This window comes from Halomonas sp. H33-56, from assembly GCF_040147035.1.
Taxonomy (GTDB): domain Bacteria; phylum Pseudomonadota; class Gammaproteobacteria; order Pseudomonadales; family Halomonadaceae; genus Halomonas; species Halomonas litopenaei.
Map to the genome: position 1 here is coordinate 1,140,038 of NZ_JAMSHP010000001.1, position 57,671 is coordinate 1,197,708.

Below are 57,671 nucleotides of genomic sequence, written 5' to 3' on the forward strand. Positions count from 1 at the left end.
CGCGAGGGCGAGCCCTCGCGGCGTTGTCGTTTGTGGTGAATGTCGTTCGCGGCCAGAGCGCCGTCGACGGTCGTTGGCTTGCGTCGGCTTGCGTCGGCTTGCGTTGGCTCAGTCCCGCCGGCGCCACAGTGCGCCCGCCAGCAGCATCAGCCCGGCGACGAGCCAGGTGGGCCAGCTACCGGTGCGGGTGAAGGGCGTCAGCCCCTGCATCGGCTGTACCTGACCGTCCAGGCGCGCCGTCTCGAACTGGGGCAGCTGGTCGAGCAGGCGGCCCTGATCGTCGATGATGGCGGTGATGCCATTGCTGGTGGCTCGCATCACGTAGCGGCCGTTTTCCAGGGCGCGCAGCCGGGCCATTTCCAGGTGCTGGTGGGGGCCGATCGAATCGCCAAACCAGCTGTCGTTGGAGACGGTGAGCAGCAGTTCCGAATCACGGGCACGCTCGGCCACCAGGTCGGCGTAGATGATCTCGTAGCAGATGGCGTTGCCGAGGGTGTGACCGGCGGCGGTCATCGGCGGCTGCGTATCCGGTCCCGGCGTCATGGCCGGCATCGGCAGGTCGAAGAAGGCGATGGCGCCCCTGAGCAGGCTTTCCAGTGGCAGGTACTCGCCGAAGGGCACCAGGTGGGCCTTGCGATAGGCGCCACTGGCGTTGCCGTAGGCGCTCACGGCGTTGAAGAAACGCCCGTCGGCGTCGCGCTGAAGGATGCCGGTCAGCAGCGCCGTCTCGGGGGCCAGCGCCGCCTGGGCGCGGGCCATGATCGGCTGGGCCTGGTCCTCGAACATCGGCAGGGCGGCCTCGGGCCAGATAACGATGTCCGGCTCCACCGGGACGGTCGCCTCCAGGTCACCGGTCATGCCCAGATAGGTATTGACCGCCTGGCGCTGGCCTTCTGGCAGCCACTTGATCTCCTGGGGCAGGTTGCCCTGCAACAGGGCCACGTTCAGCGGATCACCGGTGGGCGAGGTCCACTGGTTCGGCAGCAGCCAGGGCAGGCCCCACAGCGCCACCAGCGGCAGGGCGGCCAGCGGTCGTGGCCGCGCGAGCTCCGTCAGCAGCACACCGCTGGCCGCCACCACCAGCGACAGCAGGTAGACGCCGCCCAGGGGCGCCAGCGCCGACAGCGGTGAGTCGACCTGGGTGCTGCCGAGCAGCAGCCAGGGAAAGCCGGTGAACAGCCAGGTCCTGATCCACTCCATCAGTACCCAGAAGCCGACGAAGCCGAGCCCGCCCGCCAGCGCGGTGGGGCGGGCCGGCATCAGGCGACGGAACAGCCCCATCGGCAAGGCGACGAATAGCGCCATGCTGGCCACGAACAGGGCGGTCAGGAAGAACGCCAGCGGTGCGCTGGTGTAGCCATAGTCGTGGATCGATACGTAGACCCAGGAGGCGCCGCTTCCGAACAGTCCGAGGCCGTAACACCAGCCGCGCAGCAGCGCCTGGCGTGCGCCCCGCCGATAGAGACCGGCGTAGACCAGGGCGGCGGCCAGCGGGGCCAGCCACCACCAGGAAAAGGGGGCGGCGGCGAGGGTCGTCAGCCCTCCGGCGATCAGGGCGGCAAGGTAGCCGGCCCTGCCGCCGAGCACTCGCTCGAGCATGGGGTCCATCCTTGGTGTGGGCGAGAAAGGCAAGGCGTCCCCGGGCGGGGACGCACGGGTTCAGTCGTCGGTACGGCTTTCGGGTTCGACCTCGAGCAGCCGGATACGCCGATTGTCGGCGTTGAGCACGGTGAAGCGCCAGCCCCCGATCAGAGTATGTTCGCCGCGCGCCGGCAGGTGGCCGAAACGCTGCATCACCAGTCCTCCCAGGGTATCGAACTCGTCGTCGGAGAAGCGCGTGCCGAAGCGCTCGTTGAAGTCCTCGATGGGGGTCAGGGCACGCACCGCGTAGCGGTCATCGCCCAGCTGGCGGATGTCCTCTTCCTCGTCGGTATCGTGCTCGTCTTCGATGTCGCCGACGATCTCCTCGAGGATGTCCTCGATGGTGACGATCCCGGCGGTGCCGCCGTACTCGTCCACCACCACCGCCATATGGCTGTGGGTGTCGCGGAACTCCTTCAACAGGCTGTTGAGGCGCTTCGACTCGGGTACGAACATGGCAGGGCGCAGGACTTCTTCAAGCTGGAAGGGGCGGTCGTCGCTGGACCCCTGCAGCAACGGCAGCAGGTCCTTTACCAGCAGGATGCCCTTAACCTCGTCGAGGTTCTCGCCGATCACCGGGTAGCGTGAGTGACCGGTCTCGAGAATGATCGGCAGGTAGTCCTCCAGCGGCTGATCGAGCTCCAGGGCGGTGACCTGGGAGCGCGGGATAAGCACCTCCCTGACCTGCTGGTCGCTGATGTTCAGGGCGCCTTCGATGATGGTCATGGCATCCTGCTCAAGCTTCAGGCGGCTGCCCGCCTGGCGCAGGAATTCGCGCAACTCTTCTCGCGAACTGGGTTCGTCACTGTCGCTGGACAGGGCACTGAAGAGTTTGTCGAACCAGGATTTGTTGGGGGCCTGGCTACTCGATCGGTCTTCGCTCATGCGTCGGCTCTCTCGTCCTCGCTACCGGGATCCGGAGATGGGGCCGGCGGGGCGTAAGGGTCGTCAATGCCCAGGCCGGCAAGGATACTGCGCTCGAGGCCTTCCATGAGGTCGGCCTCCTCATCCTCGATATGGTCATGGCCCAGCAAATGCAAGGTGCCGTGCACGACCATATGAGCGTAGTGATCGATCAGCGACTTGTCCTGCTCGCGTGCTTCGCGCACGACCACCGGATGGCAGATCACCAGATCGCCAAGCAGCGGAAGCTCGAGGCCTGGCGGGGCCTCGAAGGGGAATGACAGGACATTGGTCGGGGCATCCTTGCCACGGTAGTCACGGTTGAGGGTCTGGCTCTCGTCGGCGTCGACCAGGCGAATCGTGAGTTCCGACTCCGCCCGTTCGGGGAAGTGGGCCAGCACGGCGTCGACCCAGCGCTCGAGGTCATCGACCTCTGGCAGGTCGCTGGCCTCGCTGGCCACCTGACGGTCCACGCAGGCGCTCATCGGTGGGCGTCTCCGTCACCGTTCATGGACTGTAGACGCTCGGCACGCTCCAGCCGACGCTCTTCGGCACGCGCCTCGCGGCGAGCGCGCTCCTCGGCTTCCTGGTTGGCCTCGAACAGGTCGTAGGCCTCGATGATACGCTGCACCAGCGGGTGGCGAACCACGTCCTTGGCGGCGAAGTGGGTCACCCCGATACCGGCGGTGTCCTTGAGCACATCGAGCACCTGGATCAGGCCGGAGCTCTGGCCCTTGGGCAGGTCGACCTGGGTCACGTCGCCGGTGATCACCGCGGTGGAGCCGAAGCCGATGCGGGTCAGGAACATCTTCATCTGCTCGCGAGTGGTGTTCTGGCTCTCGTCGAGAATGATGAAGGCATTGTTCAGGGTGCGCCCGCGCATGTAGGCCAGCGGCGCGATCTCGATCACCTGGCGCTCGATCAGCTTGGCGACTTGCTCGAAGCCGATCATCTCGTACAGGGCGTCATACAGTGGGCGCAGGTAGGGATCGATCTTCTGGGCAAGGTCACCGGGCAGAAAACCGAGCTTCTCGCCGGCTTCCACCGCCGGGCGCACCAGCAGGATGCGTCGCACCTGCTGCTGGTTGAGCGCTTCCACCGCAGCCGCCACCGCCAGGTAGGTCTTGCCGGTGCCGGCGGGGCCGATGCCGAAGTTGATGTCGTGGTTGCGGATGCTGGTGACGTAGCCCTGCTGATTGAGGCCGCGCGGCTTGATCAGGGTGCGCGGAGTACGAATCAGCACCTCGCCCTCGCCGGCGTCTTCTTCGGCGTCCTCGTCGAGGGCCTCGATGCCGGCTTCCTGCAGGAACAGGTGCACGGTGTCCGGGGTCAGCTCGGTGGCCTCGGCCTCACGATAGAGGTGTTCCACCAGGTTCGCGGCCGCCTTGACGCGAGCGCCGGGGCCGGCCAGCTGGAACATGTTGCCGCGGTTGCGCAGGGTGACGCCGAGCCGGCTTTCGATCAGTTTCAGATGCTCGTCGCGCTGGCCACACAGGTTGGCAAGACGGCGGGGCTCGTTGGGTTCGAGGTTGAGCGTGATGATGCGGTTGGCCTGGGTCGATGGCTGGCTCAAGGCGTGAAGAATCCGTGTTTGGGTGGCTTTGAAGGTTCAGCTTACTGCCCCGGCGTGGGCCAGGGCAATGCTCCGGGTCCTGTGCGTTGGCGATCGTCATGGTGAAACGGCCAAGCCGCCCGTCCCGGAGCAGGGCGAGCCTCAGTAGCGCTCGCCGGAAGCCAGTTCGCCACGCAGCGAGTTGGGCAGGGCCTCGGTGATCTCGACGTCGACGAAGTAGCCGATCAGCTCGGTGGGGTTGGCCGCGCGGAAGTTGACCACCCGGTTGTTCTCGGTGCGTCCGGACAGCTGGCCCGGGTCGCGGGGCGAGAAGCCGCTGACCAGCACACGCTGGGTAGTGCCCACCATGCGCCGACTGATCTGCATCGCCTGCTGGTTGATGCGCTCCTGCAGGATCGCCAGGCGCTGCTTCTTGATCTCCTCCGGGGTCTCGTCGTCAAGCGCCGCCGCCGGCGTGCCCGGGCGAGCGGAGTAGACGAAACTGAAGGACACGTCGAAGCCGATGCGATGGATCAGGTCCATGGTCGCCTCGAAGTCCTCCTCGGTCTCGCCCGGGAAGCCGATGATGAAGTCCGAGGAGAAGCTGATGTCCGGGCGCAGGGCGCGGATGCGCTCCATCTTGTCGACGTACTCTTCGACCGTGTGACCGCGCTTCATCGCCGCCAGGATGCGGTCGGAACCGGCCTGCACCGGCAGGTGAAGGTGGCTGACCAGCTCCGGAATCTCGGCGTAGGCCTCGATCAGGCTGTCACTGAATTCCACCGGGTGCGAGGTGGTGAAGCGGATACGGTCGATGCCGTCGACCGCCGCCACGCAGGCGATCAGTTCGGCCAGATCGATTTCGTCGCCGTCGTCGTTGAGCCCGCGGTAGGCGTTGACGTTCTGGCCCAGCAGGTTGATCTCGCGAACGCCCTGGTCGGCCAGGTGGAAAACCTCGTCCATGACCGCCTCGAACGGCCGCGAGACCTCCTCGCCACGGGTGTAGGGCACCACGCAGAAGGTGCAGTACTTGGAGCAGCCTTCCATCACCGAGACGAAGGCGCTGGCGCCGTCGGAGCTGGGCTTGGGCAGGTGATCGAACTTCTCGATCTCGGGGAAGGTGACGTCCACCACCGAGATCTGGTTGTCACGGCTGGCGTCGAGCATGCTCGGCACCCGGTGCAGGGTCTGGGGACCGAACACCATGTCGACGTGGGGGGCGCGCTTGCGAATGGCCTCGCCTTCCTGACTGGCCACGCAGCCACCGACGCCGATCACCAGATCGGGGTTGGACTGCTTGAGCTTCTTCCAGCGACCGAGCTGGTGGAAAACCTTCTCCTGGGCCTTTTCCCGAATCGAACAGGTGTTGAGCAGGATCACGTCCGCGTCCTGTTCGTTGTCGGTCAGTTCCATCTGATGGGAGTCGCCGAGCAGATCCGCCATGCGGGCAGAGTCGTACTCGTTCATCTGGCAGCCGTGGGTCTTGATGAAGAGTTTCTTCGTCATAGCAATATGTCGGGCTCCCGGCCCGATGGGCACCAGGGGTGCCTGGTCACGTGAGTGGTGGTGAATGGGCGCGAGACTGGCGGTCGAACGACCGTGGCGCATGGTGGCGCATTATACGCACCCGGCCCGGGTGGGGCCAGTTTGCCGAAGTACCGGCCAGGGACCAGGGCAGGGCGCGCGGAGATCCCGGTGGATCTTGGTCCACCGGCCGGGGTATCCCGGTGAGCCAATGTGATAGTCTTGCGGGCGGATGGGAACGCGGGCTGGCTATTTTATGACCATTTTGTGCCAACCCCAGGTGTCTCGCCCGCAGGACAGCGATGTCCAGCGGTTTTCCCGACACTTGTCCACAGGAGCTGTGGAACGTTTGTCACCCTCCTTGGTCTCATCGCACGTTGCGGCTTGGCAGGAAGCCGGCGCAGCGTCACTCGAGTCGCAACCGAGCCCAGATTAGCCAGGAAAGACGGCATGAAAACGCAATTTCTCAAGACAGTGACCCTGGGCCTCGCCCTGACCGGCGCCGCCCTGCCGGCGATGGCTCAGGACGACGGCACCTCACGGTGGGTGTCGGACGAACTCACCACCTATGTGCGTAGTGGTCCCACCGACGGCTACCGCATCGTCGGCACCTTGACCGCCGGCCAGCCGGTGACCCTGCTGGACACCTCCGGCGACTATTCCCAGGTCCGAAGCGACAGCGGAGACGTGGTCTGGGTCCCCAGCAGCGAACTGCAACAGACCCCCAGCGCCAGCGACCAGCTGCCCAAGCTCGAGGCAAGGGTGGAAGAACTCACCGAGGAGCTCGACGGCATCAACGAAAGCTGGGAAGAGCGCACTCGGACCATGACCGAGACCCTCGAGGTGCGCGAGAGCCGCATCGCCGAACTGGAAGCACGCAATCATGAGCTGGAGAGCGCCTTCAGCGATATCAGCGAGACCAACAAGGACCTCGAGGCTCGCCTGGAGACCCGCAAGGAAGACCTGCTGATGCGCTACTTCATGTACGGCGGGGGCGTCGCCGGGGCGGGCCTGATCGTCGGCCTGATCGTGCCGCACCTGCCGCGGCGTCGGCGCAAGCGCGACCGCTGGTTCTAGCACCCGGGACAGAGAATTCGATGCACGAACACTGGTTGAAACGCTGGGAAGAGGGGCGCATCGGCTTTCATCGCGATAGCGTTCATCCTGCACTGATCCGCCACTGGCCGATGCTCGGGGCGGTTCCCGGGACCAAGGTACTGGTGCCGCTGTGCGGCAAGAGTCTGGACATGCGCTGGCTGGCCGAGCATCAACATCCGGTGCTCGGCATCGAGCTGTCGGAGCGCGCGCTCGAACAGTTTGTGGAAGATGGCCGAGGGGAGGTGTCGCGCTACCAGCAGGACGGTTTCGCGATTCTGCGTCAGGGCAGTATCGAGCTATGGTGCGGTGACTTCTTTCACTTCCATATCGCCCAGGCCTCGGAGATCGGCGCCTTCTATGATCGCGCCGCCCTGATCGCCTTGCCCGAGGCCACCCGCCAGCGCTACGCCTTTCACCTGGCCCAGCTGATACCGCCTGGCGCGCGGGGGCTGCTGGTCAGTCTGAGTCGGAGCGGCGACGAAGGTCCGCCGTTCCATGTGGACGGCGCCGAGGTGAGGCGGTTGTTCGACCCCAACTTCATCGTCACCCACCTGGAAGACGGCGAGCCCGAAGCCAATGGCTTTCGTGAGTCGGTCTGGGCGCTGGTACGGCGTGGTCCCACCACCGACGAGTGATTGAGTGCATCCAACCAAAGTGCGCCACCCACAAGGGGCGGCGCGCTGTCGTGTGCCTGCCTGGCCCGCCCCGCGGGGCGGGCGAGCGTCAGCGGGCCAGCAATTGGCCCAGCTCCGGGTCGGCGAAGGCCCGGTTCAGACCGTCGGTGAGCAGGTCGGTGACCATGCGCTGATTGGTTGCCTTGTCCGGCTTCACCGCATAACTCTGCACGCGGCGCGAGGTGTAGGTGCCGGTGTAGGTCTGGCCGTCATTGCTGGCTTCGGCCTCGATGACGCTTTCCAGTCTGGCCTCGTCCACCAGCGGCTGACTCTGGCCGCGTTCATAGCTCAGCTTCTTCAGCGTCAGCGTCAGGCTGGGGCGGCCCGGAGCCGGTTCGGCGGTGGGGCTGAAGCCCATCTCGCGCACTGCCCGCTCCACCTCGGCCTGAAGCCTCGGCACGATCTCGTGGGGGCTGACGCTGATGGTGGCGGTGGAGCTTGCGCTGCCGCTGCGGGTACCGAGCACGTCCGAGGGGCGGTCATCGGCGGCGATGACGGTGACCGCCTGGCCAGAGCCGGAGGCCGGCACGGCCACGCTGCGCTTGGGGTCGGGCTGCAGATGGTGGGGGCTCGAGCAGGCGCTGAGCGCGAGCAGCGCGGTCACTCCAGCGGCGCCCAACAGAAGGCGACGAAGCATAGGGGAACTCCTTGTCGTGTTATCGGTAGAAATCGCACCGTAGTGCGCACTCGTCGGACGAGGCTTTGCCTGGACGGGCGATAGTACGTCTATCAGAGGGGGGCGTGCAGCAAAAGTTCCTGGGCTGATCGAAGCGGACAAGGCCCGCCAGGCGGGCGTCTGCGCCGGATTAGCGGCGCTTGGACAGTGGCGCCACCCTTGGCGGCGCTTAGACGGTGGCGCCGGATTCTCGGCGCTTAGACAGTTGCGCCGGATTCTCGGCGCTTGGCACCACTCTTGGCGGATCTATCACCCGACACGTCCGGTTGCTGGCTATCGGGCCGACTGTCTGGATAGTGGTGCCAGCGGCGGGGCAGGGCGTAGACCCGGGAGCCACGGCCAAGTGCCAGGCGTTCGGCGTCGCCATGGCTCAGGGTCGCCATCCAGGGCTCGTCCATCCAGTCGGCGTTCAGCTCGATGCGCACTTCGGCGCCCACCGGGACCACCGCGGTGACCACCGCGGGCAGGTGAGCGTCGGCACTGGGGGCGGCGGCCACCTGTACCTCGTGGGGGCGCAGCAGGATTTCCTGAGGGCCGTCGTCCAGGTCCAGTGTCAGGCGCGCCTCACCGCAGGTCAGCACGCCGTCGCGAACCTCGCCTTCCAGATGATTGACGTCGCCGAGGAATTCGAACACGAAGCGATTGCGCGGTTGACGGTACAGCGTCTCCGGGGTGTCGATCTGCTCGATACGGCCGTTGCTCATCACCACCACACGGTCAGACAGCTCCAGCGCTTCCTCCTGGTCGTGGGTCACGAACACGCTGGTGAAGCCCAGCTCGTCGTGCAGGTGCCTGAGCCAGCGACGCAGCTCCTGGCGGACCTTGGCATCGAGCGCCCCGAAGGGTTCATCGAGCAGCAGCACCTCTGGCTTGAGGGCCAGGGCGCGTGCCAGCGAGACACGCTGCTGCTGCCCGCCGGAGAGCTGCGCCGGGAAGCGTTCGGCCAGGTGAGACAGCTGCACCATCTCCAGTAGCTGCATGACCCGGGAGCGGATCTCACCGCTGGACGGACGCTCGCGGCGGGGCAGCACAGTCAGGCCGAAGGCGACATTGTCGAACACGCTCATATGGCGGAACAGCGCGTAGTGCTGGAACACGAAGCCGATACGCCGGTCACGTACGTGGACATGGGTCACGTCGCGTTCGCCGAACAGAATGCGGCAGTCGGGGTGGTCGTCCGGTGTCTCGAGCCCGGCGATGATCCGCAACAGGGTGGTCTTGCCGGAACCGGACGGGCCCAGCAGGCCGATCAGCTCGCCGCTGTTGATGTCCAGGTCGATGGGAGACAGCGCCTGGGAGCGTCCGAAGTGCTTCTGGATATGGTCGAGACGAATGCTCATGTCAGGGCCTCCCGGCGCGTCGCGCGCCATTCGAGCGTGGCCTTGGCGGCCAGGGTAAGCAGGGCGATCAGCGCCAGCAGGGCGGCGCTGGCGAAGGCGCCGACGGTGTTGTAGTCCTGATACAGAAGCTCCACGTGCAGCGGCAGGGTGTTGGTCTCGCCGCGGATGGCCCCGGAGACCACCGAGACCGCGCCGAATTCACCCACCGCCCGGGCGTTGGTCAGGATCACGCCGTAGAGCAGGGCCCAGCGGATATTGGGCAGGGTCACCCGGCGAAACAGCGTAAAGCCGCGTGCGCCGAGGGTTACCGCCGCTTCTTCCTCGCGGGAGCCCTGGGCCTGCATCAGCGGGATCAGCTCCCTGGCGACGAAGGGGCAGGTGACGAAGATGGTCACCATCAAGATGCCGGGCCAGGCGAACATCAGCTGGATGTCGTGGGCATCCAGCCAGCCGCCGATCCAGCCGTTGCGGCCGTAGAGCAGCAGGTAAACCAGGCCCGCCACCACCGGCGAGATGGCGAAGGGGATGTCGATCAGTGTCTGCAGCAGGCGCCGTCCGGGGAAGGCGAAGCGGGTCACCAGCCAGGCCAGCATGACTCCGAAGACCAGGTTGACCGGGATCGTCAGCAGGGTGATGAACAGGGTCAGGCCGATCGCCGCCAGGGTGAAGTGATCCGTGACATTGGCGATGAAGGGCCCGACACCCTCGGCCAGGGCCTGGGCGAAGATGGCCAGCAGCGGCAGCAGCAGAAACAGTGCCGAGAGCGTTACCGCCAGCGCGATCAGGCTGCGCCTGAGCCAGGGGGCGTCACCGATTCGTTGCATCAGCCGCGTCCTCCGTGCAGTCGGCGAATAAAGCGTCCCTGCCACAGGTTGATCGCCAGCAGCAGCGCCAGCGAGGTCGCCAGCACCACCGAGGCGATGGCCGAGGCCCCCACGTAGTCGTACTCCTGCAGCTTGACGAAGATCATCAGCGAGGTGATCTCGGTCTCGTAGGGCATGTTGCCGGCGATGAAGATCACCGCACCGAATTCGCCCAGGGAGCGCACGAAGGCGAGCCCGGTGCCGGTGACCAGGGCCGGCCACAGGTGGGGCAGGATGACCCGACGAAAGGCCACGCCGTCGCGGGCGCCCAGACTCATGGCGGCTTCGTCGATTTCCGCGGGCAGGTCCTCGAGCACCGGCTGCACCGTGCGCACGACGAAGGGGATGCTGGTGAAGGCCATGGCCAGGGCGATGCCGACCCAGGTGTAGGACACCTGCCAGCCCAACGGCTCCAGCAGCTGTCCCATCCAGCCCTTGGACGAGTAGAGCGTTGCCAGGGTGATGCCGGCGACCGCCGTGGGCAGCGCGAAGGGCAGGTCCATCAGGGCATCGAGCAGGCGCTTGCCGAGGAAGTCGTAGCGCACCAGCACCCAGGCCATCAACAGCCCGAACACGGCGTTGACCAGCGCCGCCACCAGGGCGCCACCGATGGTGGTGACGTAGCTTGCCACCACGCGGGGTTCACTGATGATGAACCAGTACTCGGACAGCGACAGCCCCTTGAGCTGGCCGACCAGGCCGGTCAGCGGCAGCAGCAGTACCAGCGAGACGAAGGTGAGGCTGATGCCCAGAGACAGGCCGAAGCCCGGCAGCACGCGGCGCCGGGCGGATCGGGCAAAGGGCAGGGAGATGGCCTTGTGCATGGGATAGGTCGCTTGCCTTGACGATCAGCGACGCTGCAGCTGGTCCAGCTCGCCGCCGCTCTTGAAGTGGGTGTCCATGGCGCTGTCCCAGCCACCGAACACGTCCTGAACCTCGAACAGCTCGGTCTCGGGGAAGCTATCGGCGAACTCTTCCTTCACCGCTTCGTTGTGGACGCGGTAGTTGAAGCCTGCCAGCTGGCGCTGGGCCTCCTCGGTGTAGAGGTAGTCGAGGTAGGCACGGGCGAGCTCGAGGTTGCCGTTGCGCTCGGCGTTCTCCTCGACCACCGCCACCGGGAACTCGGCGAGGATGCTGACCGGCGGCACGATGACGTCGTATTCGTCGCTGCCGTACTCGTCACGGATATTGTTGACCTCGGACTCGAAGCTGATCAGCACGTCGCCGATGCCACGTTCGATGAAGCTGGTGGTGGCGCCGCGGCCGCCGGTGTCAAACACCTTCACATTGCCGAGGAAGTCGCTCATGAACTCGCGCACCTGGTCCTCGTCGCCGTCGAAGTTGCGCTCGGCGGCACCCCAGGCGGCCAGGTAGGTATAGCGGCCGTTACCGGACGTCTTGGGGTTGGGGAACACCAGTTCGACGCCCTCGGCGGCCAGGTCTTCCCAGCTCTCGATGCCCTGGGGGTTGCCCTTGCGCACCAGGAAGGCGGTGGTGGAGTAGTAGGGCGAGGCATTGTTGGGCAACTGGCTCTGCCAGTCTTCCGCGACCAGGCCGGCATCGGCCAGTACCTGGACGTCTGTGACCTGGTTGTAGGTCACCACGTCGGCCTTCAGGCCCTGCAGGATGGCGCGGGCCTGGGCGGAAGAGCCGCCGTGGGACTGCTTGATGGTCAGCTCACCGTCATTCTCTGCCTGCCAGTGCTGCTGAAACGCCGGGTTGATGGCGGCGAACAGCTCGCGGGCGATGTCATAGGACGAGTTGAGCAGCTCCTTGTCCTCGGCCATTACCGGCGAGGCCATGGCACCGCCGAGGCCGGCGGCCAGGGACAGGGACAGGGCGGTACGGCGCAGGATCGGGGGCAGCTTCATGTCGGGGTTCCTTGACGTCGGGGGTGGGCCGGGGAAATCGGCGGATCGCAACGAAGGCTAAGGCTAATTTTAAGGAATTACAATCCTGTTTGTTAAAACTGTTTGGAATATAAGATGTCGCAAGGCGCATACTATAGACGACTGCAACCGGACGAATCGGCAGAAGACGTGGAGGAAGATCGCTGATGCGGGCGGGACCAACTGCTAGAATGCCGCTTTTCGTCGAGCCCTTGTGGCCTCCACCATGACTCTCTCCTCGGATGACTCCATGAACGACTTCCTGATCGCGCCTTCGATCCTGTCCGCTGACTTCGCCCGCCTGGGAGAAGAGGTCGACAACGTGCTGGCATCGGGTGCCGATATCGTCCACTTCGACGTGATGGACAATCACTACGTGCCTAACCTGACCATCGGGCCGATGGTCTGTGAGGCGCTGCGCAAGCATGGCGTCACCGCGCCCATCGATGCCCACCTGATGGTCAAGCCCGTGGATCGACTGATCGGTGACTTCATCGATGCCGGTGCCAGCTACATCACCTTCCACCCCGAGGCCTCCGAACATATCGATCGCTCGCTGCAGCTGATTCGTGACGGCGGCTGCAAGGCGGGACTGGTGTTCAACCCGGCGACGCCACTGTCCTACCTGGACTACGTGATGGACAAGGTCGACATGGTGCTGCTGATGAGCGTCAATCCGGGCTTCGGCGGTCAGTCGTTCATCCCGGCGACGCTCGACAAGCTGCGCCAGGCGCGTGCGCGCATCGACGCCAGCGGACGGGACATTCGTCTGCAGGTGGATGGTGGCGTGAAGGTAGACAATATCGCCGAGATCGCGCGCGCCGGGGCGGACACCTTCGTCGCGGGCTCCGCGGTGTTCGGCGCGCGTCGCGACGAGGACCCCCACGGCTACGACAGCATCATCGCCGACTTTCGCTCGCGCCTGGCCTCTACGCGGTGATTGGCGATTCGGACTATGCTGGCTCAGGCAAGCCGGGCTTAGGCGAGCCGGGCTTGGATGAGCCGGGCTTAGTCGAGCCTGTCTCAGATGAGCCTGTCTCAGGCGAGCCAGTACCCGAGCTGCCGGCGGCGGCAACGACGACGTGGTACCTGTATATCGTCGAGACGGCGGCCGGGGCGCTTTATACCGGCATTACCACCGATGTCGCCAGGCGTGTCGAGCAACACCGCAGCGGCAAGGGTGCCAAGGCGCTGCGTGGCAAGGGCCCGCTGACGCTTCGCCATCAGGAGCCGGTCGGCACGCGAGGTGACGCCAGCCGGCTGGAAATCGCCGTCAAGCGCATGTCGGTGCGTCGCAAGCGCCAGTGGCTGGCGGCGCGCATCAGCACTGACGAAGCGAGGGCGGTGGTTGAGCAGGATCGTACTTCGATAACGAAAACGACATACAAGGAGAGGTAGATGGAGTTCCTGCAAAAGCTGGACGTGGAGGCCCTGATCGAGTTTGCCTCGACCACCGGGCTGCAGTTTCTGATCAATCTGGTCGCCGCGGCGGCGATCTTCATCATCGGGCGCTGGGTGGCCAAGGCGGTACACCGGGTGGTGGTCAAGGGCATGCAGCGTGCCGACGTCGAACCCCTGCTGGTCAAGTTCCTCGGCAACATCCTGTATGCCTTGCTGCTGACCTTCGTGATCCTGGCCGCCATCAGCCGGATCGGTATCCAGACCGCCTCGTTGATCGCGGTGATCGGTGCCGCCGGTCTGGCGGTGGGTCTGGCCCTGCAGGGGTCGCTTGCCAACTTCGCCGCCGGGGTCATGGTCATCATCTTCCGCCCCTACCGGATCGGCGACTACGTGGAGGCCGGTGGGGTCAGCGGCACCGTCGAGGATGTGCAGATCATCAGCACCGAGCTGAGCACTCCGGACAATCGCAAGATCATCGTGCCCAACGGCCAGATGATGAGCGGTGCCGTGGTCAACTATTCTGCCCACGCCACTCGTCGGGTCGATCTGACGGTGGGGGTCGGCTATGACGACGACATCGATACCGTGCGTCGGGTGCTGGAGAGCGTGGTCGCCGACGACCCTCGCGTGCTCAGCGAACCGGCGCCGAATATCCGCATGAATGCCATGGGCGACTCCTCCATCACCTGGATCGTGCGGCCCTGGGTGCAGGCATCCGACTACTGGGACGTCTACTGGGAGATGACCGAGGAGATCAAGCGTCGCTTCGATCGCGAAGGCATCAGCATTCCCTTTCCCCAGCGCGACGTGCATCTCTATCACCACGCCAAGGACGAGCCCCAGGCCAACGCCTGAGCAGGATGTGGTGCTGTCGATGACGACAAGCAAGAGAGGCTGCCTTGGGGCAGCCTCTCTTGCTGTAAACGCACAGTGCGAAGTCTTTCAGGGGTGTGTTTTCAGACGAGCCCTAGTGCAGCTTTAGCCTGGGCTTGAGGAAGCGGTTAAGCCCATCGACCACCACCATCATCGCGGTCTTGACCGTGCCGTGGATGGCGCGCTGGTGCATGCGGTAGAGCGAGGCGTAGAAGAAGCGCGCCAGGTTACCCTCGATGAACAGGCTACGGGCCGAGGCGGCGCGCATCAGGCTGCCGATGGCGTCGAAGTGGGCCAGCGAAATCAGCGAGCCTCGGTCGCGGAAGACAAATTCCTTGAGCGGCTTGCCGTCGACCACGGCACACAGGTTGCGGTAGAGCACGCCGGCCTGCTGGTGGGCGGCCTGGGCCCTGGGTGGCACCACCGTGCCGTCTTCCTGGGGGCAGCTAGCGCAGTCGCCGAAGGCGAAGATGCGCGGGTCATCGATGCTCTGCATGGTGGCGGCCACCTTGACCCTGTTGTTGCGCTCCACCTCCAGCCCCAGTTCTGCCAGGAAGGCCGGAGCCTTGATGCCGGCGGCCCACACCCCCAGGTCGATCTCGATGGCGTCGTCGTCGGTGGTGTGGATGGCGCGCTCGTCGACCATGGTCACCCGAGTGTCCACATGGACCTTGACCCCCAGGTTCTCGAGTTCCTTGTGCACCGCGCCGCTGATGCGGTCCGGCAGCGCCGGCAGCACCTTGGGTGCGGCCTCGATCAGGTGGACCCGCAGGTGCTCGCGGCCCAGCGCGGTAAAGCCGTAGCTCTTGAGCATGCGCGAGGCGTCGTGCAACTCGGCGGCCAGTTCGACGCCGGTGGCCCCGGCGCCGATGATGCCCACGGTAATGCAGGGATCCTGATCCTCGAGCCGGGTGCTGTAGCGCATGAAGGTATTGAGCAGTGCCTGGCGAAAGCCTTCGGCCTGGGCAGGGCTGTCGAGGAAGTGGCAGTGGTCCGCCACGCCTTTCGTGCCGAAGTCGTTGCTGACGCTGCCGACCGCCAGTACCAGGTGATCGTAGTCGAGACGCCGCGCCGGCAGGATCTCGTTGCCCTCGTCATCGACGATGGGGGCCAGGGTCAGTTGGCGGGACTCGCGATCCAGATCGCACAGGGTGCCGCGCTGGAAGCGGTAGCCGTTGGCCGCCGAGTGGGCCTGATAGGAAATCTCGTCGAGGCCCGAGTCGAGGACGCCGGTGGCCACCTCATGCAACAGCGGTTTCCAGATGTGGGTCGAATTGCGATCGACCAGTACGATGTCGGCCTTGTCCTTCTTGCCGAGCCGTCGTCCCAGGCGCGTGACCAGCTCAAGGCCGCCGGCGCCGCCGCCGACAACCACGATGGTGGGTTTGCTCATGATGAGCTCCAGAAAAAAGGTGGAGCGCCATCATAGACAGATAAGTGCTTGGCTGACCACGGCGCTTGCGCCAGAATGTGCGCCGCGCATAGATATTCCAATTTCGGCATAGTCGAGGAGACGGCCTATGGGTGACGCCCTGGAGGGGGTGCTGTTGGTGGCCTTCGATCTGGATGGCACCCTGATCGATTCGGTCCCGGACCTGGCAGCGGCGGTGGATGCCGCCTTGATCGACGTCGAACTGGCGCCGGCAGGCGAAGCCAGGGTGCGCGACTGGGTCGGCAATGGTGCCTGGGTGCTGCTGGAACGTGCCCTGACCGATGCACTGGGCGAGGCCCCCAGCGAGGTGCTGTTGAAGACCGCCCACGAGCGCTTCCTCGAGCACTACCATCGCCGTCCCTGCGACAGGACGAGGCTCTATCCGGGGGTGACGGAGACCTTGAAGCGGCTGTTCGGGCGGGGTCTGATCCTGTGTCTGGTCACCAACAAGCCCGAGGCCTTCATCCACCCGATCCTCGAGCACCTGGGTATCGATGGCTTCTTTTCCGCCTGCCTCGGTGGCGACACCCTGCCTCGTCGCAAGCCTGACCCCATGCCGCTGCGACACCTGTCCCAGCAGTTCGACGTCTGTCCGTCGTACTGTCTTATGGTGGGCGACTCCCGTCACGATGTCGCGGCGGGCAAGGCCGCAGGTTTCCGTACCGTGGCGGTGCCTTACGGCTACAATCACGGCGAGCCGATCAGTCTGAGCGAGCCGGATCTGGTGGTTGAATCGCTGGAACAACTCGTTTAGGGTTTTTTGGCATGACACTATCGTTAGCGTCATGCCGATAAATCCTCGCTATTGCAGGCCTTGCCAGGCGCCCGTCACAGGGAATCCCGTCGTGTGGAATCCGCGAGCGCGGCGCACGGGTCTCGCGGTAGCGGTCTGTCACTCGTTGGCTTCATTCATTCGTTTCGCTGGTGGACTGCCCATGGCCCAGCCTTGCTTCTCCTCGATGTCCTGTCCGCATCTGTCTGCGTCGCTGCCTACGACGTCCTGCGGTTGGCGATGGTGACCGTTACTCCGTTCTTGTCGTTGTCACTTTCGTCTCTTGAATTGAGGATCTGGGCATGATGACCCCCGAGCGTTTCGACGAGCTGGCCCAGGCCGGCTACAACCGTATTCCCATCACCCGCGAGATGATGGCCGACCTGGACACGCCGCTGTCCACCTATCTGAAACTGGCCGATCAGCCCTGGACCTTTCTGCTCGAGTCGGTGACCGGCGGCGAGAAGTGGGGGCGTTACTCGATCATCGGTCTGCCCTGTCGCGAACGCATCGAGGTGCGGGGCTATCAGGTTCAGCATATTGTCGATGGTGACGTGACCGGCGCCACCGAAGTGGAAGATCCGCTGGCCTGGATCGAGGAGTTTCAGCGTCGCTTCAAGGTGCCGGTGCTCGACAACCAGCCGATCTTCGACGGCGGACTGGTGGGCTACTTCGGCTACGACACCATCCGCTATATCGAGCCGCGCCTGGCCGGTGTGGAGAAGGACGACCCCATCGGGGTGCCGGACATCCTGTTGATGGTGTGCGATGAGCTGGTGGTGTTCGACAACCTTTATGGGCGTCTGACCCTGTGGACCCACGCCGATCCTTCCACGCCCTCGGCCTTCAGCGCCGCCCAGGCCCGGCTGAGCGCCCTGGAAGACGCCCTGCGCAGCCCGCTGTCGGTGGCCTCGCGGGTGCCCGGTGACGCGCGCCCGGCGGTGGAGGAGGGGCACTTCACCTCCGGCTTCACCGAAGAGGGCTTCAAATCGGCGGTGGAAAGGATCAAGGAGTACGTGCTGGCCGGCGACGTGATGCAGTGCGTGCCGTCCCAGCGCATGTCGATCGAGTTCCAGGCCGAGCCGCTGGACCTGTATCGGGCTCTTCGCAGCCTCAATCCGTCGCCCTACATGTTCTTCTTCAACCTTGACGACCACCATGTGGTGGGCGCCTCGCCGGAGATCCTGACCCGCCTGGAGGATGGCATGGTGACGGTGCGTCCGATCGCCGGCACCCGGGTGCGCGGCAAGACCGAGGCCGAGGACAGGGCGCTGGAGGAGGACCTGCTGGCCGACCCCAAGGAAGTCGCCGAGCACCTGATGCTGATCGACCTGGGCCGCAACGACGTCGGCCGCATCTCCGAAACAGGCAGCGTCGAGGTGACCGATCAGATGGCCATCGAGCGCTACTCCCACGTCATGCACATCGTCTCCAACGTCACCGGCAAGCTGAAGCCGGGCTACAGCGCCATGGACGTGCTGCGCGCCACCTTCCCGGCGGGCACCCTGTCCGGAGCGCCCAAGATCCGCGCGATGGAGATCATCGACGAGGTCGAACCGGTCAAGCGCGGCGTCTACTCCGGGGCCGTCGGCTACCTGTCCTGGCATGGCAACATGGACACCGCCATCGCCATCCGCACCGCGGTGATCAAGGACGGTCAGCTGCACGTCCAGTGTGGCGCCGGCGTGGTGGCGGACTCGGTGCCCCAGTCCGAGTGGGACGAGACCCTGAACAAGGGGCGTGCGCTGTTTCGTGCCGTGGCCATGGCCGAGCAGGGACTGCGCTGAGTTCGGCCTGACATCCGCTTGACAGCCATGACCACGACACACACTATAAGCCCATGATGAATATGACCTCCGCACCGTCCCGTGATCGCCAGCAGTGGTGGCGCCCCTTCGACTGAAGCGGGCGGAGGAACCCTGAGCGCCGGGGTGTCGCGGACCACGGTCTGGACAACGACGGTCAGGACAGCGAAAGTGCCGCCCGCGAGGCGGCATTTTTGTGTGTGGGTCGTCTCGCTGGGTGAAGCCCAATATTGAATCCTGGAGCCACCATGATCTTGATGCTCGATAACTACGACAGCTTCACCTACAACATCGTCCAGTACCTAGGCGAACTGGGCGCCGAGGTGGTGACCCGACGCAACGACACCATCAGCCTCGGCGAGATCGAGGCCATGGCGCCCAGCCACATCGTGGTGTCGCCGGGGCCCTGCACGCCCAACGAGGCCGGCATCTCGCTGGAGCTGATTCGCCACTTCGCCGGCAAGCTGCCGCTGCTCGGTGTGTGCCTCGGCCATCAGGCCATCGGCCAGGTGTTCGGCGGCAAGGTGGTCCGCGCGCCCCAGGTCATGCACGGCAAGACCTCCGACATTCGCCATGCCGGACAGGGTGTGTTCAAGGGCCTCGATGATCCGCTCTCGGTGACCCGCTACCATTCGCTGGTGGTGGAGCGCGAGAGTCTGCCGGAGTGCCTCGAGATCACCGCCTGGACCGATGACGACGACGTCACCCCCGGCCTGATCATGGGCCTGCGCCACAAGGAGCTGCCCATCGAAGGGGTGCAGTTCCACCCGGAATCGATCCTGTCGCGACAGGGACACGAGATGCTGGCCAACTTCCTCGAGCGCCACTGACTACCATCAGGAGACTTGCATGCAGATGACCAATGCCATCGCGGCGGTGATGCGCCGGGAGAACCTGGGCCGAGAGCAGGCCTATGCGGTGATGCGCACCATCATGACCGGCGAGGCCAGTGACGCCCAGGTCGCCGCCTTTCTGATGGGGATGGCGATGAAGGGCGAGACCGCCGAGGAAATCAGTGGCTGCGCCCAGGTGATGCGCGACCTGATGACGCCAGTAATGCTGTCCTGCGACAACGTCGTGGATATCGTCGGCACCGGTGGGGACGGCGCCAACCTGTTTAACGTATCCACCGCCTCGAGCTTTGTCGCCGCCGCCGCCGGCGCCCATGTGGCCAAGCACGGCAACCGAGGGGTGTCGTCGTCCTCGGGCAGCGCCGATCTGTTCCAGGTGGCCGGCATCGGCCTGGATCTGGACGCCGAACAGGTGGGCCGCTGCATCGAGGAGGTCGGCGTCGGCTTCATGTTCGCGCCCAACCACCACCCGGCCATGCGTCACGCCATCGGTCCGCGCCGCGAGATGGGCGTGCGCACCCTGTTCAATATTCTGGGGCCGTTGACCAACCCTGCCAGTGCGCCCAATCAGCTGCTCGGCGTCTACCACGCCGACCTGCTGGAGTTGATGGTGGAAGTGCTGCGTCAGCTCGGCAGTCGGCATGTGCTGGTGGCCCACGCCGAAGACGGCCTGGACGAAATCTCGCTGGCGGCGCCGACCCGCATCGCCGAACTCAAGGATGGCGAGATCCACCGCTATACCCTGACCCCCGAGGATGTCGGTATCGAGCGTCAGTCGCTCGCTCCGCTCAAGGTCAAGACCGCCGAAGACAGCCTGCGCCTGGTCGAGAAGGCGCTTTCCGGCGAGGGGCCTGCGGCGGATATCGTCGCCCTCAACGCCGGGGCCGCCCTCTACGCCGCCGACGTGGCCGATTCCCTCAAGGAAGGCGTGCTGATGGCCCAGGACGCCCAGGGAACCAGGCTGGCGCTGGAAAAGATGAAGGAACTGGCCCACTTTACCCGGGTGTTCGCTCAGTAGGACCTTTCTGAAAAGAGCCCGACGGGCCGCAAGGAGAATCACAACATGGCCAATGCCACCCCGACGATCCTCGAGCGAATCCTCGAGCGCAAGGACGAGGAGGTCGCCAGCCGACGCCGCCAGGTCAGCGAGCAGGCGCTGCTCGCGCGTGCCCGAGAGCAGGATGCACCGCGCGGTTTCGTCATCTCGCTGGCCGAGCGGATCCGTGACGGCGACGCCGCGGTGATCGCTGAGGTCAAGAAGGCGTCACCCTCGAAGGGGCTGATCCGTGAGGACTTTCGCCCGGCCGAGATCGCCGCTCAGTACGCCCGGGGTGGGGCGGCCTGCCTCTCGGTGCTGACCGACGCCGACTTCTTCCAGGGCCATGAGGACTACCTGATTGCCGCCCGCGAGGCGTGCAGCCTGCCGGTGATCCGCAAGGACTTCATCGGCCACGGCTACCAGGTCAGCGAGGCGCGGGCCATCGGCGCCGACTGCATCCTGCTGATCGTCGCCGCCCTGGAGGACGCCCAGATGCGCGACCTGCACCAGCAGGCTGGCGAGCTTGGCATGGACGTGCTGGTCGAGGTCCACGACGCCCAGGAGCTGGAGCGGGCGCTGGCGCTCGATCTGGATCTGGTCGGGATCAACAACCGCGACCTGCATACCTTCAATACCCGACTCGAGACCACCCTGGAACTGCTGCCGCGGATTCCGCCCGAGGTCACGGTGATCACCGAGTCCGGCATCCACAGCCGCGATGATGTGCTGCGCATGCGCGAGAACGACGTCCACGGCTTCCTGGTGGGCGAGGCCTTCATGCGCGAAGAAGATCCGGGCGAGGCCCTGCGGCGACTGTTCTTCTAAGTCCTGTGCTCGCCTGAAGACACCTCGGGCCGGTCATTGACCGGCCCGAGGTGTTTTTATTTCCGACTACTTTGCCGGTCTGGCATGACCAGGCGGATCACATGATCGCCCTTGCGTGGTGTCAGCGGCGCGTCGGCTGTGGCGATGCGCGGCCGCCCTGAAGTGCCGACACAGATCAGCGGCGCCGAGTCGGTGTCGCCGGGGAAAGCCCCCTGACGTCTCGCGCTGGCGACGTCCTTGGCCTGGAGAGGCGCTTGCCGGGTGTCTGTGCTATGGACGTGACCTGGGCGTCTTTCTCCCCTTTCTCCACTTGCACGCTTGTCGCCGCTCGCGCGCAGCAGCGCCCGTGAGCGGGGTGCTTCGTCGAGCCTTTCGACCTCGAAGCGAGCCCCACGCTCCACCAGGCTCGAGAGCTGGGCAAAGGTCATCTCGCGGCCGAACAGGTAGGGAACATGCTCGATGGCGGTGGCGTGCTGGCGCCGCGCCTGGCGCCCCAGGTTGACCGCCAGGCGGAATACCTGGCCCTGGCCCAGCAGATGCTCGAAGTGCAGCGCGGCCAGATCATTGAGCTCTCGGTAGGGCGACAGTGGCATCAGGTAGCCGATACCGCTCAGTTCCATGTGCTGGGCGGCGTGTTCGGACAGCGGGTCACCGTAGTAGGCCGAGAGCCCCTCGGCGCGGGCGGCCTGCACCGCGTCCCAGCTCGAGTCGGTCAGCAGCACGCCGAGTCGGGCCTGGCGCAGACAGTGGGCCATCTGCCGGGCCACCGGGTTGGCGCCGATGATCAGCACGCCGTGGGCCGAGGGACGGCGCACCTTCAGCCAGTCGCCCAGCGGACGAGCCAGCAGACTCTGGGATACGACTGTGGCGATGATCACCAGAAAGGTCACCGGCACCAGGCGGTCGGCGCCGGGCACACCGATCTCTTCCAGCCGCAGCGCGAACAGCGAGGCCACCGCGGCGGCGACGATGCCGCGGGGCGAGATGAACGCCAGCAGACTCTTCTCGCGCCAGTCCAGGCCGCTGCCCAGGGTGCACAGCCACACCGCCAGCGGACGCACCAGCAGCAACAGCACCGCCAGAAAGGCCCAGGCCGGCCAGCCCAGCAGTGCCAGTTGCTCGACCGTCAGACGTGCCGCCAGCAGGATGAACAGACCCGAGATCAGAAGGATCGACAGGGTCTCCTTGAACTCGATGATCGGTCGGGTGGGCACGCCACGCATATTGGCGAGCCAGGCGCCCATTACCGTCACCGTCAACAGGCCGGACTCGTGAAACAGGGTGTTGGACAGGGTGAACAGACCGAGCATGGTCATCAGGGTGCCGAAGCTGTGCAGCCGTTGCGGCAGCAGGTGCTGGCGCAGTACCTGGCCCCATAGATAGCCGCCGGCGACGCCAAAGCCGAAGCCGATCAACGCGGTCTGGGCGAACAGCATCAGGGTATGCGGCAGTGCCTGGGTGCCGGAGCCCAGGGCGACGAATTCATAGACCAGTACCGCGCCGATGGCGCCCACCGGGTCGATCAGGATGCCCTCCCAGCGCAGGATCTGGGTCAGGTGCTCGCGGGCCCGCAGGGTCTGCAACAGCGGCAGGATCACCGTCGGGCCGGTGACCACCAGCAGCGCCCCCAGCAGGCTCGCCATCTCCCAGCTAAGGCCCAGCAGCCAGCGGGCGGCCAGCGCTCCGCACAGGGCGGTGATCAGGGCTCCCCAGGTGACCAGGCGACGCACCGTGCGGCCATGCCCTCCCAGCTCGCGAAAGTTCAGGGTGAGGCTACCCTCGAACAGGATCACCGCCACCGCCAGCGACACCAGCGGGAACAGCAGCTCGCCGAACAGGGCGTCGGGGTCGAGCAGGCCAGTCACCGGGCCTGCGGCAATGCCGGCGATCAACAGCGTCAGGATGGCGGGGACCTTGAGGCGCCAGGCTAGCCACTGTGAGCCCAGCGCCAGCAGGCCAACGGCCGCCAGGGTGAGTCCGGCATGCTCCATGGTCGGTCGACTCCGAAACGGGAAAAGCCGCGCAGCGTACTGACGCGGCGTCGATCATGCAAACCATCGCCATCATAGGCGTCAACGATGGTCTGACTCAGCTCGCCCGACGAAGTGCGCCGAGCAGCGCCTGCAGCGGATGCGGCAGCTGGCTGTCGGAGAAGCGTCGGGCCTGGCTGCGACAGGAGTAGCCGGTGGCCAGCAGGCGACCGCTGCCGCCATGCTCCTGCACCACCGGCTCCCACGACTGGGCGTAGATGGTACGCGAGGTCGTAAGGTTGCGTGCCTCGTGGCCGTAGGTGCCGGACATGCCGCAGCAGCCCGAGGGCAGGGGCGCCAGGCGCAGCCCGAAACGTTCGAACAATTGCTGCCAGGCCTTGGGACTGCCCGGCGCCTGGGTCTTCTCGGTGCAGTGGGACAGCAGCTGGAAGGGGGCTTCCTCTCTCAGGTCGAGTCCCGAGGGCACCAGCGAGGCGCCCAGACTCAAAAGCCACTCCTGCAGCATCAGCACCTCAGGCACCGCCTGCTCACCCAGTGCCTTCACGTACTCCTGGCGATAGGTCAGGGTCATCGCCGGGTCGATGCCCACCAGCGGCACGCCGCTGGCGGCCAGGGTGGAGAGCTCTCGGGCACGCTTGCGAGCGGTGCGCTCGAAGGCGCCGAGGAAGCCCTGGACGTTGAGCGGCTTGCCGTTGGGCTTGTAGGGCGCGACGAAGACGCGGATATCGAGGCGCGACAGCAGTTCCACCACGTCGGCGACCAGTCTGGCTTCGAAGTGGCTGGTGAAGGCGTCCTGCACCAGGATCACGCTGCGCGCCTTCTGGCGCTCGCTGAGGCGCCCCAGCGTCAGCGGAGTGGCCTCGGCCACGCCCCAGGCCTTGAGCTGCTTCTTGAGCCGGGCGCGTGACAGCCGGGGGCTGTCGACCATGCCCAGGCCGCGGGCCATCAGCCGGTCCACCAGGCGGTTGTCGAGTGCCGCGTTGTAGGCCGGGGCCAGTGGCGCCAGCGCCGGCAGCAGGAATTCGAGCCCGCCGATCAGGTAGTCGCGCAGCGGGCGCAGGTAGCGTCCGTGGTAGACCTCGAGGAACTGGGAGCGGAAGGCCGGGACATTGACCTTGATCGGGCACTGGCCAGCGCAGGACTTGCACGCCAGGCAGCCGGCCATGGCGTCGTAGACCTCGTGGGAAAAGTCGTCCTTGCCGCGCAGGCTGTTGAGCGCGCGGCGGGGCAGGTGGGCGAGCCAGCCGAGCGCGGTCTCATCCTTCTTGCGCTGTGACTCCTCGACCACGTCGATGCCGGCCTTCCCCTGCAGGCGCAGCCATTCGCGCATCAGGCTGGCGCGGCCCTTGGGCGAGTGCACACGATCCCGGGTGGCCTTCCACGACGGGCACATGGCGTCGTCGGGATCATAGTTGTAGCAGGCGCCGTTGCCGTTGCAGTAGACGGCGTCGGCGTGGGCCTGCCATACCCGCTCGTCGATCTGACGATCGAAGTCGCCGCGCATGGGCACCGCGTCGATGGCCAGCAGGCCTGGGTCGCTGAGGCTGGCGCCGGGCTCGGGCTGGCTGTCGGCCGCTTCGTCGGTCTCCACCAGCGGCGTGGCGATCTTGCCGGGATTGAGCTGGTTGTGCGGGTCGAAGGCACCCTTGAGGCGTCGCAGGCTGGGGTAGAGCTCACCGAAGAAGGCCGGCGCGTACTCCGAGCGCACGCCCTTGCCGTGCTCCCCCCACAACAGGCCGTGGTAGCGCTGGGTCAGCGCCGCCACCTCATCGGAGATTTCGCGGATCATCGCCTGCTGGCGCGGGTCCTTCATGTCCAGCGCCGGGCGCACATGCAGCACCCCGGCGTCGACGTGGCCGAACATGCCGTACTCGAGCCCGCGGGCATCGAGCAGGGCGCGGAACTCGGCGATGTAGTCGGCCAGGTGCTCGGGGGGTACCGCGGTATCCTCGACGAAGGGCAGCGGGCGCTTCTCGCCCTTGACGTTGCCGAGCAGGCCCACCGAGCGCTTGCGCATGGCGTAGACGCGACCGATGGCGTCACGGCCGATGGCCTGGGTGAAGCCCAGGCGGGAGACGCTGGTGTCGCTTTCGAGTCCCCAGCAGAAGGCGTCGACCCGGGCCTCGAGGCGCTCGGGGTCGTCGTCGTTGAACTCCACCAGGTTGATGCCTTCGATGGCCGGGCCGTCATCCACCGGGAAGAACTCGGCCACCGAGTCCCACACGAAGTCCTCCATGGCGAGCTTCAACACCTTGTCGTCCACGGTCTCGATGGAGGTGGGGCGAAGCGCCTGCGGCTTTTCAGGTGACGAGCCGCCGGCCATCAGCGCCTTGGCGTCGGCGAGGGCCGCCATGAAGCTCGGGTAGCGCACATTGACCAGGATCGAGTGGCGCGGGATCGGCAGCACGTTGAGCACCGCCTCGTTGGTCAGCGCCAGCGAGCCCTCGGCGCCGCACAGCACGCTGTTGAGGTTGAAGCGGCCGTCGTCGTCGCGAAGGTGGGCCAGATCGTAGCCGGTCAGGCAGCGGTTGAGCGGCGGGAAGATTTCCTCGATGCGCTCGCGCTCCTGCTCGATGATCTTGCGGGCGGCGCGATAGGCGCGGCCCCGGGCCGAGTCCTCGGCGCACAGGGTCTCGAGTTCGTCCTCGTCGACCGCGGCGCTGATCAGGCGCTCGCCGCCGATCAGTACGCTGTCGAGCTCGAGCACATGGTGGCGGGTCTTGCCGTATTCGCAGCTGCCCTGGCCGCTGGCGTCGGTGGCGATCATGCCGCCGATGGTCGCCCGGTTGGAGGTGGACAGTTCCGGTGCGAAGAACAGCCCATGGGGCCTCAAGGCGGCGTTGAGCTGGTCCTTGACCACCCCGGCCTGGACCCGTACCCGGCGGTTGTCGACGTCGATCTCGAGGATCTGGTTCATGTGCCGGGAGACGTCCACCACCAGGCCGTCGCTCAGCGACTGGCCGTTGGTGCCGGTGCCGCCACCACGTGGTGTCAGGGCCACCTTGCGGAAGGTTTCCCGCCCGGCGAGCCGGCCGAGCAGCTCGAGGTCAGCTGCGTGACGCGGAAACACCGCCGCCTGGGGCAGGCGCTGGTAGAGCGAGTTGTCGGTGGCCAGTACCGTGCGGCTGGCGTAGTCCGGGGCGATTTCGCCCTCGAAACCTTCCGCCTTCAGGGCCTTGAGAAAGTCGACATAGTGCTGGTCCAGTGGGGTCGCGGCATCAGCTAGGGGCAGTGGTGCGATCATGGTCTCGGTCGATACAGGCCCCGCGGCGGCGCGGCTGGCGCTATCGACAGGGCAGGAGAATGGGAGGGCGTCCACTTTACCGCGTCTCGGGGGGTGGGTGCATCCCGATCGCGAGAGAAGCGGGCGCTCGCCCCCGGTCGATGGCGCCGCCTCTCGCTTTTGCCTACAATGTGTCGCCTGCGCGGAGGGTGGTCCCAGGGCACACCAGCGGGGCGCTTTTCGGCAGTCCTCACGGTGGGGCCCGAGAGCAGCGTCCGACGCTGGCGATGGTGACGCACGGCCCCAGGTGACGCCTTCCGCATCCGACATGTTCTTTTCACTCAGGCGACGGACCAGACTCCATGCTCGATCCGAAACTGCTGCGCGGCGACCTCGATACGCTCGCCCAACGACTGGCCACCCGCGGTTACTCTCTCGACAGCGAGGCGCTTGGCTCGCTGGAATCCCGCCGTCGCGAGCTGCAGACCGAGACCGAGCGTTTGCAGAACGAGCGCAACACTCGCTCCAAGGCGATCGGCAAGGCCAAGGCCGCCGGCGAGGACATCCAGCCGCTGCTCGACGAGGTCAGTGACCTGGGCGAGCGCCTGGACGCTGCCAAGGTGGCGCTGGCCGAGGTGCAGGGCCAGTGGGAAGACATCGCTGCGGGGATCCCCAATCTGCCTCACGCCAGCGTGCCCGAAGGCGCAAGCGAAGACGACAACGTCGAGGTGTCGCGCTGGGGCAACCCCGGCGAGTACGCCTTCGAGGTCAAGGATCACGTCGACCTGGGAGCCAAGAAGGGCGATCTGGACTTCGAAGTTGCCGCCAAGCTGACCGGCGCTCGCTTCGCCGTGATGCGCGGGCCGATCGCTCGCCTGCACCGCGCCCTGACCCAGTTCATGCTCGACAAGCAGACCCTGGAGCACGGCTACGAAGAGTGCTACGTGCCCTACATGGTCAACCGGGACTCGCTCTACGGCACCGGCCAGTTGCCCAAGTTCGGCGAGGACCTGTTCAAGCTCGACGACGAGCGCGAGTTCCACCTGATCCCGACTGCCGAGGTGCCGCTGACCAACCTGCTGCGCGGCGAGATCGTCGACGTTGGCGCCTTGCCGTTGAAGCTGACCGCCCATACTCCCTGCTTTCGCAGCGAGGCGGGCTCCCACGGTCGCGATACCCGCGGGATGATCCGCCAGCACCAGTTCGACAAGGTCGAGATGGTGCAGCTGGTCGATCCGGCCAAGAGCTACGAGGCGCTGGAGGAAATGCGCGGCCACGCCGAGGCGATCCTTCAGGCGCTCGAGCTGCCTTACCGGGTGGTGACCCTGTGCACCGGTGACATGGGCTTCTCCGCCGCCAAGACCTACGATCTCGAGGTCTGGCTGCCGAGCCAGGACACCTACCGCGAGATCTCCTCGGTGTCCAACTGCGAGGACTTCCAGGCACGCCGCCTGCAGGCGCGCTTCCGCGCCAAGGGTGAAAAGAAGCCGCAGCTTCTGCACACCCTCAACGGCTCCGGCCTGGCGGTGGGCCGCTGCCTGATCGCGGTGATGGAAAACCACCAGAACGAGGATGGCTCCATCACCGTTCCCGAGGTGCTGCGTCCCTATATGGGCGGGGTCGAGTGCATCAACGTCTGATCCGTCCTTGAGAGGGGCGGGCGCGCTTGCCCTTGCTTAAGCACAAGCAAAAGCAAAAGCCCCGGTGGTCGCGACCCCCGGGGCTTTTGCGTCACGGGCTTTTTACGTCACGGGCTTAGGCGATATGGCACCGGACCCCGGCCGCTTTCCGTTGGGCGGGTGCGACTCGTTGGCCACCGATGCCATGGCCGTCGGGCTGACGTCGCCGCTATCGTCATTGCGGCGCAGCCGGGACCTGCTGGCGATCCTGATCGATATCCGCGGTTGCCTCGGCCAGCCCCCAGCGGACCTGGACACCGGCGTCGATGGTGATGCTGCCGGGGCTGTAGTCGGCGTTGCCGCCGCTTTCGGCCATGTCGGCGCGCATCGCCATCATGCGTGGCTGAAACACCGGGGCGTTGGTCTCGCTGACATGGATCACCTCACCGAGCTCCACTCCCAGGGCGTCCGCCATCAGTTCGGCCTTGGCCCTGGCGCGCTCGAGCGCCTGGGTCAGTGCGCGGTCGCTGGCCGCGTCGCGGTCGGCAAGATCGTAGCTGACGCCGTCCAGTGCATTGACGCCGGCTTCGGTCAGGGCGTCGAGCAGGGTCGGAAGGCTATCGAGATCGCTGATCGCCAGGGTCACCGGACGCTCCAGGCGAGTACGTACCATGGGGATGGGGTTGTCGTTGCCCTGGCGTGTTTGATGCAGCATCTCCTGCTGTACCCGCAGCGATCCGGCGTTGATCGCCTCGCGGGAAAGACCCGCGTCTTCCAGCGCCGAGATCAGCTCGGCGGCACGATCCTCCAGGCGTTGGCGGGCCTCAGCCAGGGCCTGGCCGTGGTCACCACTGTCCTTTTCCTGGGCGATGGCCGGTGTCAGCTCCCACAGTCGGGCGTTCAAGGTCGCCTCGTCCGGAGCGACCTTGAGCTCGGACTGGGCCTGGATATCCAGATAGCGTGGCGTGGGTGACTCGGCGGCCAGGGAGGGCGTGGCGGCCAGAGAAGCCAGCGCCAGGCCGAGCCCCACTGTCGCCAGCCGGTTGAGGTGGCGCAGGCGAAGGCTCGGCATCGCCCGTGACCGGGCGGAGGGAGTGGCGAGTGACATCGGATTCTCCTTGTAACGTGGGGGATGAACGACAGGGCGAACAACAGGGGGCGCGTCGCAGACAAGTCTGACAGGGTCCAGCACCGGCCAGGGCCTACTGACTGGGACGGTGTCCCTGGCGAGACGTTCCCGGATCTCAAGCGTCTCCACGATCCTTGCATGGTTGAGCCTGGGCCGGCCAATGTCGCCGGAGTGATACACGGAACATTGGCAATGTTGCGCCATGTGCCATGATTCTTTGTGCTGAAACGATTGGCGGGGCATGATGGCGCCGATAACGCCGTCGAGCCGACGGCTGGTTAACGAGAGGAGCTACCGTCCATGGAAGATGAAGTCGAGGCGCAGGAGCGCAGGCTCCCCTTGAACCTGACGCTGGCCCTGGCTGCACTGGTGGTCATCGTCGCCGGCATGCGCGCGGGGGCAGACCTGCTGGTGCCGGTGCTGCTGTCGCTGTTCATCGCGGTGGTGTGTACCGCCCCGGTGCAGTGGCTGCACGAGCGGGGGCTGGGCTTGAAACTATCGGTATGGGTCACGCTGGTGGTGATCGGCGGCATGCTGATCCTGCTGGCGCTGTTGCTGGCCAATAGTGTCGGTACCTTTGCCGAGGCCTTGCCCGGGATCGAGGAAAAGCTATACGAATACTACCTGCGCCTGCTCGATGGACTGGCCAGCATGGGGCTTGCCATCGACACCCAGCGGCTGGCCGGGTTTCTCGACACCCAGAAGCTTGGCGAATGGCTTCCGGCACTGCTCAGCCAGCTCGGCAATCTGATGATGCAGAGTGTCGTGGTGGCGCTGCTGGTGATGTTCATGTTGTTCGAGACCCTGAACTTCCGCGACAAGATATCCCGGGCGCTGGCCAACCCCGCCCCGAGCCTCGAGCGCTTCAACGAGTTCAGCCACACCCTCAAGCGTTACCTGGCGGTCAAGACCGTGATCAGCCTGGTCACCGGGGCCCTGGTGTGGGTGGCCTGTCTGCTGGTGGGGGTCGACTTCCCGCTGCTGTGGGCGGTGCTGGCCTTTGCGCTCAACTATATCCCCAACATCGGTTCGGCCATCGCCGCGGTGCCGGCGGTGCTGCTGGTGCTGGTGTCTCCGGACGGGGGCATGGGCGATGCTCTGCTGCTGAGCCTTGCCTATCTGTCGATCAACTTCGTCATGGGCAATCTGGTCGAACCGCGGGTCATGGGGCGGGCGCTGGGGTTGTCCACCTTCGTCGCCTTTCTGTCGCTGGTGGTATGGGGCTGGATCTTCGGGGTCACCGGCATGTTGCTGTCGGTGGTGCTGACGATGACGTTGAAGATCGCCCTCGACAGCCACCCCCAGACCCGCTGGATGGCCCACCTGCTGGGACCGGCCAAGGGTGGCCCGGTGGAGGACGCCAGCCGGCCACTGGCCGAGCGTGCTCGTATGAGCAAGCTGAAACGCAAGGTCGAATCGGTCCAGCGCAAGTAAACCGACCGGGCGCATGAGCCAGCGATATGGACCACCTGAACGAAAGGTCGAATCGGTCCAGCGCAAGTAAACCGACCGGGCGCAGAAGCCAGCGCTAGTAAGCTGGGCAAACCCAACAAAAGGTTGAGCCAACCCGGCCAGGGTCGGCTGCTGTAGCGCAAGCGAGCCAAGGACGGGGTTATGGCGCCTTCTCGGGCGGAGGGAATACCACCTCCATGCCGCGGGCGTCGAGCTGACGGATGTCCTCGGGGCTACCGTCCTCGGCCAGGGTGACCAGACCGATGCCGGGCCCGTTCCACAGGCGTTCTCCGGCCTTGGCGCGGTCCGGGTCCCTGGGCTCCACTGCCATGGGCCGGCGCTGGGTAAACCAGTTGAGCGGCGAGCGTGGCGAGTAAAGCCAGCGATTGAGCCGGTCGAAGGTATCCAGCAGGGTGTCGGGAAAGCAGTTCTTGAGGCCGCTGGAGGTGATCTGCCAGATCATCGGGCCCTGGTGCCGGTGACGGATACGCACGTCGTAGACGAAGGAGTAGTGCACGTCGCCAGACAGGATGACGTAGTGCCCCGGGGTCCGCGAGTGGCGGAAGATGTTGAGCATCACGCTGGCGGCGCCACGATGGGCCATCCAGTTCTCGGCATCCACCAGCAGCGGTTTGCCCGCCAGGGTGAACAATTTCTGGATGGTCTCGATCAGCTTGACCCCGAACATCGGCGCCGGAGAGACGATGACCGCCGACGGCGCGTCGATCAACTCCTGCTGAAATTCCGATAACGCCTCCCAGTCCATCAGGCCGGATGGCCGTTCGGGCTTGCGCCCGTTGCGCCAGCGTCGGGTGCGGGTATCCAGCACCACCAGACGTGGACTGCCCTCCACCTGAAATTCCCAGCCCTCGAAGCGAAAGAGGCGCTCGAGACAGGCATCCTGCTGATCCTTGTCGAGCCAGCCTTGGTTATCGTTGGCGTCGCTCAACAGCGCCTGGGCTTCGTCCAGCGGTGCCTTCAACCGCTCGGGGGCGTTGCCCCAGCCCTGACACAGCAGATAGGCCAGCAGGGCATTGCCGATGATGCGCTTGGAGAAGGGGTGGCCGTAAGCCGTGCTTTCCCACTGCGCGGTAAGGTTCCAGTCGTCGGTGACGTCGTGGTCATCGAAGATCATCAGGCTCGGCAACTGGGCCATGACGCGGGCGGCGGCAGGCAGGGTAGCGACGAAGTCGTCGATGATCCGGGCCTGGTCGTCGTAGGTCTCTCGTCGCTCTTCTTCAAGTGCAGGAGGCTGGCACTCGATGAGGCGCCACGGCGTCGGCGACCAGACCAGCAGGTACATGGCCACCATCTCGGCGAAGGTCATCAGGTGATTGGCGGCGCTGGCCGACGTGAACACCGGCTTGCGAACGCCCCCGAAGAAGCGATCCTTGAGGGCAGCCGAGCTCTTGACGTCGGGCAGCAATTCTTCGCGTCGATAGTAGCTGAAGGGGCTTGCGTAGAGCGATTGGCTGTCGTCGATGGTTGAGCCCTCGAGGGTCTCGTCGAACAGCCCCAGGCGCTCGATCAGCGCGTGTATCGCCACCAGCAAGGGGCCGGCGACGTCATCGGCGTAGATCTGGTCGCCGGTCATCAACAGCCAGGCCGGCCACTGTTCGGGACAGTCGAGACGCTGGGCGAGCCAGCTGTCCAGATGGGCCAGGCCGTCCGGGCCATCGTAGTGAGGACGACGGCAGGAGCCATGCAGCAGGCGTCGGTGGCTCGATGCCAGCACGAATGCCGGCGTCTCGTGCCCTTCATGGCACAGATGGGGCGCCAGCTCGCCGAGTGAGGTTTCGCGCTCGTCCGTCACCTTGAGGTCGTAGTCGATCCGGGTGTCCTGGGGCAGAGGCTCATCCAGCGGCGCATCGATCAGGTAGAGCAGGGCATGGCGGCCCAGTGGCACCAGCCGGTAATCGTCCTCACCAAGCGGCTGTCGGCGCGGTGACTCGCCGCTGGGTGACAGCTCGAGGGTCAAGCTGAGCGGACGGCTCGCCACCAGCCAGATGCGCAGACGTTCGGGACTCAAGCGTCGCAGGATGGGGCCGGCGAGGATAGCGGGAAGGTCGTCGGGAGACGTTCCGGTGTCGGTCATGGCGGTCCTGTGTCGGTTCGCTGTCGGTAAGCCCCTTTACGGGGGGAGACCTCGCGCATGGCGAATACATCAAGAGTATCAACGGTAAGCGGCAAGGAGGCCAGAGCGCCGGCGTATGCCTTGCAGACTGTTCCCGAGGTGGCCGTTGCGCTGACTGGTCTGGTAGCGCTGGTCTTGACCTGGCTGCGCGAGTGGTCCGGGTCAGCACCTGGCAAATGCTAGCATCAAGGATGAGGAACGCGTCTTCCGGGAGACTCCCATGGCTCATGAACATCGAACGACCGAAAGCGCCACAGCGGGCGGCCCTGCTCACCAGCACGCTGAGCGTGACAAGCATCGGCACGATCCCCACGGCCATGACGCGCACCGCCATGGCCATGGCATCGGCCATGTACACACCGACAGCCAGCGTCGGCTGGCCTGGGGCATCCTGCTGACAGCGTCCTTCATGGTGGCCGAGGTGATCGGAGGTGTTGTCTCCGGATCGCTGGCGCTGCTGGCCGACGCCGGCCATATGCTCACCGACAGCGCTGCCCTGGTGCTGGCCTGGTTTGCCGCCCGCCTCAGCAAGCGACCTGCCGACGACGCCCGCAGTTTTGGCTATGACCGGGTGCAGATCCTCGCCGCCTTCGTCAACGGCTTGACCCTGATCGCCATCGTCGTCTGGATCTCGATCGAAGCGGTCCGCCGCCTGCTGAGTCCGGTCGAGGTGCTGGGGCCTGTCATGCTGACGGTGGCGGTGGCGGGACTGCTGGTCAACATCGTGGTCTTCGTGATTCTTCACGGCGGCGATCGCGACAATCTGAATATTCGCGGTGCTGCACTGCACGTGCTGGGCGATCTGCTCGGTTCCGTTGCGGCGATCGTTGCCTCGCTGGTGATCATGGCGACCGGATGGACGCCGATCGACCCGCTGCTGTCGGTGCTGGTGGCGCTGCTGATCCTCAGGAATGCCTGGACACTGACGCGCCAGAGTGGGCACATCCTGCTGGAAGGCGTTCCGGAATCCCTGGACATCGATGCCATGAAGCGGGCCGTCGTCGAGGCGGTACCGGCGGTATGCGACGTTCATCATGTTCACGCCTGGTCGCTGACACCCGGACGGCATCTGGTGTCGATGCACGTCGGGGTGCGCTCGGGAGAAGACCACCAGACAACTCTGGTGGCAGTGCGGGAGGTGCTGACCCAAGGGTTCGATATCGAGCATGTCACGATGCAACTGGAAGAGGTGGGGGACTGCGTCGACCATCGCTGAGCAACACCACTGCGTGGGGTCAGGCAGGGGCAAGGTAAGCCGAAAGGGAAGAGCGGGTGGCCGCCCCCCCTGGAGGCAGGGAGGGCGAGGATGGCCGGCGACTAGAGAAGCTTGGTCTGTCGCAGACTGTGCAGGGCGCAGGGGGCATCGAAGCTGTTCGCATCCGCCAGATCCCAGAACTCACGATACAGCGGATGGTTCTTGGCGCCGCCCTCCAGCAACTCCTTGGGTGCCAGGCTGTCGATCAGGCTGATGTAGGGCAGCGCCTTGCCATTGGAGAGGCGCCTGATGATGTGTTCGGGGCCAAGTTCGCTGGGATGATGCAGCCCCGCCGCCTCCAGCATCTCGCACAGGGCGAACTTGGTATTGGCGTGGAAGTTCTTCACCCGCACCGACTTGTCCTCGACGTCCAGGCGGTTGCCGCGGGCCTTGTCCTGGGTGGCGACCCCGCTGGGGCACTGGTCGTTGTGGCAGCTCTGGGCCTGGATGCAGCCCAGCGAGAACATGAAACCACGGGCCATGTTGACCCAGTCGGCGCCCAGCGCCAGCGTGCGGGCGATGTCGAAGGCGCTGATGATCTTGCCGCTGGCGCCGATGCGAATCTCGTCGCGCAGTCCGGCGCCGACCAGGGTGTTGTGGACCAGGATCAGGGCGTCATTGAGCGGCATGCCGAGGCGGTTGATGAATTCCAGCGGTGCGGCGCCGGTGCCGCCCTGGCCACCGTCGACCACGATATAGTCGGGGCGGTCGCCGCATTCCAGCATGGCCTTGACCATGGCGAACCATTCCCAGGGATGGCCCAGGGCCAGCTTGATGCCCACCGGCTTGTCGCCGGACAGGGTGCGCAGCTCCTGGATGAAGTGGATCATCTCGCAGGGGGTGGAGAAGGCGGAGTGCTTGGACGGCGAAAGTACGTCCTGGCCTTCGGGCACGCCGCGGGTCGAGGCTATCTCGGCGGTCACCTTGGCCCCCGGCAGGATGCCGCCATGGCCAGGCTTGGCGCCCTGGGACAGCTTGATCTCGATCATCTTCACTTCGTCACGACGGGCATTCTCCTTGAACTTGTCGCGATCGAATCCACCGTCGTCGCGACGACAGCCGAAGTAGCCGGAACCGATCTGCCACACCAGGTCGCCGCCGCGCAGGTGGTAGGGCGATATCGCCCCTTCCCCGGTGGTGTGGTAGAAGCCCCCGAGCTTGGCACCTTCGTTGAGGGCGCTGATGGCATTGGGCGACAGGGCACCGAAGCTCATGGCGGAAATATTGAGCACGCTGGCCTTGTAGGGCTTGGCGCGATGCTCGCCGACGACCACGCGGAAGTCATGATCGGTGATCTCCACCGGTGACAGCGATGGCCCCATCCACTCGTAGCCGGGGGCGTTCATGTCCCGGAGCGAGCCGAAGGGCTTCTTGTCGATGGTGCTCTTGGCCCGTCGATAGACCAGCGAGCGCTGCTCGCGGGAGAAGGGCGACTCGAAGGTGTCCGCCTCGATGAAGTACTGGCGGAACTCGGGCCCGATGGATTCCAGGAAGTAGCGAATATGCGCCAGGATCGGGTAGTTGCGACTGACCGTGCGGCGACGCTGGACGATGTCATAGGTGCCCAGCGCGGTCAGCGCGCCAAACGCCAGCACCCCCGTCAGCCACCATAGTGACGCCAGTAGCCCGAGCAGGCTGACGATCAGGCCGGCGACGGCGATGTAGTAGGCGCCGAAGCGGGTCGAGGCGTGGCGTGAAAGGTACGAGGCCATGTCGTTCTCCCTGAGTCACGGTTTTCTTGTGTTCTTTACTCATGCAAGCACATTACCTGTCACCGGCATAGAGCACGCGGCACCGGGTGACGACCAGGCACAGTGGAGCAAAAGGCGGAGGCATGGCTCGGGAGAGAGGCCGCGCTAAAGGCGGCAGCCGGCAAGTCGTGAGGTGCTGCTGCAGGTGACTGCAAAGCGTCATCGTCTCGTAACCAAGTGCAAATAGTGTTTGACCTGAGCGCCAAGACGGCGCATGCTGCTCGCAGTTGGTTAGCAAGTTGAACGTCTCAGAGGTCATCGAAGCATCCTGGCGACGATGTTCCGGGGGAAGGTTTCTTGTTTTACCCACTGCAACTCGGGTATCTCCCGGTAATGTATATACGCTAGTCGAGGATTCGATCATGGCAACTGGTACCGTCAAGTGGTTCAACGACACTAAGGGCTACGGCTTCATCTCTCCGGACGACAACGGTGACGACCTGTTCGCTCACTTCTCCGAGATTCAAGCCGACGGCTTCAAGTCCCTGCAGGATGGCCAGAAGGTCTCCTTCGAGGTGACTCAGGGCAAGAAAGGCCTCCAGGCTTCCAACATCAAGGTCATCGACTAAGTCGATCGCTTGATGGCCGCTCAGGCGGCATGATGCATCGCACTTGATGCATGGAAAAGGCTCGCTACGGCGGGCCTTTTTGCGTTTCTGATGTGTCGTTCTGCGCCCCGGGTGGGTGCCGGTGAAGGACACCCGTAAACGAGGTGAATCTCTCGCAAAGGCGCTGAGGTATAGGGTGAAGGGCCTATATGCCTGAAAGATATAAAAAAATAATACATTGTAACTATTTAGAATAAGGTGAGGGAGGCACAATAGGCTGATTCTCTTCAGCAAGGCCACCTCATGTCGCTGGATGCCTGGATCGCCCTTTCCGTTGCCTGTGCCGTCTTCCCGTTGATGGCGCTGACCCGCCTCGGCCCCGACATGGTGCTGATGGGGGCTCTTGTGGTGCTTCTGAGCCTTGGGGTCATCGACGCCGAGCAGGCGTTGGGCGGCTTTTCCAACAGTGGCCTGTTCACGGTCGCCTTCCTCTACATCCTGGTCGCCAGCCTGCGTGATACCGGTGGTATCGATCTGATCATTCGTCACGTGCTGGGACGCCCCTCCGGCGAACGTCACGCCTTGTCACGCCTGGTGTGGCCAGTCACCGCCGTCAGCGGGCTGCTCAACAACACGCCGGTGGTGGCCACCTTCATCCCTGCGGTGATCAGCTGGGGGCGTCGCTTCTCGATTGCCCCGCAGTTGTTGCTGATGCCGCTGAGCTTCGCTTCGATCCTCGGGGGCACCGTCACCCTGATGGGTACCAGTACCAATCTGGTGGTGCATTCGCTGATGCAGGAGCGCTTCCCGGATCTCCACCTGGGGCTGTTCGAAATCGCCTGGGTGGGCGTGCCCATGGCGCTGGTCGGGGTCGTCTACCTGCTGGTAGTAACGCCTCGTCTGCTGTCCAGGCGCCCCGGCAGTGAGGAGGCCTTCGCCAACCTGCGCGAGTTCACCATCGAGATGGAAGTGGATCCGCAGGGGCCGCTGGTCGACCGTACCGTCGAAGAGGCCGGGCTGCGGCATCTTTCCGGGCTCTTCCTGGTGGAAATCGAACGCGGTGGCAATGTGGTCAGCGTGGTGGGGCCGGGTGAACGTCTCAAGGGCGGGGATCACCTGGTCTTTGCCGGCACCACTGAGGGGGCAGTGGAATTGCAGCAGATGCGCGGTCTGAGGCCATCTCGTCTGGGGGAGTCGCATCTTGAGAAGGAGTTTCGCGAGCGCCGCCTGGTGGAAGCGGTAGTCTCCGACCAGTGCCAGTTCATCGGGCAGAAGATTCGCGATGGCCATTTTCGCACGCTCTATGGCGCCGCTGTGCTGGCGGTTTGTCGTGGCGGGCGCAGGGTGGCGGGTAGCCTCGGGCAGATTCGTCTGCAACCCTCCGATGTGCTGTTGCTCGAGGCGCGCCCGGCCTTTATTGAACGTCATCGACAGTCTCAGGACTTCCTGTTGATCAGCCAGGTCAATGGTCAGGCCAGGCCCGCCTTCGACCGAGCGCTGCGCGCCTGGGCGATCCTGGCGACGGTAGTGGTGCTGGCCTCCACCGGGCTGATGAGCATGATGAACGCCGCCATGCTGGGCGCCACGGCAGCCCTGTTGAGCGGCTGTGTCAGCGTCCGCAGTGCCCGTCGCGGCATGGACACCCAGGTGTTACTGACCATCGCTGCATCCTTTGGCCTGGGCGCCGCACTGCAGACGTCCGGGGCAGCAGATGTGGTGGCCCGTGGGCTGCTGAGTGTCGTCGGCGACAGTCCCTGGGCGCTGCTGGTGGGCACCTACTGTGTGGTGGCGCTGCTGACCTCGCTGGTGACCAACAATGCCGCAGCGGTCATTACCTTCCCCATCGCCATGGCAGGGGCCGAGAGTCTCGGCGTCAATCCTTTGCCCTACGTGGTCGTGGTGATGTTTGCCGCATCGGCCAGTTTTCTCACCCCGATTGGCTATCAGACCAATCTGATGGTCATGGGCCCCGGTGGCTACCGGGTTCAGGATTACCTCAAGCTCGGCGGCCCCCTGAATCTGCTGACTGCGGTCGTGGTGCTGGTGCTGACCCCCTTTTTCTGGCCCTTCTAAAAAGCCCTGTGTGCTTCTCGGTAGCCGGGTGACTTCACCTGTTTGGCTCGTCCCCTCTGGCGCATTGCGGTAGGCTAGGAGGTTGTGCTTTGCAACATAGACTGAGATCTGCCCATGAGCGACAACGACCAGCTGGTCATCGAGCCCCGAGGCGAAGCGGACGCCTGCATGATCATTCTTCACGGCCTGGGAGCGGATGGGCGTGACTTCGAGCCGGTGGTGCCCATGCTGCCAAGGCCCGGTTACGCTCAGATCCGATTTATCCTGCCCCATGCACCGCGCCTGCCGGTCACCATCAATGGTGGCATGGTCATGCCCGCCTGGTACGACATTCTCGAGATGAGCCTGGACCGTCGGGTGGACGAGATGCAGCTGCGGCTGTCGGCCGAGCGGATCAAGGGCGTCATACAGTCCCAGATCGATGCCGGCATCGACAGCCGACGTATCCTGCTGGCCGGGTTTTCCCAGGGTGGGGCCGTTGCCTACGAGGCCGCCTTCAGCTTTGACAAGCCGTTAGGCGGTCTGCTGGCGATGTCCACCTACTTTGCCACCGCGAACTCGATCGAGCTGAACGAGGCCAATCGCGACCTGAGGGTGGAAATCCATCACGGCAGCATGGATCCGGTGGTACCCGAATCCCTGGGCCGAGCCGCCTTCGCTCGTCTGGAGGAGCTTGGCTATCACACCGTCTATCGTCAGTATCCCATGGCTCACGCGGTCTGCCCGCAGCAGATCGGGGATATCGGCGAGTGGATGAGTGAGCTGCTGGGACAGTGAGTCCTGAGGCTGCTTTGCTCAGCCTGCGAACATGAGACTTTTCATCCTGCGAAGGAAGTCTGGTTCTTCTAAGCTTTTTTCGTACAAAAAATTAAGAAAAAGCTTACGGGATGCAGGGTGATGTCTGTATGGAGGTTTTTCCGTCGCGACAAGACAAAGGCTGAGAGTGGCGCACCCCCACAGACCATGACGGTCAGTGACGGGGAGTCGGGGGCCGAGGCCCTGCTGGGCGCCGCGCCGGGGTCCGCCTTGTTGCTTGACCATGAAGGAACCATCGTCTGGGCGAACGCTCGTCAGTGCAATGAACTGGGCAAGTCTCTGGCAGACATCAGGGGGCTGCGCCTGACCGATGTTCATTGCAGTACGGCAGCCGAGACACTGGAGCTGGCCCTTGCGCGTTGTCGCGAGGGAGGCGGGAGCTGGGAAGGCGTGGTGGCCTGTGACGGGGTTGGTCGTCTACGTCACCTTGGTACCAGCATCCACCCGGTGTCGTGGTGCGCTGCCCGCTGGATGCTGATGAAGCACGACGTCAGCCGACTGCAACTGCAGGCGGCGTCAGCTCAGCGACTGAGCCGCACCATTGAAAGCCGCATGGCGAGGCTCCCGGGAGTGGTGTTCCGGCTGCGCCAGTCGCCCGGGGGAGGCTTGTCGTTTGACTACCTGGGACCTGGCTTCGAATCCCAGACGGGGCTGTCTCGTCAAAGAGCCCTTGAAGACGTCGAGGTCGTGCTTTCCAGGCTGGACGAGGACGCGCGTGAGCAGTTGACGCTGGCGCTCGCCCAGTCGCTGGTCAGCCTCACACCCTGGCACCTGGACATCACCCTGGGTGATGCTCAGGAGACCGTCGCGGAAGGTCAGCGCTGGTTCGAGGCCAGGGGCACGCCCCAGCGATTCGATGACGGCACCGTGGTCTGGGATGGCCTGCTGCTGGATGTGACCCAGCGCAAGCAGGCGGAGTCGCGTGTCGCCAAGCTGGTCAGCACCGATGTCCTCACCGGCGTGATGAATCGCCGTGCCTTCCTCGAGGCAGGAGCGCGGGTACTCGCCCGATTGCGGCGCCGTGGCGAGCCAGCGGTGCTGGCGATGCTGGATCTTGACCATTTCAAGTCACTGAACGATGCCTACGGCCACGCCGCCGGGGACATGGTGCTGAAGGCTTTCGCCGATACCTGTCGTCTGAGCCTGCGCCCCTATGACCTGCTGGCGCGTATCGGGGGCGAAGAATTTCTGGTACTGCTCGGTGACGTTCATGCCGAAGACGCCTGGGACATACTGGAGCGTCTTCGAAGCAACGTGGAAGCATCGACCTTGAAGGTCGACCGTCGTGCCCTCAAGGTAACAGTGAGCATGGGAGCCATCTGTGTCGGGCAGGACGAAAGTCTCGACATGGCCATGCGGCGTGTGGACGGAGCGCTCTACGATGCCAAGCGTGCCGGTCGCAACCAATTGAAGGGCCTCCTTCCTGAGTATGAACGCGATAACCTCGCGTTGGGCAAGGCCCTGGCATCATCCACCATCTACAAGGAGATCGAGATGGCGTTGAGCGAAGATCTGCGGATCCCCAAGCCCTGCCCGAACTGCGGCAGCTACAACATGCGAGTCCCCAGCACCAAGAATCCCGATGAAAAGGTGCACTGCGCTTCCTGCCAGACCTACGTCTGCCTTTACGCCGAAGCGGAGGAGATGATCGAGAAGACACCCAAGAGCGAGTCCGAGGAACTGATCGAGAAGGCCATGAACCGGGACAAGTGACCGGGACAACTGGAAGTGTCAGCTCCGGGCCGAACGCCAGCGCCCCCGCCTTGCAGGCGGGGGCGCTTTGGTTTCGTTGGGGGGCGCTTTCGTTCCGCTGGGGGCGCTTACAACAGCTCTTCGCCGGCCAGGGCCAGGCGCGAGCGCTCGACGTTCTTCAAGGTGTCTTATGAAGAGCTGGCCGGCATGGGGCCAGCTCTTGACGGTACTGTAGTGACGGTGTTGTAGGGAGCGTACCACCGCCGCCATGCCATGTCGGCTCTCTAGACGCCAGCGCCCCCGCCTTTTCGGGCGGGGGCGCTTTGGTTTCGTTGGGGGGCGCTTTCGTTCCGCTGGGGGCGCTTACAACAGCTCTTCGCCGGCCAGGGCCAGGCGCGAGCGCTCGACGCTCTTCAAGGTCACATGGCCGGCATGGGGCCAGTTCTTGAAGTTCTGAACCACTGCGGCCATGCCGCAGGTATTGGCGGTGAGGTAAGGGGTGTCGATCTGGCCGACGTTGCCCAGACAGACGATCTTGGTGTTGCGTCCCGCTCGGGTGATCAGGCTCTTCAACTGCTTTGGCGTAAAGTTCTGGGCCTCGTCGATGATCAGGAAGGTGTCGTTGAGGGTGCGTCCACGCATAAAGCCCGGCGCCCGGATTTGCACGCGTGAGCCCAGCAGTTGGCGCGTGGCGTCCTGGTTCCAGGTCGAGCTTCCGTCATGCTCGTCGCGCAGCAGGTTGTCCATGTTGTCGTGGAAGGCGCCCATCCAGGGCGACATCTTTTCCTCTTCGGTGCCGGGCAGAAAGCCGATGTCCTCGCTCATGGAGATCGGCGCCCGGGTGAATACCACCCGTTCGAAGCGCTTGGTATCGAGGGTCTGCTGGAAGGCAGCGGCCAGGGTCATGAAGGTCTTGCCGGTGCCGGCACTGCCGGCCACCGTGACCAGGTCCACGGCGTCATCCATCAGCAGGTTCAAGGTGAAGTTCTGCCGGCTGTCGTGGGCGTGTACCCCCCAGACGCTGGCGCCGTGGCGATAGTTGGTCAGAAGCTCCAGGGTGGCCTGGTGGGGGGCGAGTTCGCGCACGATGGCCTCGAAGCTGGCCTCGCCGTCGGCGTCGGACACCAGCATGCCCAGGTGCCAGTGCTGGGGAATCTCGCCGCTCAGTCGATAGATGACACGGTCATGGTCGCGCTCGACCTTGACGTCCAGCGCCATGGCGTCCCACAAGCCACGGCCGGCGTCCTCATACACAGCGACACCGTCGGTCATGGCGTCGGAGTCATCGAAGGCGCGATCGGTCAGGTAGTCCTCGACCGGCACGCCGAGGGCGGCGGCCTTGACCCGCAGGTTGATGTCCTTGGTGACCAGGATCACCGAGGCGTCGGGGCGCTCCTGACGCAGTCGGCAGGTCTCGCCGAGCAGACGATTGTCGGGGCTGTCTTCCAGGTTGTCGGGCAGGGTGAGGTCGGAGTAGCAGAGCAGTCTCAGTCGGCCATCTGGTCCGCTGACGCGGGTGATGGGAATACCTTGGCGTATCTGGTCGATGTCGACGTTGGCGGTCAGGTCAGAGAGGGTCCGGCTGACTTGCCGGGCGGTGCGGGCGATTTCGCGGATGCCATTCTTGTGCTTGTCGAGCTCCTCGAGCACGGTCATGGGGATAACCACTTCGTGCTCTTCGAACTGGTAGAGGGCGCTGGGATCATGGATCAGTACGTTGGTGTCCAGCACGTACAGTCGGGTGGCCTTCTTGTCGATGCGTACCATCGGCACAGCTCTCCTGATTGTCACCTTGGGCGTCAACATGACGCCTTGATGTCGACACTCTCAGCGCGCGATGTCAGGAATGTGACAGCCGCCAAGGTGTCGGATTGCACACGATAGGCTCCTCCTGTGGCCATGAAACGGTTCTCAACCGATTCTCAACTGGTTCTCAATCGATTCTCGAACCCTTGGGCGGGTTGGCCGTTACTTGCAGTTTGTCCCGCTGTGGCGCAAGACGTGCTGCCAACGGCGCTTCTTTACATTGGACCCTGTTTCGGTCCAGCGGTGCCCTTGAGTCAAGCATGGACGATGACAAAAATGCTGCAAGGGCGAAGTGTCAACGCTGCGCTATCAGGTCAATTCTTCGGTCAACCTTCCCACTCACGCCAGGCCGGTCCTCTGCGATTCGGCCGCGACGGCCGTATCCCCCGAGATGACGGTCAGGACCGAGCCCGCCAGCTTTCGTGCCGCACAGGCCCGGGCCGAAATGCTGCGGCGCTCAGGGTGCGATCATTACCCTGTCCTGGTCGAAGGCCACCGCCCAGGTGCGCAGCGAGACGCTGTCGTCTTCCACGCAACGGCCGTCCGTGAGGCGAAAGTGCTGCTTGTACAGGGGAGAGGCCACCACTGGCTCTCCCTGGATGTCGCCGACGATGCCTCGGGCCAGCACATTGGCCTTGGCGATGGGGTCGTGGTGGTCGATGGCGAACAGTTCCGGGCTATGCCCGGGCAGGTAGAACAGCGCCACCTGGGCGGGGCCCTCGGCGCTGTCGATCCAGGCGGCGACACCGGAGAAGGGCACCAGGTCACTGCGCTGGCACAGCGGTATCCAGTCCAGCGAACGGCTGATGGAAGAAGCGGTCATGGAAAACTCCTTGTGGCGTTGTTGGCGGCCCGTCTCGTGACGAGGTGTGGTCACGAGGGCGGAAACGGTGGTTGGCTGAGGCTTGCTCAGGCTGGGCGGAGCTGACCGCGCTCCTCGGTGACGATGATGTCCGGGTCGGGACGGCTGTCGTTGACGTAGCTGCGAAAGCGCTTGAGCTTGTCCGGATCGGCCAGGGCGCCCGCCCACTCGCACTCGTAGGTATCGATGACGTGCTGCATCTGGCGTTCGAGCTCCTCGCCGATGCCCAGACTGTCGTCGAGCACCACCGCCTTGAGGTAGTCGAGGCCTCCCTCGAGGTTTTCGCGCCACACAGAAGTCCGCTGCAGTCGATCGGCGGTGCGTACGTAGAACATCAACAGACGGTCGATGGCCTGGATCAGGGCCTGGTCATCCAGGTCGGTGGCGAACAGCTCCGCATGACGCGGACGCATGCCGCCGTTGCCGCAGACGTACAGGTTCCAGCCATGCTCGGTGGCGATGACGCCGATGTCCTTGCTCTGGGCCTCGGCGCACTCGCGGGTGCAGCCGGACACCGCAAACTTGAGCTTGTGCGGCGAGCGCAGTCCCTTGTAGCGATGCTCGAGTCGCAGCGCCATGCCGACGCTGTCCTGGACGCCGTAGCGGCACCAGCTGCTGCCGACACAGGATTTCACCGTGCGCAGCGACTTGCCGTAGGCGTGTCCGGTTTCGAAGCCAGCGTCGATCAGTTCCTCCCAGATGGCCGGCAGGTCCTCGAGACGTGCGCCAAACAGGTCGATGCGCTGGCCGCCGGTGATCTTGGTGTAGAGGCCGTACTTCTTGCCCACCTGGCCCAGCACGATCAGCTTGTCCGGGGTGATCTCACCGCCGGCGATACGCGGCACCACGGAAAAGGTGCCGTTCTTCTGCATGTTGGCCATGAAGGTGTCATTGGTATCCTGCAGCGGGATATGCGCCGCGTCGGTGATCGGTTCGTTGAAGCAGGAGGCCAGGATCGAGGCCACCGCCGGCTTGCAGACGTCACAGCCGAGACTCGGCGCCCCGTCGTCCAGGATGGTGCCGTGTCGGGTCATCAACTCGCTGAAGGTCTTGATGCCCTCGACCCGGACGATATCGAAGAGCTGCTGGCGGGTGTGGGCGAAGTGCTCGCACAGGGAGGTGTCGACTTCCATGCCGCGGGCCGCCAGTTCATGGTCGAAGACGTTCTTGAGCAGCGCCGCACAGCCGCCGCAGCCGGTACTGGCCTTGGTCGTCCCCTTGACCGCGCCGAGGTCCTCGCAGCCGGCGTCGATGGCGGCGCTGATGGCGCCCTTGGTGACGTTGTGGCACGAGCAGATGGTGGCACTGTCCGGCAGGGCGTCCGGGCCCAGCGCCGGCGCCGGTTCGCTGGAGGGCACGATCAACGAGGCGGGGTCCGCCGGCAGATCCAGGTTATTGGCGTAGTACTGCATCAGGCTGTCGTAGGCGGAGTTGTCGCCCACCAGCATGGCGCCGAGCAGGCGCTTGCCGTCACCGGAGACCACCAGCTTGCGATAGACCTGCTGGATCTGGTCGAAGTATCGGTACTGCTTGGCGCCGGGATGGCGGTTAGCGTGGGCGTCGCCGATGGCCCCCACGTCGACCCCCATCAGCTTGAGCTTGGTGCTCATGTCGGCCCCGGTGAAGGTCGAATCGCCACCGCACAGGGTGTCGGCCGCGGCCTTGGCCATCTGATAACCGGGGGCGACCAGACCGAAGATGCTGTTGTTGTACAGCGCGACCTCGCCCACCGCGAGGATGGCGGGATCGCTGGTCAGGCAGTGGTCATCGATCACCACGCCGCCACGTTCGCCGATCTCGAGCCCGCACTCGCGGGCCAGCTCGTCCCGGGGGCGTATGCCGGCGGAGAACACGATCAGATCGGTCTCCAGCACCTTGTCGTCCTGAAATACCATGCGCAGACGGCTGGCTTCACCGGGGACGATCTCGCGGGTCGCTCTTTCGGTCAGCACCTGGACGCCCAGGCCCTCGATCTTTTCCTTGAGCAGTTCACCGCCTTGCTCGTCCACCTGCATCGGCATCAGACGCGGGGCAAATTCGACCACCGCGGTGTCCAGGTCGAGGCCGCGCAGGGCGTTGGCGGCCTCCAGCCCGAGCAGTCCGCCCCCCACCACCACGCCGGTATTGGCGGTGGCGGCGGCGGCGCGAATGGCGTCGAGATCGTCCAGGGTGCGGTAGACCAGGCAGCCCTCGCGATCATTGCCGGGAATCGGCGGGACGAAGGGGAAGGAACCGGTGGCCAGCACCAGACGGTCGAAGTCGAGGTAGCCAGCGTCGGTGTGAACGCGCCGTGCATCGCGATCGATGGCGGTGACCGCCTGGTGCAACTTGAGCTCGATGCCGTGCTCGGCGTAGTAGTCGGCGGTGGACAGCGCCAGGGACTGGGCGTCGCGGCCGCTGAAGTACTCCGACAGGTGCACTCGGTCGTAGGCCAGATGACGTTCCTCGCCGAACACCACGATGCGGTAGCGGCGGTGCTGATCACGTTCGACCAGCTGCTCGACCAGGTGGTGACCTACCATGCCGTTGCCTACCACGACCAGGGTGGGGCGGGTATCCGTGGCGTCGCTGTCGGGAGCATTGTGTGCGGCGAGATTGTGCTTTGTGCTGGACATCAGGCGGCATCCTGTTCGGTGGTCGATGGGTCGGTGTCGGTGGTGGCGTCGTCCGCCAGCAGGGCCTCGGTATCGGCCTGGCCCAGCAGCAGCGAGTGGCGCGCTCGGTCCAGTCGCTGGCCTTGCTCGGCGAGCCGGAATAGCCAGGGGCCCATGCGGGTATCGCCGTAGAGCACGGCGCCCTCGAGTAGGCCGTCGCGCAGCAGCAGTCGGCGGTATTCGCCCTGGTCGCGATAGCTGAGGACCTCATGTCCGTCCTCGGCCTCGGTGGGGCCGAAGGCGTACAGCGAGACGCCGGAAACCTTGAGCTTGGTGGCGCAGGCGCGTTCGTGGTAAGGCGCCGAGGGCTCGCCGCACAGGCGACTGGCCAGTACCTCGACCTGATGCCAGATCGGCTCCACCAGGCCGTAGGTGGTGTCCTCGAACTGGCAGCATTCGCCGAGGGCAGAAATGTCGGGGTCCGAGGTGGCCAGGGTGTCGTCGACGACGATGGCGCGATCGCAATCGAGCCCCGCATCCCTGCCCAGCTCGGCGTTGGGGGTGATGCCGGCGGCGATCACCACGCAGTTCGCCGGCAGCAGGCGCTCGTCGTCTTCCAGGCGCACACCGACCACCTGGCCGTTTTCATCGCCGACGATCGCGGCCAACCGCGCCCCGGTCTTCAGATGGATGCCGCGGCCTTCGATTTCGCTTGCCAGCATGGTGCTGGCGGTGGCGTCCAGCTGCCGGTTCATCAGGCGCGGTGAGCGTTGCAGCACGCATACCTGCATGCCTCTGGCGGCGAGGCCGGCGGCGGCCTCCAGGCCCAGCAGGCCACCACCGACCACCACCGCCGCGCCGCCAGCCTTTGCTGCGTCGGCCAGGCGCGCCGCATCGTCCAGATCGCGAAAGCCCGACACGCCCGTCAGAGTGATGCCGGGGATCTGTGGCATGGCGCTGCGCGAACCCAGTGCCAGCACCAGGTGGTCGTAGGGGATCACCTCGCCGTCGTCGCACTCGACCAGGCGCCGGGTACGATCGATCCGCTCCACCCGCGCGCCCAGGCGCTGATCGACAGTGACGGCGGAGTCATGCGGCGGTGTCAGCGTCAATCCATCCTGCTCGACATCGCCGGCCAGCCAGCTCGACAGCAGAATGCGGTTGTAGGCCGCGTGCGGTTCGGCACCGATCACGGTGATGTGTCGTGGGGCACCACTCTGGGCCGCCAGGGTCTCGATCAATCGATGCGCGGCCATGCCGTTGCCGACGATCACCAGGTGGGGAAGACGTGCGTCGTCAGACCTCGTCGGCGAAGACGAGCCGGCCTGGGTCATTTCGGAACGGGACCTTGAGTCAGGCAGGCCTGAGGAACGGGGCCTGGAGTCAGAAGGACCAGTGGAATAAGGCATCGCATGGGCTCCAAAAACGCCAAAGACGTCTCTCACACCTCCGGCGTCGGAGGGTGAAGAGACGTCTTTGTCTAGTGTCGGTGCGATCGCCGTTGACCGCCGCCGGCATTCGCCGGCACTTGCTACAGGCTATCCAAGTTTCATGCCTGTTTTACGTTTTGTGCAGGTAAAACAGCCTGTTGGTGCAGGCACTGGTGGCGGGCGTCAGCACCGGTCAGGCAGGGTTCAGGGCGTGTCGGCACCGTACTGGTGCGTGGCGGCGTCGTAATGCACAGCGCTGTAGCACTCCTCCAGGGTGGCGGTGTCGAGCTGTCGCCCGCGAGCCTCGAGCAGCGGCGACAACCGCTGGATCAGCCCCTCGAAGTCGGCCGTCAGGGGGCGCAGTCGCTCACCGATGCAGGGGTAGCCCGGGGCGGCTTCCAGCGGCAGCTCGTCGAGATGGCCTACGGCTTCATCGAGGTAGGGGGGCAGTGCCAGCCAGGCCAGGGTCTGGCGTCTGGCCTCAGGCGCCTTGTCCAGCCACAGGGCGGCGGCCTGGAGGGCGCGCAGCAGCGCGGACAGGGTATTCGGGTAGCGCCGCGCCCAGGAGGCCGTCACCCCCAGCACCTTCTCGGGATGCGCCGGCATCAGTTCTGCACCGCTGGCCACCACTCGACCCACCTGACGATGCTGGGCCAGGCTGCCCCAGGGCTCGCCGACGCAGAAGCCATCGATCTCGCCTTCGCGCAGGGCGTCCACCATGCGCGGGGGCGGCAGCGCGACCAGTTCGACCTCGCTGTCGACGTCGATGTCGCCGCGGGCCAGCCAGTCACGCAGCAACAGGTGCTGGCAGGAGTAGGGGTAGACCATGGCCAGGCGTGGCCGGGTGCCTTCTTTCAGCGAGGCCTTGAAGCGTCGGGCCAGTTCGCTGGCCGCGCCGAAGGCGCCGGGCTCCCCGTTGTCGACCGAAGCGCCGACCGCATCGGCCAGGCGGCGAGACAGCACCAGCGTATTGCCCTGGCGGCTCAGCACCGCGGCGGCCAGGGTGTCACAAGGCGCGCGGGACAGCCCCAGGCTCATGGCCAGCGGCATTGGCGCCAGCATCTGGGCGCCGTCAAGCAGGCCGGCGGCGACCTTGTCGCGCAGGGTGGACCAGGCGTTCTCGCGTGACAGGCTGACCTCGACCCCCTGGGCGGCGAAGAAGCCGCCTTCCCGGGCGATGATCAACAGCGCAGCATCCAGCAGTGGCACGAATCCCAGGGTCAGGCTGGCGAGCTCGGGTGGATGCGGCGCGCCAGTTCTGGACGTGCTGGCCGCGTCAGAAGACAGCGATGGACTCATGATCCCTTCTCCAGTGGCTTGAGGATGTCGATGACGTTCTGGGCGACCTGTGCGATGCGCTGGCCGCGGTCCATGGCCAGCTTGCGCAGCATGCGGTAGGCCTGTTCCTCATCGCAGCTCTGATGCTTCATCAACAGGCCCTTGGCCTGTTCGATGCGCTTGCGGTCGGCGAGCTGATTGCGTGCCTTGTCGAGGTCGCGGCGCATTCCCTGAAAGGCTTCGAAGCGGGCGATGGCGACATCGATGACCGCCTTGACGCGGTTGGCCGCCAGACCGTCCACCACATAGGCGCTGACGCCGGCCTTCACCGCCGCCTTGAGCGATTCGGGGTCGTGCTGGTCGGCGAAGAACACCACCGGTCGAGGGTTTTCCCGCTGCAGCAGCGCCATGCTTTCCAGGGTGTCCCGGTCAGGCGATTCCATGTCGATGATGACCACGTCGGGTTGATGCTGCTGCACCATGTCGTTGAGGCTGGCCGGGCTTGACAGTCGGCAGACCACCTGGTGTCCGTCCAGCGCAAGCGCCTCTTCGACCATGGCGGCGCGCACTATCTCGTCGTCGACCAGCAGGACCTTCAAGGTGTCGTGTTCGGGCATGGGCGTGGCTCGATGATGCTGTCGCTCGATAGAGCTCGAGTCGACATGATGAAGGGTGCACCTTGGGTGCCTCTGCACCTGTCAGCGCAAAAGGCGTTCCATTTTCGATCTTGTCGTTTTCTGTCAGGGAGATAACCCCCTGCAAAGCCGCCGCCGTGCCCCCGCAGATATGCCGGGCAGGCGCTCGCGCACCGAAAGGGTGCGTAAACGGTGGCCTCTATCGTTCGTTGTGGTGCGAGCCTGGGGTCTGTCAGACGTCTTCTCGCCACCATCGCCTGGGCAAACGTCAGAAAAAACGTCGTGGCTTCAATTGGCTGGCACCAGCATTCCACACTGCAGGGGGCGATTATGGTGTTCTGGCACAGGGTTTGCTTTGGTTACTGGCAAAGCTAGTGCCGTTGTTGGTGCCATGGGCATCACTAAGCCGAGCCAGATGACTACGTCGAGCCCGATCACTAGGCCGAGCCAGATCACTAGGCCGAGCCAGGAAGGGTCCCGACGCTGGTGGCGGGTGGGCCGGTCCGACAACTCGTCTGCAACGGGCGCTAGCACACACGAAATCCAGCGCGGGATTTCATCCGGCAACGACGCCCATCTCCTCGAGCCTCGCTCGACGGGATGGGCGTCGTGCGTTTGGGCCGCAGCAAGACCCGACCGATCAAGGCCCGGCCGCTAGCGGAGCGATGATCTGCCGATGAGATGCCGACGATATGCCAAGGCAGCAAGATGGCCCAGAGGAGAGCGCGATGACCCGGACGGATAGCGACAGCACGGAGATCGACAGCGGTGCTGGCGGCGAGGCCACAGGCACCACCTGTCCCTACTGCGGGGTCGGCTGTGGCATCGAGCTACGTCGCGATGGCGAGTCGGTCACCCTCCAGGGCGATCGGGATCACCCGGCCAACTTCGGGCGCCTGTGCGTCAAGGGCTCGGCCCTGGCGGAGACCCTTGGCGTTCAGGGGCGCTTGACGCGACCCAGGGTGGACGGTCGCGAAGCCGACTGGGACAGCGCGCTGGACGCCGTGGCCGAGCGTCTCGGAGCGATTGCCGAGGGCAGCGGTCCAGAGGCCATCGCCGGCTACCTGTCCGGGCAGCTATTGACCGAGGACTACTACGTCGCCAACAAGCTGTTCAAGGGGTTTCTCGGAACACCGCACCTGGATACCAACTCGCGGCTGTGCATGGCGTCGGCGGTGGCGGCCTACAAGCGCACCCTGGGCGCCGACGCCGTCCCCTGCAACTACGAGGACCTGGAAGAGGCCGAACTGGTGGTGCTGGTGGGGTCCAATCTGGCCTGGAACCATCCGGTGCTGTATCAGCGGCTGCGTCTGGCCAAGACCCGCAATCCGCTGATGCGGGTCGTGGTCATCGATCCTCGGGTCACCGACAGCTGCGAGATCGCCGATCTGTACCTGGGGCTGCGCCCCGGCAGCGACGCTTTGCTGTTCAATGGCCTGCTGGCCTGGATGGCCCGTCGCCAACGGCTCGATGAGGTCTATCTGAAGCGCCATGTGGACGGCGCCGAAGAGACGATTGCCGCCGCCCTGGACGAGGCCTCGGACATCGAGGCGGTGGCGGCGGCCTGCGATCTCGACGCCGAGCGCCTCGAGACCTTCTACTACTGGTTTGCCACCCAGCTGCACGTGGTCACGCTTTACTCCCAGGGGGTCAACCAGTCGACCAGCGGCACCGACAAGTGCCAGGCCATCCTCAACTGCCACCTGGCCGGCGGCAAGATTGGCCTGCCCGGCGCCGGTCCCTTTTCCATCACCGGCCAGCCAAACGCCATGGGCGGGCGCGAGGTCGGCGGACTGGCCAACCAGCTGGCCGCCCATATGGACTACCACACCCCGGGCGCCATCGAACGGCTGACCCGCTTCTGGTCGACCGAGGCGCTGGTGCCGACGCTGCCCCGGGAGCCCGGCCACAAGGCGGTCGAACTGTTTCAGGCCGTCGAGCGCGGCGACATCCAGGCGCTGTGGATCATGGCCACCAACCCTCTGGTGAGCCTGCCGGATGCCGACCGGGTACGCCGCGCCATCGAGCGCTGTCCGCTGGTGATCGTGTCGGAGTGCATGGCCGACACCGACCTGGTGGAACTCGCCGATATCGTGCTGCCGGCCAGCGGCTGGTCGGAAAAGGACGGTACCGTCACCAACTCCGAACGGCGTATCTCGCGCCAGCGCGGGCTCCTGCCGCCGCCTGGCGAGGCCCGCCACGACTGGTGGATCCTGTGCCGGGTGGCCGAGCGCCTGGGCTTCGGCGAGGCCTTCGCCTATGACCACCCCAGCGAGATCTTCGACGAGCATGCGCGCCTGTCGGGCCTCGACAACCAGGGACGGCGGGCCTTCGATATTTCCGGGCTGGCGGGGCTGTCCCGGGTCGAGTACGACGATCTGGCTCCGATCCAGTGGCCGGTGACGGCAAGCGCACCACGAGGCACCGCGCGGCTGTTCGAAAGCGGCCGCTTCTACACCGAGAGCGGTCGGGCCCGGCTGTGGCCGGTGAGCGCCCGGGCGCCGCGCCAGGCGACTGATGCCGACTTTCCGCTGCGGCTGAATTCGGGGCGGGTGCGCGATCAGTGGCACACCATGACCCGTACCGCCAGGGCCAGCCGACTGATGAATCACCGCTCCGAGCCCTTCGTCGAGGTCCACCGGGATGACGCCGAGGCCCTGGGGCTGTGTGACCAGGGGCTCGCCAGGATCCGCTCGCGCAGCGGCGAGATGCGCGCCCGCGTCAGGGTCTCTGCCGCCCAGCGCCGTGGGGAAGTGTTCGTGCCCATCCACTGGACACCGCGCTTCAGTCACTCGCCACTGGCGGGGAGCCTGTTCGCCCCGGACGTCGATCCGCTTTCTGGCCAGCCGGAGACCAAGCATGGCGCGGTGGCGGTCACGCCGCTGCAGCACGCCTGGGAGGCGACCCTGGTGGTTTCCCGGGCACTGGCCCAGCAGGGACCGCCCGAGGGTTCGGGCCTGGCGGCCCGGGTGGTCGAGGGGACCAACTACTGGACGCGGGTCCCGCTGGCCTCGGCGGAGCGATGGCAACTGGCCGGTGAGCCGATCGAGCCAGGGGGGGGTGAGAAAGGGGGGGGTGAGAAAGGGAGCGTCGAGAAAGCGGGCGTCGACCGCGATTGGCTCGACTGGGCCGCACGCCAGTTGCCGGGGGAGCTGGGCCCGGTGGCCCAGGACCCGGCCAGTGGTCGCTGGCGCCTGGCGGGGTTCGAACAAGGACGCCTGTGCTGGTGGCTGATGGTTGGCCCGGTCAGCGAACTGCCGGGGCTTGGCTGGCTGTGCGAGCGCTTCGACGAGGCCGCGCGTGGCGAGGCCATGGGGCAGCAGCATCGGCGGCGAGTGCTGGCGGCCTGTCATGACGGCGCCGCCGACCAGGGGCCGATCGTGTGTAGCTGCCATCAGGTGGGGCGTACCCCGATCCAGCGGGCGATTCGTGCCGGCGACGACAGCGTCGAGGCGCTCGGTGCGCGGCTGGCCTGTGGCACCCAGTGCGGCAGTTGTATTCCCGAATTGAAGAGTCTGGTGGAAGAGGAGAAGAGCCGTGGTCGCATCGAGCGCGCACAACCCCAGTCGGCCTAGAGACCGGCAGGGTCACCTTGCTGAAGCGGGGACGAAGCCTTGGCTGGCACGTCGTCTGGACGGGCTGTCGATGCTGCTGGGGCGACTGGCAGGGCAAAGCCAGCATTTGGCCGACCGGCTGGCTTCCCTGTCCGCTGCCAGCGGCGCTGGCCATCGGTCAGGCGGCGCTGTTGGCCGGGTCGCGCTGGTGGGGGCTGGCAGCGGCGCGGGTGAACTGCTGACGCTCAAGGCGCTGGATCGGATCGAACACGCCGACGCGGTGGTCTACGACCGCCTGGTGGGGCCCGAGGTACTGGCGATGATTCCGGCCGGTGTCGAGCGCCACTATGTCGGCAAGGCCAGGGGCCACCACAGCGTCGATCAGGCGCAGATCGGCACCCTGCTGGTGGCGCTGGCGCGCCAGGGCAAGGCGGTGGTGCGCCTCAAGGGCGGCGATCCGGGCATCTTTGGACGCCTGGGGGAAGAACTCGACGCCCTCGACGAGGCCGGCATAGCGCGTGAGATCGTGCCCGGCATCTCGGCGGCGGCCAGCGCCTGCGCCGCCATGGGGATTCCGCTGACCGATCGCGGCCACGCCCAGAGTCTTCGCCTGATCACCGCCCAGCAGTGTCGCGAGGGGGGCGAGCCGGACTGGGCATCGCTGGCCCGACGCGACGAGACCCTGGTGTTCTACATGGGGCTCAACAAGCTTGGAGCGATTACCCGTGGCCTGCGTGGCGCAGGCCTGCCACAGGACTGGCCGGTGATGCTGGTGGCCAACGCCAGTCTTCCTGAGATGGCCTCGTTGGTGGGCACCCTTGGCGATATCGATCAGCGCCTGGCGGAGAGCCCCCTGCCATCCCCCTGCCTGATCATCGTCGGCGGCGTGGTGTCGCGGGTAGCGGCAGGCGCGGCGGCAACGGCTGCGTTGCAGACTACACGAGGGGCCAGCGACGCCAGTTGCTAGTGGCTGGCGACCTGATCGTGGCTCAGGGTTCAGGCTCTGCTTTCAACGTCGACGGAGCCTCTGACCGGGCAGCCTCTTGAAGCATGTCTCTCAGCGCTGATGCGGCGGCGGACAGCGGCGCACGGCGGCGGTAGAGAATGCCGAGCCGACGTGGCAGGCATGGCGATACGAGGACACGGTGGTCCAGGCCCACAGGGGAGATCAGGCGCAGGCTCAGGGAGGGCAGCACACTGATCCCCAGTCCCGCCGCCACCATGCGACCCACCGTGGCGAGTTGCCCCGCTTCGCACTGCAGGTCCAGTGACCCTCCGATGTCGGCCATCACTCGATCGATCTCCTGGCGAGAGCTGGATTGGCGGTGAATGCCGATGAACGGATGATCCATCAAGGCCCGCCAGGGGACCCTGTCCAGCGCCAGCAGGGGATGCCCCAGGGGGCAGATCACCACATTGTGATCAGAGACGATCGGCTGAAAGTCCAGGTCATCGGCGCCCTGGGGCTCGACCGACAGGCCGAAGTCAGCACGCTCTTCCCGAACCAGAGCGGCGACCTCATCGGCGAGAACGTCATGCAGGCTCAGCTTGATCTGAGGATAGCGGCGGCGAAAGTCGGCGATGACACCAGGCAAGAGCCCGCCGGCCAGGGTCGGTAGTGCCGCGACGGTGATCTTGCCGCGGCGCTTGGAGAACGTGGCTTCCAGGTCATCGAGCGCATCTTTCCAGTCACCCAGCAGGCGCAACGCCACCGGAAGAAAGTCTCTGCCTTCAGGCGTCAGCACCAGCTGACGAGCGTCGCGGCTGAACAGCAGACCACCTACCTGGGATTCCAGATTGCGCAGGGCAATGGAGATCGCCGGCTGTGAGCGATGCAGTCGTTCGCTGGCCTGGGACAGCGAGTGAGACTGGGCCACGGCGACAAAGGCCTGCAACTGCTGGATGCTGGGTTTCATAAATTTATTAAAACGTTTCCAAAAAACTATTCAATAGTCAAAAGGTGGTGTCGGGACCATGCTCAGGATGTCGCCTTCCCACAGAGACAGGCGAATGGCTCGTGGCGGCGTTGGTCCACAGCGCCGGTCCACTGTTCAGTTCCGCGAGCCCTGCAACACGGTCAACAACAACATGCCCTTTGAAGGGCTGGAGAACGCCATGAACCGCCGAGTGACCCTGTGCGCGGCCGCCGCCGCGATGATCGCCACATCCTCCGTCTACGCCCAGGACCGATTGCTGATCGGCTCCACGTCCAGTTCCTCAAGCCATTACGGCTACTTTGTTGCCGTCAACCAGATCATCAACGAGCACCTGGAGGGCGTCAGTTCCTCGGTGGCCGAGACCGGCGCCACGGTCGACAACTTGCGTCGCCTGAGCCGCGATCAGGTCGACATGGGGCTGGTCACGACCAACACCGGCTATCAGGCCTATTCCGGCACCGGCGAATACGCCTCTCGGCCGGTCGATACCCGTCTGTTGTGGGTCTACACCGTGGCGCCCCAGAACGTGGTGATGCGTCAGGACGCCGGCGTCGAGGATCTCGCCGGTCTGGACGGCGTTCGCTTGAACCCGGGGATTACCGGATCGTCCACCGAGGCGACCTCCGAGGCGGTCTTCGCCACCCTCGGCATCGAGCCAGACTATGTTCGTGGGTCCACCAGCGACGTGGTGGACTCGATCAAGGATGGGCGCATCGCCGGCTACGTAAAGTCTGGCGTCGGCGAACGCCTGGACGGTTCCAGCCTGGATATCGCGACCTTCACCGACGTCGCCGTGCTGTCGCTTGATCAAGCCCAGGCCGACACACTGCGCGAACAGATGCCGGAACTGGCGGTGGTGGATATCCCGGCGGGTGCTGCTGAAGACATTCCTGGTTACACCACCTGGGCGTTTGGCGTCGCGGTCCATGCCTCTCCGTCACTGGACGAGCAGACTGCCTATGAGATCGTCAAGGCGGTGATGGAGAACCCCGAGCCTCAGGTCAACGCCTTTGGCGCTCTGGAAGGTGCCGATATGGCGCAGATGACCCTGACGGTTGGTAGCGTGCCGTTGCACGCCGGTGCCGCGCGCTACTACGAAGAGCAAGGGCACGCGATTCCCGAAGCGCTGACCCCCGCCGACTGATCGAGGCCGTCCCATGCTGACACTGCTTTCCCGGGGCCTGGCGTTGTCGCTGGGCGCCTTGATCCTCTATACCTCGGCGTTCGGCGCGTTCGAAAGCCTGGTCCAGCGCAGTCTCTTTCTGACACTGGTGCTGCTGCTCGGCTTGACGCTTTATCCCTTGGGTCGGGGCACGTCCTGGCGGCGCATCGGTGGCGTGGTCGATGTTCTGTTGGCCCTGGGTGTGGTGGTGGCGTGCGTCTACGTGGCGCTGAACCAGCAGCGGATTCTGACCGAACTGCCCTGGGCCACACCACGCGACATGGCGCTGTGCGCTGTGCTGGTGGTGACCGTACTGGAGCTGTCGCGTCGGGCGATCGGCGCGATCTTCCCGTTGCTGGTGCTCGGCGGCCTGGCCTACGCCTGGCTCGGTGCTGCCATTCCCGGGCCGCTGGGCCATCGAGGCTTCGATGTCTTCTACATCACCGAGACGCTCTACCTGGGGGATCTCGGGGTCTGGGGCATGCTGGTAGGAGTGGCAGCCACCACCATCGCGGCCTTCGTCATGTTTGGGGGGCTACTGCTGCATACCGGGGGTGGCAACACCTTCATGGATATCGCCCTGCGTATCAGCGGGCGCTCTCCGGGTGGGGCGGCCAAGGTGGCCACCGTGGCCTCGGGGCTGTTCGGCATGGTCAGCGGCAGTGCGGTGGCCAACGTCGCCACCACCGGCAATTTCACCATCCCGATGATGAAGCGCCTGGACTATCCGCGCCCCTTCGCGGCTGGGGTCGAGGCGGTGGCCTCCACCGGAGGCCAGGTGGCCCCGCCGATTCTCGGCGCTGCGGCCTTCATCATGGCTGAGATACTGGGCGAAAGTTACCTGCGCATCGCTCTGGCAGCGCTGTTGCCGGCGGTACTGTTCTACCTGGGCGTGTTCATGACCATCCATCTGGTCGCGCGACGTCGCGGGCTAAGGGTGGTGCCTGCCGAAGACCTGCCGGCCTGGTCTGAGGTGCTGCGAGCGTCACGTCTGATCCCGATCCTCGCTGCTCTCGGCGGTCTGTTCGCCGGCGTGCTGAGTGGCAAGTCGATCCAGACTGCGGCCTTCTACGGTATCGCCATGACGGTGATCACCTTCGTGCTGTTCGCCGTGCTGGCACGGCGCTCGCCGCGAGACATCGTCAACACCCTGTTCGCCGGTCTCGAAGACGCCGGTCGCGGCATGGTGATCATTGGCGTGCTATTGGCAGGCGCCCAGGTTCTGGTGGCGATGATCGGCATGACCGGCATCGGCGTGACCCTGACCAGCCTGATCGTCGACGTAGGCCAGTCCACCATGATCGTGGCCTTGATCGTGGCGCTGGTGTGTCTGATCCTCGGCATGGGGATCCCGACCACCGCCGCCTACGTGCTGGTGGCCTCGGTGCTGGCACCGGCCCTGACCAGTATCGACGTGGACCCGCTGATCGCCCATCTGTTCGTGTTCTACTACGCCACCCTGTCGGTGATCACACCGCCGGTCTGTGTCGCCGTCTTCGTCGCCTCCGGCATCGCCAATACGCCTTGGCTGAAGTCTGCGGTGGAAGCCGTTCGCCTGGCGGCGGCGATCTA

General features: G+C 65.4%; 44 protein-coding genes (1 of these 44 cut by a window edge). 21 read left to right on the forward strand and 23 right to left on the reverse strand.

Features of this window, described 5'->3' with window-relative positions; all coding sequences use genetic code 11:
* Positions 1–108 precede the first annotated feature (108 nt).
* From lnt to miaB, 5 genes are all read right to left on the reverse strand, one after another.
* Complete coding sequence (lnt, locus tag NFH98_RS05140) at positions 109–1,599, reverse strand: apolipoprotein N-acyltransferase (protein ID WP_222515514.1); 1,491 nt, start codon at positions 1,597–1,599, stop codon at positions 109–111.
* A 60-nt stretch (positions 1,600–1,659) separates the two neighbouring features.
* Positions 1,660–2,526, reverse strand: coding sequence for a CorC family transporter (locus NFH98_RS05145; protein ID WP_045991790.1), 867 nt, complete (start codon positions 2,524–2,526; stop codon positions 1,660–1,662).
* Positions 2,523–3,029, reverse strand: coding sequence for an rRNA maturation RNase YbeY (ybeY, locus tag NFH98_RS05150; protein ID WP_222515513.1), 507 nt, complete (start codon positions 3,027–3,029; stop codon positions 2,523–2,525). Before ybeY ends, NFH98_RS05145 begins: the two co-directional genes overlap by 4 nt.
* Entirely contained in the window at positions 3,026–4,117 is a 1,092-nt protein-coding gene (locus NFH98_RS05155; RefSeq protein WP_045991788.1) for a PhoH family protein, read from the reverse strand. The genes ybeY and NFH98_RS05155 overlap by 4 nt, the downstream gene beginning before the upstream one ends.
* Positions 4,118–4,258: 141 nt before the next feature.
* Positions 4,259–5,602, reverse strand: coding sequence for a tRNA (N6-isopentenyl adenosine(37)-C2)-methylthiotransferase MiaB (gene miaB, locus NFH98_RS05160; RefSeq protein WP_045991787.1), 1,344 nt, complete (start codon positions 5,600–5,602; stop codon positions 4,259–4,261).
* Between the two features lie 468 nt (positions 5,603–6,070).
* On the opposite strand from miaB, the gene NFH98_RS05165 reads away from it, so the two are divergent.
* Positions 6,071–6,697, forward strand: coding sequence for a TIGR04211 family SH3 domain-containing protein (locus NFH98_RS05165; protein ID WP_108131485.1), 627 nt, complete (start codon positions 6,071–6,073; stop codon positions 6,695–6,697).
* Between the two features lie 20 nt (positions 6,698–6,717).
* Positions 6,718–7,353, forward strand: coding sequence for a class I SAM-dependent methyltransferase (locus tag NFH98_RS05170; protein WP_108131486.1), 636 nt, complete (start codon positions 6,718–6,720; stop codon positions 7,351–7,353).
* A gap of 88 nt (positions 7,354–7,441) precedes the next feature.
* On the opposite strand, the gene NFH98_RS05175 is transcribed toward NFH98_RS05170, so the two are convergent.
* The 5 genes from NFH98_RS05175 to cysP all read right to left on the reverse strand — a co-directional run bounded on the left by NFH98_RS05175 (position 7,442) and on the right by cysP (position 12,073).
* Positions 7,442–8,029, reverse strand: a complete 588-nt coding sequence (locus tag NFH98_RS05175; protein WP_045991784.1) for a YajG family lipoprotein — start codon at positions 8,027–8,029, stop codon at positions 7,442–7,444.
* Between the two features lie 236 nt (positions 8,030–8,265).
* Positions 8,266–9,408 (reverse strand): sulfate/molybdate ABC transporter ATP-binding protein, encoded by a 1,143-nt coding sequence (locus tag NFH98_RS05180; RefSeq protein WP_349622307.1) that lies wholly within the window; start codon positions 9,406–9,408, stop codon positions 8,266–8,268.
* Positions 9,405–10,232 carry a sulfate ABC transporter permease subunit CysW gene (gene cysW / locus NFH98_RS05185; protein ID WP_108449783.1) on the reverse strand — a complete coding sequence of 276 codons (828 nt, stop codon included), beginning with the start codon at positions 10,230–10,232 and terminating at the stop codon, positions 9,405–9,407. Before cysW ends, NFH98_RS05180 begins: the two co-directional genes overlap by 4 nt.
* Entirely contained in the window at positions 10,232–11,095 is an 864-nt protein-coding gene (gene cysT / locus NFH98_RS05190; protein ID WP_349622308.1) for a sulfate ABC transporter permease subunit CysT, read from the reverse strand. Before cysT ends, cysW begins: the two co-directional genes overlap by 1 nt.
* Positions 11,096–11,119: 24 nt before the next feature.
* On the reverse strand, positions 11,120–12,073 hold the full coding sequence (gene cysP / locus NFH98_RS05195; protein ID WP_239452512.1) for a thiosulfate ABC transporter substrate-binding protein CysP: 954 nt from the start codon (positions 12,071–12,073) through the stop codon (positions 11,120–11,122).
* A gap of 337 nt (positions 12,074–12,410) precedes the next feature.
* Here cysP and rpe point away from each other — a divergent pair, with 337 nt between their 5' ends.
* Genes rpe through NFH98_RS05210 form a run of 3 tightly spaced genes read left to right on the forward strand, consistent with a single transcriptional unit; the run spans position 12,411 to position 14,416 of the window.
* Positions 12,411–13,100, forward strand: coding sequence for a ribulose-phosphate 3-epimerase (gene rpe / locus NFH98_RS05200; protein WP_083970258.1), 690 nt, complete (start codon positions 12,411–12,413; stop codon positions 13,098–13,100).
* A gap of 53 nt (positions 13,101–13,153) precedes the next feature.
* Positions 13,154–13,558, forward strand: coding sequence for a GIY-YIG nuclease family protein (locus tag NFH98_RS05205; protein WP_231498480.1), 405 nt, complete (start codon positions 13,154–13,156; stop codon positions 13,556–13,558).
* A complete protein-coding gene (locus NFH98_RS05210) occupies positions 13,559–14,416 on the forward strand; it encodes a mechanosensitive ion channel family protein (protein WP_045991780.1) in 858 nt (285 codons plus the stop codon).
* A 112-nt stretch (positions 14,417–14,528) separates the two neighbouring features.
* Here the strand turns inward: NFH98_RS05210 and NFH98_RS05215 are convergent, their stop codons facing one another.
* A complete protein-coding gene (locus NFH98_RS05215; RefSeq protein WP_108131491.1) occupies positions 14,529–15,827 on the reverse strand; it encodes an NAD(P)/FAD-dependent oxidoreductase in 1,299 nt (432 codons plus the stop codon).
* Between the two features lie 127 nt (positions 15,828–15,954).
* Between NFH98_RS05215 and NFH98_RS05220 the strand changes: the two genes are divergently transcribed.
* The 5 genes from NFH98_RS05220 (at position 15,955) to trpC (ending at position 21,158) form a co-directional block, all read left to right on the forward strand.
* Complete coding sequence (locus tag NFH98_RS05220; protein ID WP_108131492.1) at positions 15,955–16,620, forward strand: phosphoglycolate phosphatase; 666 nt, start codon at positions 15,955–15,957, stop codon at positions 16,618–16,620.
* 323 nt (positions 16,621–16,943) lie between these two features.
* A complete protein-coding gene (gene trpE, locus NFH98_RS05225) occupies positions 16,944–18,425 on the forward strand; it encodes an anthranilate synthase component I (RefSeq protein WP_349623104.1) in 1,482 nt (493 codons plus the stop codon).
* 266 nt (positions 18,426–18,691) lie between these two features.
* Entirely contained in the window at positions 18,692–19,273 is a 582-nt protein-coding gene (locus NFH98_RS05230; RefSeq protein WP_349622309.1) for an anthranilate synthase component II, read from the forward strand.
* 19 nt (positions 19,274–19,292) lie between these two features.
* Positions 19,293–20,312, forward strand: a complete 1,020-nt coding sequence (gene trpD / locus NFH98_RS05235; protein WP_349622310.1) for an anthranilate phosphoribosyltransferase — start codon at positions 19,293–19,295, stop codon at positions 20,310–20,312.
* A gap of 45 nt (positions 20,313–20,357) precedes the next feature.
* Positions 20,358–21,158: an indole-3-glycerol phosphate synthase TrpC gene (gene trpC, locus NFH98_RS05240; protein ID WP_349622311.1), complete on the forward strand. Its 801-nt coding sequence runs from the start codon at positions 20,358–20,360 to the stop codon at positions 21,156–21,158.
* Between the two features lie 56 nt (positions 21,159–21,214).
* Here the strand turns inward: trpC and NFH98_RS05245 are convergent, their stop codons facing one another.
* On the reverse strand, positions 21,215–23,149 hold the full coding sequence (locus tag NFH98_RS05245; protein ID WP_349622312.1) for a cation:proton antiporter: 1,935 nt from the start codon (positions 23,147–23,149) through the stop codon (positions 21,215–21,217).
* 97 nt (positions 23,150–23,246) lie between these two features.
* On the reverse strand, positions 23,247–26,393 hold the full coding sequence (gene ydiJ / locus NFH98_RS05250; RefSeq protein ID WP_349622313.1) for a D-2-hydroxyglutarate dehydrogenase YdiJ: 3,147 nt from the start codon (positions 26,391–26,393) through the stop codon (positions 23,247–23,249).
* A 341-nt stretch (positions 26,394–26,734) separates the two neighbouring features.
* Between ydiJ and serS the strand changes: the two genes are divergently transcribed.
* Positions 26,735–28,012 (forward strand): serine--tRNA ligase, encoded by a 1,278-nt coding sequence (gene serS, locus NFH98_RS05255; RefSeq protein WP_349622314.1) that lies wholly within the window; start codon positions 26,735–26,737, stop codon positions 28,010–28,012.
* Between the two features lie 214 nt (positions 28,013–28,226).
* Here serS and NFH98_RS05260 read toward each other — a convergent pair whose 3' ends face one another.
* Complete coding sequence (locus NFH98_RS05260) at positions 28,227–29,099, reverse strand: SIMPL domain-containing protein (protein ID WP_231498481.1); 873 nt, start codon at positions 29,097–29,099, stop codon at positions 28,227–28,229.
* A gap of 321 nt (positions 29,100–29,420) precedes the next feature.
* Between NFH98_RS05260 and NFH98_RS05265 the strand changes: the two genes are divergently transcribed.
* Positions 29,421–30,554 carry an AI-2E family transporter gene (locus NFH98_RS05265; protein WP_349622315.1) on the forward strand — a complete coding sequence of 378 codons (1,134 nt, stop codon included), beginning with the start codon at positions 29,421–29,423 and terminating at the stop codon, positions 30,552–30,554.
* Between the two features lie 178 nt (positions 30,555–30,732).
* Here NFH98_RS05265 and NFH98_RS05270 read toward each other — a convergent pair whose 3' ends face one another.
* Positions 30,733–32,667 (reverse strand): alkaline phosphatase D family protein, encoded by a 1,935-nt coding sequence (locus NFH98_RS05270; RefSeq protein WP_349622316.1) that lies wholly within the window; start codon positions 32,665–32,667, stop codon positions 30,733–30,735.
* A gap of 259 nt (positions 32,668–32,926) precedes the next feature.
* On the opposite strand from NFH98_RS05270, the gene NFH98_RS05275 reads away from it, so the two are divergent.
* On the forward strand, positions 32,927–33,922 hold the full coding sequence (locus tag NFH98_RS05275; protein ID WP_349622317.1) for a cation diffusion facilitator family transporter: 996 nt from the start codon (positions 32,927–32,929) through the stop codon (positions 33,920–33,922).
* Between the two features lie 101 nt (positions 33,923–34,023).
* On the opposite strand, the gene NFH98_RS05280 is transcribed toward NFH98_RS05275, so the two are convergent.
* Entirely contained in the window at positions 34,024–35,673 is a 1,650-nt protein-coding gene (locus NFH98_RS05280) for an FMN-binding glutamate synthase family protein (RefSeq protein ID WP_045994372.1), read from the reverse strand.
* Positions 35,674–36,074: 401 nt separating this feature from the next.
* On the opposite strand from NFH98_RS05280, the gene NFH98_RS05285 reads away from it, so the two are divergent.
* The 4 genes from NFH98_RS05285 to NFH98_RS05300 all read left to right on the forward strand — a co-directional run bounded on the left by NFH98_RS05285 (position 36,075) and on the right by NFH98_RS05300 (position 40,862).
* On the forward strand, positions 36,075–36,281 hold the full coding sequence (locus NFH98_RS05285) for a cold-shock protein (protein WP_045994373.1): 207 nt from the start codon (positions 36,075–36,077) through the stop codon (positions 36,279–36,281).
* A 282-nt stretch (positions 36,282–36,563) separates the two neighbouring features.
* Positions 36,564–38,333 carry an SLC13 family permease gene (locus tag NFH98_RS05290; protein ID WP_045994374.1) on the forward strand — a complete coding sequence of 590 codons (1,770 nt, stop codon included), beginning with the start codon at positions 36,564–36,566 and terminating at the stop codon, positions 38,331–38,333.
* A 114-nt stretch (positions 38,334–38,447) separates the two neighbouring features.
* Positions 38,448–39,110 (forward strand): alpha/beta hydrolase, encoded by a 663-nt coding sequence (locus NFH98_RS05295; RefSeq protein ID WP_108131499.1) that lies wholly within the window; start codon positions 38,448–38,450, stop codon positions 39,108–39,110.
* A 186-nt stretch (positions 39,111–39,296) separates the two neighbouring features.
* The gene (locus NFH98_RS05300) at positions 39,297–40,862 is read left to right on the forward strand and encodes a sensor domain-containing diguanylate cyclase (RefSeq protein ID WP_222515462.1); all 1,566 of its coding nucleotides are present in this window, start codon (positions 39,297–39,299) and stop codon (positions 40,860–40,862) included.
* A gap of 342 nt (positions 40,863–41,204) precedes the next feature.
* On the opposite strand, the gene NFH98_RS05305 is transcribed toward NFH98_RS05300, so the two are convergent.
* The 6 genes from NFH98_RS05305 to NFH98_RS05330 form a co-directional block, all read right to left on the reverse strand.
* A complete protein-coding gene (locus NFH98_RS05305) occupies positions 41,205–42,608 on the reverse strand; it encodes a PhoH family protein (RefSeq protein WP_045994377.1) in 1,404 nt (467 codons plus the stop codon).
* 496 nt (positions 42,609–43,104) lie between these two features.
* Positions 43,105–43,470 carry a nitrite reductase small subunit NirD gene (nirD, locus tag NFH98_RS05310; protein WP_124802558.1) on the reverse strand — a complete coding sequence of 122 codons (366 nt, stop codon included), beginning with the start codon at positions 43,468–43,470 and terminating at the stop codon, positions 43,105–43,107.
* A gap of 86 nt (positions 43,471–43,556) precedes the next feature.
* Positions 43,557–46,124: a nitrite reductase large subunit NirB gene (gene nirB, locus NFH98_RS05315; protein WP_124802556.1), complete on the reverse strand. Its 2,568-nt coding sequence runs from the start codon at positions 46,122–46,124 to the stop codon at positions 43,557–43,559.
* The gene (locus NFH98_RS05320; protein ID WP_222569206.1) at positions 46,124–47,437 is read right to left on the reverse strand and encodes an NAD(P)/FAD-dependent oxidoreductase; all 1,314 of its coding nucleotides are present in this window, start codon (positions 47,435–47,437) and stop codon (positions 46,124–46,126) included. Before NFH98_RS05320 ends, nirB begins: the two co-directional genes overlap by 1 nt.
* 300 nt (positions 47,438–47,737) lie before the next feature.
* On the reverse strand, positions 47,738–48,832 hold the full coding sequence (locus NFH98_RS05325; RefSeq protein ID WP_124802552.1) for a CmpA/NrtA family ABC transporter substrate-binding protein: 1,095 nt from the start codon (positions 48,830–48,832) through the stop codon (positions 47,738–47,740).
* The gene (locus tag NFH98_RS05330) at positions 48,829–49,428 is read right to left on the reverse strand and encodes an ANTAR domain-containing response regulator (RefSeq protein WP_045994380.1); all 600 of its coding nucleotides are present in this window, start codon (positions 49,426–49,428) and stop codon (positions 48,829–48,831) included. The genes NFH98_RS05325 and NFH98_RS05330 overlap by 4 nt, the downstream gene beginning before the upstream one ends.
* Positions 49,429–50,174: 746 nt before the next feature.
* Here NFH98_RS05330 and NFH98_RS05335 point away from each other — a divergent pair.
* Together NFH98_RS05335 and cobA are read left to right on the forward strand one after the other, a co-directional pair.
* Positions 50,175–53,021 (forward strand): nitrate reductase, encoded by a 2,847-nt coding sequence (locus NFH98_RS05335; protein ID WP_124802550.1) that lies wholly within the window; start codon positions 50,175–50,177, stop codon positions 53,019–53,021.
* Positions 53,022–53,091: 70 nt separating this feature from the next.
* A complete protein-coding gene (cobA, locus tag NFH98_RS05340) occupies positions 53,092–53,967 on the forward strand; it encodes a uroporphyrinogen-III C-methyltransferase (RefSeq protein ID WP_124802548.1) in 876 nt (291 codons plus the stop codon).
* A gap of 22 nt (positions 53,968–53,989) precedes the next feature.
* Here the strand turns inward: cobA and NFH98_RS05345 are convergent, their stop codons facing one another.
* Positions 53,990–54,916 carry a LysR family transcriptional regulator gene (locus NFH98_RS05345; protein ID WP_124802546.1) on the reverse strand — a complete coding sequence of 309 codons (927 nt, stop codon included), beginning with the start codon at positions 54,914–54,916 and terminating at the stop codon, positions 53,990–53,992.
* Positions 54,917–55,115: 199 nt separating this feature from the next.
* Here NFH98_RS05345 and NFH98_RS05350 point away from each other — a divergent pair, with 199 nt between their 5' ends.
* A complete protein-coding gene (locus NFH98_RS05350) occupies positions 55,116–56,081 on the forward strand; it encodes a TAXI family TRAP transporter solute-binding subunit (protein WP_124802544.1) in 966 nt (321 codons plus the stop codon).
* Positions 56,082–56,094: 13 nt separating this feature from the next.
* On the forward strand, positions 56,095–57,671 hold the 5' portion of the coding sequence (locus tag NFH98_RS05355) for a TRAP transporter permease (protein WP_124802542.1). Its footprint extends 334 nt past the window's final position; 1,577 of the gene's 1,911 nt are visible here — the first part of the coding sequence; the start codon lies at positions 56,095–56,097; the stop codon falls past the right edge of the window.

What these genes read in the sequence shown, in the direction of transcription:
- lnt (WP_222515514.1), bottom strand. Translation starts at nt 1,599, where the DNA reads ATGCTCGAGCGAGTGCTCGGCGGCAGGGCCGGCTACCTTGCCGCCCTG.
- NFH98_RS05145 (WP_045991790.1), bottom strand. Translation starts at nt 2,526, where the DNA reads ATGAGCGAAGACCGATCGAGTAGCCAGGCCCCCAACAAATCCTGGTTC.
- ybeY (WP_222515513.1), bottom strand. Translation starts at nt 3,029, where the DNA reads ATGAGCGCCTGCGTGGACCGTCAGGTGGCCAGCGAGGCCAGCGACCTG.
- miaB (WP_045991787.1), bottom strand. Translation starts at nt 5,602, where the DNA reads ATGACGAAGAAACTCTTCATCAAGACCCACGGCTGCCAGATGAACGAG.
- NFH98_RS05165 (WP_108131485.1), top strand. Translation starts at nt 6,071, where the DNA reads ATGAAAACGCAATTTCTCAAGACAGTGACCCTGGGCCTCGCCCTGACC.
- NFH98_RS05170 (WP_108131486.1), top strand. Translation starts at nt 6,718, where the DNA reads ATGCACGAACACTGGTTGAAACGCTGGGAAGAGGGGCGCATCGGCTTT.
- NFH98_RS05175 (WP_045991784.1), bottom strand. Translation starts at nt 8,029, where the DNA reads ATGCTTCGTCGCCTTCTGTTGGGCGCCGCTGGAGTGACCGCGCTGCTC.
- NFH98_RS05180 (WP_349622307.1), bottom strand. Translation starts at nt 9,408, where the DNA reads ATGAGCATTCGTCTCGACCATATCCAGAAGCACTTCGGACGCTCCCAG.
- cysW (WP_108449783.1), bottom strand. Translation starts at nt 10,232, where the DNA reads ATGCAACGAATCGGTGACGCCCCCTGGCTCAGGCGCAGCCTGATCGCG.
- cysT (WP_349622308.1), bottom strand. Translation starts at nt 11,095, where the DNA reads ATGCACAAGGCCATCTCCCTGCCCTTTGCCCGATCCGCCCGGCGCCGC.
- cysP (WP_239452512.1), bottom strand. Translation starts at nt 12,073, where the DNA reads ATGGCCTCGCCGGTAATGGCCGAGGACAAGGAGCTGCTCAACTCGTCC.
- rpe (WP_083970258.1), top strand. Translation starts at nt 12,411, where the DNA reads ATGAACGACTTCCTGATCGCGCCTTCGATCCTGTCCGCTGACTTCGCC.
- NFH98_RS05210 (WP_045991780.1), top strand. Translation starts at nt 13,559, where the DNA reads ATGGAGTTCCTGCAAAAGCTGGACGTGGAGGCCCTGATCGAGTTTGCC.
- NFH98_RS05215 (WP_108131491.1), bottom strand. Translation starts at nt 15,827, where the DNA reads ATGAGCAAACCCACCATCGTGGTTGTCGGCGGCGGCGCCGGCGGCCTT.
- NFH98_RS05220 (WP_108131492.1), top strand. Translation starts at nt 15,955, where the DNA reads ATGGGTGACGCCCTGGAGGGGGTGCTGTTGGTGGCCTTCGATCTGGAT.
- trpE (WP_349623104.1), top strand. Translation starts at nt 16,944, where the DNA reads ATGACCCCCGAGCGTTTCGACGAGCTGGCCCAGGCCGGCTACAACCGT.
- NFH98_RS05230 (WP_349622309.1), top strand. Translation starts at nt 18,692, where the DNA reads ATGATCTTGATGCTCGATAACTACGACAGCTTCACCTACAACATCGTC.
- trpD (WP_349622310.1), top strand. Translation starts at nt 19,293, where the DNA reads ATGCAGATGACCAATGCCATCGCGGCGGTGATGCGCCGGGAGAACCTG.
- trpC (WP_349622311.1), top strand. Translation starts at nt 20,358, where the DNA reads ATGGCCAATGCCACCCCGACGATCCTCGAGCGAATCCTCGAGCGCAAG.
- NFH98_RS05245 (WP_349622312.1), bottom strand. Translation starts at nt 23,149, where the DNA reads ATGGAGCATGCCGGACTCACCCTGGCGGCCGTTGGCCTGCTGGCGCTG.
- ydiJ (WP_349622313.1), bottom strand. Translation starts at nt 26,393, where the DNA reads ATGATCGCACCACTGCCCCTAGCTGATGCCGCGACCCCACTGGACCAG.
- serS (WP_349622314.1), top strand. Translation starts at nt 26,735, where the DNA reads ATGCTCGATCCGAAACTGCTGCGCGGCGACCTCGATACGCTCGCCCAA.
- NFH98_RS05260 (WP_231498481.1), bottom strand. Translation starts at nt 29,099, where the DNA reads ATGTCACTCGCCACTCCCTCCGCCCGGTCACGGGCGATGCCGAGCCTT.
- NFH98_RS05265 (WP_349622315.1), top strand. Translation starts at nt 29,421, where the DNA reads ATGGAAGATGAAGTCGAGGCGCAGGAGCGCAGGCTCCCCTTGAACCTG.
- NFH98_RS05270 (WP_349622316.1), bottom strand. Translation starts at nt 32,667, where the DNA reads ATGACCGACACCGGAACGTCTCCCGACGACCTTCCCGCTATCCTCGCC.
- NFH98_RS05275 (WP_349622317.1), top strand. Translation starts at nt 32,927, where the DNA reads ATGGCTCATGAACATCGAACGACCGAAAGCGCCACAGCGGGCGGCCCT.
- NFH98_RS05280 (WP_045994372.1), bottom strand. Translation starts at nt 35,673, where the DNA reads ATGGCCTCGTACCTTTCACGCCACGCCTCGACCCGCTTCGGCGCCTAC.
- NFH98_RS05285 (WP_045994373.1), top strand. Translation starts at nt 36,075, where the DNA reads ATGGCAACTGGTACCGTCAAGTGGTTCAACGACACTAAGGGCTACGGC.
- NFH98_RS05290 (WP_045994374.1), top strand. Translation starts at nt 36,564, where the DNA reads ATGTCGCTGGATGCCTGGATCGCCCTTTCCGTTGCCTGTGCCGTCTTC.
- NFH98_RS05295 (WP_108131499.1), top strand. Translation starts at nt 38,448, where the DNA reads ATGAGCGACAACGACCAGCTGGTCATCGAGCCCCGAGGCGAAGCGGAC.
- NFH98_RS05300 (WP_222515462.1), top strand. Translation starts at nt 39,297, where the DNA reads ATGACGGTCAGTGACGGGGAGTCGGGGGCCGAGGCCCTGCTGGGCGCC.
- NFH98_RS05305 (WP_045994377.1), bottom strand. Translation starts at nt 42,608, where the DNA reads ATGGTACGCATCGACAAGAAGGCCACCCGACTGTACGTGCTGGACACC.
- nirD (WP_124802558.1), bottom strand. Translation starts at nt 43,470, where the DNA reads ATGACCGCTTCTTCCATCAGCCGTTCGCTGGACTGGATACCGCTGTGC.
- nirB (WP_124802556.1), bottom strand. Translation starts at nt 46,124, where the DNA reads ATGTCCAGCACAAAGCACAATCTCGCCGCACACAATGCTCCCGACAGC.
- NFH98_RS05320 (WP_222569206.1), bottom strand. Translation starts at nt 47,437, where the DNA reads ATGACCCAGGCCGGCTCGTCTTCGCCGACGAGGTCTGACGACGCACGT.
- NFH98_RS05325 (WP_124802552.1), bottom strand. Translation starts at nt 48,832, where the DNA reads ATGAGTCCATCGCTGTCTTCTGACGCGGCCAGCACGTCCAGAACTGGC.
- NFH98_RS05330 (WP_045994380.1), bottom strand. Translation starts at nt 49,428, where the DNA reads ATGCCCGAACACGACACCTTGAAGGTCCTGCTGGTCGACGACGAGATA.
- NFH98_RS05335 (WP_124802550.1), top strand. Translation starts at nt 50,175, where the DNA reads ATGACCCGGACGGATAGCGACAGCACGGAGATCGACAGCGGTGCTGGC.
- cobA (WP_124802548.1), top strand. Translation starts at nt 53,092, where the DNA reads ATGCTGCTGGGGCGACTGGCAGGGCAAAGCCAGCATTTGGCCGACCGG.
- NFH98_RS05345 (WP_124802546.1), bottom strand. Translation starts at nt 54,916, where the DNA reads ATGAAACCCAGCATCCAGCAGTTGCAGGCCTTTGTCGCCGTGGCCCAG.
- NFH98_RS05350 (WP_124802544.1), top strand. Translation starts at nt 55,116, where the DNA reads ATGAACCGCCGAGTGACCCTGTGCGCGGCCGCCGCCGCGATGATCGCC.